The sequence below is a fragment of the Ancylobacter sp. G4_0304 genome (assembly GCF_047501495.1).
Taxonomy (GTDB): Bacteria; Pseudomonadota; Alphaproteobacteria; order Rhizobiales; family Xanthobacteraceae; genus Ancylobacter.
Genome location: NZ_JAZDRM010000001.1, coordinates 1 through 56,409, shown reverse-complemented (window position 1 = coordinate 56,409; position 56,409 = coordinate 1). Strand labels below are relative to the sequence as shown.

Sequence of the window (56,409 nt, the reverse complement as noted above, 5' to 3'; positions counted from 1 at the left end):
GCCATCGCTCTGGTCGTGGGGACGACCTGCGTGCGCGCTGAAACCATGACCATGTCGTCCACGGCCGGGCCGACCCCGCAGGCGCTGGCGGCCGCCGCCAAGGTGCCCTCGACCGCCGCCTTCGTCGACACCGCTGCGGCCGCCAACCAGTTCGAGATCAATTCGAGCCGGCTCGCGCTGCTGAAGAGTTTCAATCCGAAGATCCGCGCCTTCGCCTCCAAGATGGTCGAGGACCACACGCAGATCGGCAAGAATTTCGTCGCCGCGCTGGCCAAGGCCGATACCGGCATCACGCCGCCCTCCGGCCTCGGCGCCGATCTCGACGCGATCATGGTGAAGCTGCGCGGCACCTATGGGCCGGCCTTCGAGGCCGAATATGTCGCCGCCCAGACCAAGGGACACCAGGCCGCGGTCGGGCTGTTCGCCGGCTACGCCAAGGGCGGCGCCAATCCGGTGATGAAGTCCTTCGCAAAGGCGACCCTCCCCACCATCCAGATGCATCTGGCCATGTGCTACGAGCTGGCGGCTGCGCTCAAGAAATAGCCGCGTGCCGCGACGGGAGAGGGGGCGCCCGCCGTCCCCTCAATTCCCCCAGCGTTCCATCCACATGCGCTCGCCGATGGTGCAGGAGACGCGCTTCTCGTCGCTGGCATAGTGGACGATCTGCTCGGGCGGCGGTTTCACCCCGGCGATTTCCAGCACCAGCTTGGTCTTGATCGCGGTGGCGAATTCGTGCGTGCCGCGCACCGGGATGACGAAGGCGCCCGGCCCGCCGATCACGCAGTCCTCGTAATAGATGTCGAGCTGCGGGATATCGAGCATCGAGCCCGCCGGCTCCTTCAGGATCAGCGGCAGCCCGTTGATGGTGATGCCGCGCTTCACCGCCTCGTCGCGGGCGAGGTCGACCATCGGGCCCTGATTGTTGGTGCCGTCGCCGGAAATGTCGATGACGCGCCTCAGCCCCTTGAAGGCATTCGCCTCGATCAGCGTCGCGCTGAACTCGATCGCGCCGGAGATCGAGGTGCGGTAGACCCGGCGCAGCGGCGCCTGCCGGATGGCGTCGGCGAAGCGCGCGGCCTCGTCGGCATTGCCGACCACGGTCCAGTCCACCACCAGCTTCTGCTCGTCCGAGCCCGCCCATTCCACATAGGCCATGGCGACGCGCCCGTTCGGGCCGAGCTTGAGCGCGTTGAGGAATTCCTCGGAGGTGACGGCGGCGATATAGCCGTCGCGCTGCAGCGCCAGCTCGTCGAGGTCCATGGAGTAGGAAACGTCGACCGCGAGCACCAGCTCGACATCGACCTGCGCCGTCTTTTGCCCGGCGTCCTTGGGCCCGGCCGCCTGCGCGCGGCTCGACCACGCGCCGGAAGCCGTCCACGCGGTGGACAGCATCGCCAACAGGAGCAGCCACGAACGCACATACGGCATCGCCACCTCCATCGGTGACGGGTCCCCGACATGTCAGGAAACCGTCACGAAGGATGGTGACACGGCGGGCAGGTCGCCAGAAGCCGAAATTGCGGGCAGGGCGGCGCGGCTTATGCCATTCGCGTGAGCGCCGGTGCCGGGGTGCGGGCTCAGCCGTCCAGTGTCTCGGTGCCGGTGATCTCGATGCCGAAGCCGGCGACGCCGACATAGGTGCGATGGCGCGAGGCCAGCAGGCGAATCGACGAGATGCCGAGGTCCCTGAGGATCTGCGCGCCGAGCCCGACCTCGCGCCACTGCTCGTCGCGCAGCCGCGAGGAATCCATCTTGTCGGTCTCGCCGACGCTGGTGACCGGCACGCCGGCGGTGCCATCGCGCAGATAGACCAGCACGCCGCGCCCTTCGGCCTTGATGCGCTCCAGCGAGGCGCGGATCGCCCTGCCGCCGGTGAACACGTCGCCGATCGGGTCGGCGCGGTGCAGGCGCACCAGCACATCGCGCCCGTCGCCGATCCGGCCATGCACCAGCGCGAGGTGGTTCACCGGCTCGAACGGGGTGACATAGGAAATGCCGTGCATCTCGCCCACCACGGTGGGCGCGGAGAACTCGGCGGCGCGCGTCACCAGCTTCTCACGCACCTGGCGATAGGCGATCAGGTCGGCCACCGAGATGCGGGTGAGGTTGTGGGTGCTCGCGAAGTCGGTGACCTTCGGCCCGCGCATCACCGTGCCGTCGTCGTTCACCAGCTCGCAGATCACGCCGACCGGCTCCAGCCCGGCGAGCTTGCACAGGTCGACCGCCGCTTCGGTATGGCCCGAGCGCATCAGCACGCCGCCCTCGCGGGCGATCAGAGGGAAGATGTGGCCGGGGCGCACGAAATCGGCGGCGCCGGCATTGGAATTGGCGAGGCCGCGCACGGTGGCGGTGCGGTCCTCGGCGGAAATGCCGGTGGTGGTGCCGTGCTTGTAGTCGACGGAAATGGTGAAGGCGGTGGAGTGGGGGGCGTCGTTGTCGTTCACCATCGGCGACAGGCGCAGTCGCTTGGCGTGCTCGGCGGTGAGAGGGGTGCACACGATGCCGGAGGTGTGGCGCACGATAAAAGCCATCTTCTCCGGGGTGGCGAACTGCGCGGCGACGATCAGGTCGCCCTCGTTCTCGCGGTCGTCATCGTCGGTGACCACCAGCATCTCGCCGCGCTTGAAGGCTTCGATCGCGGCCTCGACACGGCTCGCCAGATTATCGCTCATGTTCGTCACCTCACCGATATCGAGCCCGAGGAAGTCGTTTGGCGTCACCGCGCCGCCCGTGGCGGCGGCGATGCGCGCGCCGGCTTCCCGCGAGATCCAGGCCTGCTGGTCCTTGCACAGCGCGGTGATGCTGGCGGGCGACAGGCCGACCGCGCGCGCAAAGGCGCTGCGGGTCGTGCCGGTGGTCTGAAGCCAGTCCGCGAGTTTCATGCCCCGGACCATAGGACGACGCCGCTTCAGTGGCAATGAAGGGCAGGGACAATTTCAGCAATACTGAAATTGCAGCGGGGCACAGTCGCCGCTTCAGGCCGTTCCCGGGAGCGCGTCGATCACCCGCGCCACCAGATCGTCGAGGGGATCGGCGCCGTTCACGCGCAGCACGGGCGCTCGTTGCCGCGCCAGCCACGCCTCGTGGCGCGCGCGGTTGCGGCCGTTGAAGCCGGGCGTGTCGTAGCCCTCCGCCCAGCGCCGGAACGCGAGGTGCGCCGCGTGCATGTCGCCGCCGGGCTCGATCCGCGCGCCGTGGCGCTGGCGCTCGCGCGCCGCCAGCCGCTCCATGCGCAGGGCGGTATCGGCGGCGACGAAGACGGTCAGATCGACGTCGGCGATCAGCGCGTCGCCCCAGCCGTCGAACGCGCCGGTCAGCACCCAGCCGCCGCTGCCCAGCGCGTCGGCGATCCCCGCCACGCGCCGTTCCGGCGGATTCTTCACCGTGTAGGGTGGGTCGGTCGGCGCCCAGTAGAACGCGTCGACATCGACATGGCGCAGGCCGAGCCGCGCGGCGACGGCGCGCCCGAGCGTGGTCACGCCGGCGCAGGAGGCGCCTGTGAAATAGAGCCGCGGCGCCGGCACGCCCGTCCCCGTAGACGTCAGCGCGGGAAGGGCCATTGCGGCGGGGTGCCGACCTGGCCACGGTTGCGCAGGAAATGATCGGCCAGCACGCAGGCGACCATCGCCTCGCCCACCGGCACCGCGCGGATGCCGACGCACGGGTCGTGGCGGCCCTTGGTCACGATGTCGGCGTTCTCGCCGTGGCGGGTCACGGTCTGGCGCGGGGTGAGGATCGAGGAGGTCGGCTTCACCGCGAAGCGCGCCACCACCGGCTGCCCGGTGGAGATGCCGCCGAGAATGCCGCCGGCATGGTTGGCGAGGAACACCGGGCGCCCGTCATTGCCCATCCGCATCTCGTCGGCATTGTTCTCGCCGGTCAGGGCGGCGGAGGCGAAGCCCTCGCCGATCTCCACGCCCTTCACCGCGTTGATGCTCATCAGCGCGGCTGCAAGGTCGGCATCGAGCTTGCCGTAGATCGGGGCGCCAAGGCCCGGCGGCACGCCCTCGGCGACGATCTCGATCACCGCGCCGACCGAGGAGCCGGATTTGCGGATGCCGTCGAGATAGCTCTCCATCCGCGCCGCCGCCTCGGCATCCGGGCAGAAGAACGGGTTGCGGCCGATCTCCTCGTCGTCCCAATTGGCGCGGTCGATGGTGATCTCGCCCATCTGCACCAGCGCGCCGCGCACGGTGACGCCGGGCAGCACGAGGCGGGCGATCGCCCCGGCCGCGACGCGCACCGCGGTCTCGCGCGCCGAGGAGCGCCCGCCGCCGCGATGGTCGCGCAGGCCGTATTTCACGTCATAGGCGTAATCGGCGTGGCCGGGGCGGTAGCTCTCGGAAATCGCCGAATAGTCCTTGGAGCGCTGGTCGACATTCTCGATCAGGAAACCGATCGGCGTGCCGGTGGAGGTCAGCGTGCCGTCCTCGCTCGTGAGCACGCCGGAGAGGATTTTCACCTCGTCCGGCTCGCGGCGCTGGGTGGTGAAGCGCGAGGTGCCCGGCCGGCGCCGGTCGAGCGCGGCCTGCACGTCCTCCACCCGGAAGGTAAGGCCGGGCGGGCAGCCGTCGATCACGCCGCCGATCGCCACGCCATGGCTCTCGCCGAAGGTGGTGACGCGGAACATCTGGCCGAAGGTGTTGAAGGACATGGTGACCGCCGCCCGAGACAGAAGGATCGGGGCGCTTCTAGGCGGCTTGGGCACGGGCGTCAAACCCGCCCCGCCGCCGCCCGCGACAGCCAATTGTGGCGAAACCGCTCATCCGTGCTACATAGTGCCGACACAAGGTTGTCCTCCTCAGGCCCAATGCCCTTATTTGAAATCGCTGTCGTCCTCCTGCTCGTGCTGATCAACGGCGTTCTCGCCATGGCCGAGCTCTCCGTCGTGTCATCGCGCCCGGCGCGTCTGCGCTCCATGGCGGACAATGGATCGGCGGGCGCGCGTATCGCGCTCCAGCTCGCCGCCGACCCCGGCCGCTTCCTCTCCACCGTGCAGATCGGCATCACGCTGATCGGCATCCTGGCCGGCGCCTTCTCCGGCGCCACCCTGGGCGACATGCTCAGCGCCTGGCTGAAGGAGCAGGGCATGGCCCCGCGCCTCGCCGACGGCCTGGGCTATACGCTGGTGGTGGCGGCCATCACCTATGTGTCGCTGATCATCGGCGAACTGATCCCCAAGCGGCTGGCGCTGCAGAGCCCGGAAAAGCTCGCCAGCCTGGTGGCGCCGCTGATGCTGCTGCTGTCGCGGGTCTCCGCCCCGGCGGTGTGGGCGCTCGACATGTCGTCGCGCCTGGTGCTGCGCCTGCTCGGCGAGCATGGCAAGGCCGGCGAGAACAACGTCACGGACGAGGAAATCCGCGCCATCGTCGCGGAGGCCGAGACCGCCGGCATCATCGACCCCGAGGAGCGCCGCATGATCGCGGGCGTGATGCGCCTCGCCGATCGTCCGGTGCGTGCAGTGATGACGCCGCGTACCGATGTCGAGTGGATCGACCTCACCGACGATCCCGACACCGTGCGCAAGACCATCCGCGAGACGCGTTACACCCGCATGCCGGCCTGCGAGGGCACGCCGGAGGAGAGCGTCGGCGTCATCGACAGCCGCGACCTCTTGGAAGCCTATCTCGACGGGCGCACGCCGGACCCGCGCGAATTCGTGAAGCCGGCGGCGGTGCTGGTGGAGACCGCCGGCGCGCTCGACGCGATGAAGCTCCTGCGCCACGCCCAGACGCCGCTGGCGCTGGTGGTGGACGAATACGGCTCCATGGTGGGCGTGCTGACCCCGGCCGACCTGCTCGACGCGATTGCCGGAACCGTGGTGACCGATGATGCCGGCCATTCCAGCCCGCATGTGGTGGAGCGCGCCGATGGCAGCTTCCTGATCGCTGGCGCGACGCCGATCGACGAGCTGGCCGACCAGCTCGGCATCGCCGTTCCCCACGACGCCGGCTTCCACACCGCGGCGGGCTATGCGCTCTATGAACTCAAGGCGCTGCCGCACGAGGGCATGAGCTTCGAGGCCAAGGGCTGGCGTTTCGAGGTGGTGGACATGGACGGGCGGCGCATCGACAAGCTGCTGGTTTCGCGCGCCGTCTCCCCGCGCCGTCGAGCGCCGCTCTAGAGCAGCTCCCGCAAAAGCGTATCCCGATTTTGTGAAAATAATTACGTAAAATCAGATTCTTAAAGCATTTCCGGTGACCCGGAGTGTGCCGACAATGCTCTCAGGTGTCGGGGATCGCTCTGCGGGCCTGAACCCCGGGGCGCACCATTAGCGCAGGACGCGCTGCACGGTTTCGCCGGCGCGGGTGTCGGTGACGCCATAGCGGGCGCTCAGCCCGGCGACCACGGTGACGATGGCCACGGCGAGCGCGGCGGCGATCAGGCCGTATTCCAGCCCGGTGCCGTGGGGACGGCGGACGGCGGCGCTGCGCCGACGCTGAGACAGGTCCCTGTCCACCCAGTTGCTCATCGCGATACTCTGCTTGCGCTCGACTACTGAAACATCTGCCCGAGGACAGGTTTTATTGCCGAGCACCCTGAGCCCGAGACGTTGACCGGGCGTTAAAACGCTGCCGGAGGCGACGGCGTCTTTGTCCGTGGTTAATGTTTTGCCGTCGCGCCGGGCGGAATGCTTCGGCTCTGTTTGCGCGGTGTTAACCATGCCGGCGCCGGGCCGCTTTACGCTTGCTCGCCCTCTCCCCGCCTGAACGCGGCTGTTGCCGGAGTCGGTTCTGGCAAGACATCGGCCGGCAGCACATGGCTCACTGGAAAGGTGGCCCGCGCAGGGTCACCCCACCGCTCACGTCCGACCCCGCTCACGTCCCGCGCGGCTTGGCCCGGCGGGTGGGTTCGGCGTTTGCCGGGTCTTCCGGCCAGGGATGGCGCGGGTAGCGCCCGCGCATCTCGGCGCGTACGTCGCGCCAGGAGCCGGCCCAGAATGCGGGAAGGTCGCGCGTCATCTGGATCGGCCGGTGCGCGGGGGAGAGCAGCGCCAGCGTCAGCGGCACCCGGCCCTGCGCGATGGCCGGGTGCGTGCCGAGCCCGAACAGTTCCTGCACCCGCACGGCGAGCAGCGGCCCGCCCTCGGCGGCATAGTCGATCGGCAGGCGCGAGCCGGTCGGCACCTCGACATGGGTCGGCGCCTCCTCCTCAAGCCGGCGCGACAGCTCCCACGGCAGCAGGCCGCCGAGCGCCCGGCCCAGCACCTGCGCGTCGATCTGGCCGAGCGCGGTCAGCCCCATTAGCTCCAGCGCCAGCCAGTCTTCGGCGTTCTCGGCCAGCCGCTCGTCGGAGAGGTCCGGCCACACGGCCGGATCGCGCGCGTGCAGGAAGCGCACCCGGTCCAGCCATTGCCGCTGCGCGTCGGAAAAGCCGAGCCGAGCGATGCCGTGGCCCGCCGCCGCGCGGGCCAGCGCCGCCGCCGCCTGCGGCCCGGCCTCGACGCGCGCGGTGCGCTCGGCCAGCACCAGCGCGCCGAGCCGGCGGACATGCCGGGCGCGCAGGGCGCCGGCGGCGGCGTCGAAGCTCGTCTCCGTGCCCTCGGTGATCCGATCGCCGAATTCGGCCTCGATATCGGCCTCGCTCAGCTCGCTCGCCAGCACGATGCGGGCCTCCTCGGCCGTGCCGGTGAGTTCGGCGATGGCGAGAAAGCGCGCGCGGGCGAGCGGCGAGGCGGGGTCGATCGCCGCGCCGCGCCCGTTGGCCAGCACGAAGCGCCGCCCGTCGCCGCGCCCGCGCGCCAGCCGGTCCGGGAAGGCGAGCGCCAGCAGCGCGGCGGGCGCGCCGGAAATGGAAGGCGCCGGCCCGGTCTCCCGCTCCACCACCCGCGCCGCCTCTTGTGCCCACCGCCCCGCCAGCCGGCGCGCCTCGTCCGCCCGGCGCGAGCGGTCGCGCGCCAGCCCGTCGAGCCGGTGCGCGAGGTCGAGCCCGTCGCCGCCCAGCCCGCGCTCGGAGACGATGGCGGCGATCAGCGCGGCGTCATCGGCCGCTCCGCGTCGCGCGCCCTCGATCACCATGCGGGCGAGGCGCGGCTCCAGCGGCAGCCGGGCCATGGCGCGGCCGAGCGGGGTGACCCGGCCCTCGCCATCGAAGGCGCCGAGCAGGCGCAGCAGCGCCCGCGCCTCCTTCACCGCCGCCTCGGGCGGGGGATCGAGAAAGGCGAGGGCCGCGGGGTCGCTCACGCCCCAGATCGCGAGGTCGAGCACGAGGCGGGACAGGTCGGCGGAAAGGATTTCCGGCGTGGCATAGGCCGGCAGGCTCATCGTCTCCGCCTCGTTCCACAGCCGCCAGCAAATGCCCGGCGCGGTACGGCCGGCGCGCCCGCGCCGCTGGTCGGCCGCCGCCCGCGAGACGCGCACCGTCTCCAGCCGGGTGAGCCCGACGCCGGGCTCGAAGCGCGGCACCCGCGCCAGCCCGCTGTCGACCACGATCCGCACATCCTCGATGGTGAGGCTGGTCTCGGCGATCGAGGTGGCGAGCACCACCTTGCGCCGGCCTTTGGGCGAGGGCGCGATCGCCCGGTCCTGCTCGGCCGGCGAGAGCGCGCCATAGAGCGGAGCGATGTCGACGGAGGGGTCGGCCAATGCTTCGCGCAAGGCCCGCTCGGTGCGGCGGATTTCCGAAGTGCCGGGAAGGAATGCCAGCACCGAGCCGGCATCCGCGCGTAGCGCGCGGGCAATCGTGTCCGCCATCTGCCGGTCGATGGGGCTGCGGGGATCGCGGCCGGCATAACGGGTCTCGACCGGAAAGGCCCGGCCCTCGCTCTCGATCACCGGCGCCTCACCGAGAAGCCGCGCCACCCGCGCGCCGTCGAGCGTCGCCGACATCACCAGCAGGCGCAGATCCTCGCGCAGCGCCGATTGCGCCTCAAGGGCGAGGGCGAGGCCGAGATCGGCGTCGAGGCTGCGCTCGTGAAACTCGTCGAACAGCACGGCGGCGATGCCGGTGAGCTCCGGGTCGTCGACGATCATGCGGGTAAAGATGCCCTCGGTGATCACCTCGATCCGCGTGGCGCGGCTGACCCTGGTGCCGAAGCGGGCGCGGTAGCCGACCGTCTCCCCGGCGGTCTCACCGAGCGTAGCCGCCATGCGCTCGGCGGCGGCGCGCGCGGCGATGCGGCGCGGCTCCAGCACAAGGATCTTGCCCCCCTTCACCCAGGGCTCGCCCAGCAGCGCGAGCGGCACCCGCGTGGTCTTCCCCGCCCCCGGCGGCGCCACCAGCACCGCGCGGCTGCGTGCCCGCAGCGCGTGGGTGAGCGCGGGCAGGGCGTCGTCGATGGGGAGGGGGGAGAGAGGGACGGGGGGCATGGTGAGGCCATACAATGGCGTCGGCGCTCGGGATAGCCGGCGCATGCGGGCAGGTCGCCGGAGAGGTTGTCTGCCCGTTCAGAGTATCACCAAGGCAGAGATCTGTTGTTCTGCTGCAGCCTGTCCGCGTTTGGGCTCTGGATTCCGTTGAAAAAACCGGAGCCACCTCCGCCTCCGCTGCTGCGGTTGAGTTCGCGGATCACGCATTCCATCGTAGGCGGCTCCTGACATACCGGGATGTTCGGTTGCTGCGGCGGCGCCGCGGCGGGCGACGAGGTGGACGCCCGCGGCGAGGCTTCCGATTCCGCCTGGGGCGGTGCCTGGGCCGCAGCAGGTAGTGAGGTAAGCGCGATCAACGTAAGAATGGCACTACGCATCGGAACCATGGCGGAGGCACCTTGAGTTTGGCGTTGGTGGAGTGATTGGCATCGATGGCAAATGAGACGCCGCGATAGCCGAACACCAGCGGGCGAGCGAAGACCTGCTTTTCCAGGATCATGCCATTGCCGGTGTGGCGCACCCATGCGGCGCCCTCGCGAGAGCGCTTGGATGGAGCAGGTATCACGCCTGCCGCTCCATTTCCGGCTTCCGGAGCTGGGATGTTGGGCGTCAATTCGTCTGTATCCTCATTCCCGGAGAGCGCGCCCTCGATGGCGCCATCGGCGCGCTGGCCGTACTTGCGGTCTATCTCGCGGGCGGTGAACACGCGATTCACCAGCATGACCTGTAGAGGATAGATGAACTTCCCGTCGCAATCGGTCTGCGTGAAGCGCTTATCGACGAAGTGCAGAACTTTTCGGGCGAATTCGTCTTTGCAGAGCCAGCCGTCCTTGCCCCGGCAGAACAGTTCGAGCGCGACCATGGCCTCGGGATAGGATGCACCGTAGGTTTCGACCGAAGAGATGCGGATGTCGTCGGTCTCAGTGGAACGAAACCATGAGGAAATGAAAATGGGCAAAAGGTTGAGCAGCGAGTCGGTCTGCGAGGTGTTGTCCAGCGTGATACCCGGAAAGGCGGCTAGATAGAGGGGCAGTCCCATATTGTCCGTGGATTCCACGACCGTGCTGGCCTTCTGGTCGCGAAAGCTATTCTCAATGGGCTTTGTAACCTCGAAGCGCGGCTTTTTAGTAGCCTCTTGCTGAATTATTGTCGCCAAGCCGCTGAAGCCGACCCGCGCAGCCTTACCGATCAGCGTAACGTCGCCGGCACTCGCTGCTACCGGCATCACCCAGATGTCGCCGACGTGGAAATCTTCCTGAGGGGGATAGAGCGGGCTGATGCCCAGCCGGGCGACGCCCTTGTTCCATGCGGTGGGTACATCGCTCGGGGCCGATGTGGTGAGGGTCCAGGCGGTATGGCCGGTGATCGCCAGCAGCGCGGCGATCCCAAGCGTCCTGGCGGGTGACCGGCGTGCCAGCTCCAGAAGTCCGTGGACAGACCAAGCAGAAGGGAGAGGCGACACGAGTTGAGCCGGCGGCAGGGAGCCGGTATTGCCGTCCGCCTGTTGTTCTATCGCCTCTGGGCCGGTCGGAATGCCGTATTGCACGGCGTCGCATTGTTGCCCCGCGGCTGCCGCAGGTTGAGCCGCTTCGCCGGGACGCGTGGCGTTCTGATCAAGTGGTTGGCCGGCGCGTGCCATGGACGACCTTCCTATGACAGCCGGATTGTGCCGGTGTCATAGGAAGGATAGTGGTAGGTCATTCAACTAGTAAAGAGCCTTTTCGAGCAACGCTCTCACTGGTTGCAAAGTGCGGGCCCGCGTCTCACATCACCGAATCGATCGTCTTGCCGATCTTCTCGACCAGCTCGCCGATCTGGGCCTCGTTGATGATCAGCGGCGGGCTCACCGCCAGCGTGTCGCCGGTGCCGCGCAGCATCAGGTCGTGGTCGTGGAAGGCGTTCACCATCGCGGTGTAGCCGCGCTTGCCGGGGGTGTCGGGCAGCGGGGCGAGGTCGAAGGCGCCGACCAGGCCGACCTGCCGGATGTCCAGCACGCCCGGCTTGCCCTTCAGGCTCATCACCGCGTCGGCCCAGATCGGCTCGATGGCGCGGGCGCGCTCGAACAGCGCCTCGTCGCGATAGAGGTCGAGCGTTGCCAGCGAGGCGGCGCAGGCGAGCGGATGGCCGGAATAGGTGTAGCCGTGGAACAGCTCGATCATGTGTTCCGGGCCGTTCATGAAGGCGTCGTAGATGCCCTTGCGCACGATCACGCCGCCCATCGGCACCGAGCCGGAGGTCACGCCCTTGGCGAAGGTGATCATGTCCGGCACCACGCCGTAGCGCTCGGCGGCGAAGGGGAAGCCGAGGCGGCCGAAGCCGGTGATGACCTCGTCGAAGATCAGCAGGATGCCGTATTTGTCGCAGATCTCGCGCAGGCGCTTGAGATAGCCCTTGGGCGCGGGCAGGCCGCCGGTGGAGCCGGCCATCGGCTCGACGATGACGGCGGCGATGGTCTGGGCGTCGTGCAGCGCGACGATGCCCTCCAGCGCGTCGGCGCGCTCGGCGCCCCATTCCGGCTCGCCCTTGGAGAAGGCCTGCTTCTCGCGGTCATAGGTGTGCGGCAGGTGGTCGACGCCGGTCAGCATGCCGCCGAAGAAGCGGCGGTTCGGCGAGATGCCGCCGACCGAGATGCCGCCGAAGCCGACGCCATGATAGCCGCGCTCGCGGCCGATCAGCCGGGTGCGGGTGCCCTTGCCGGTCACGGCATGGTAGGCGAGCGCGATCTTCAGCGCGGTGTCGCCGGCTTCCGAGCCGGAATTGCAGAAGAACACATGGTCGAGATCGCCCGGCGCCAGCTCGGCGATGCGCGAGGCGACCTTGAACGCCAGCGGATGGCCGAACTGGAAGGTCGGCGCGAAGTCCATCTCCTCCGCCTGCTTCTTGATCGCCTCGACGATCGGCTGGCGGTTATGGCCGGCATTGGCGCACCACAGGCCGGCGGAGCCGTCGAGGATCGCGCGGCCTTCCGGCGTGTAGTAGTGCATGTCCTTGGAGCGCGACACCATGCGCGGGCGCTGCTTGAAGGCGCGGTTGGCGGTGAAGCCCATCCAGAAGGCGTCGAGATCGTTCGGGGTGGCGACGCTCACGGCATCGACATCATAGGCAACAGACATGATACGGGCTCCGATCGTTGTCGGCCGCCGGAAACAGGTCGTGGGGCCGCGCTTTTCATCATGTATAATGCGTGAGCATCGGCGCGCTCACGAGAAATTATGATGATGTGATCACTTTCTTTTCTAAGGCTTCACGCCCGCTTGACCGCGTGCCACCGACGCGGCCATGAACTCGCCCAAAGCCGTGCTACAGTCACGTAACGTCATGTTTTGCCCGGCCGCCGCGCCCTGTGCGCCCCTGCCGGCCCCCTGGGACCGTCCAAGTGCCTGAAAGCACGATCATCGATGCCGCGGAGCCTGAGCTGCCGCCGGCGGATGCAGGGATCGCCGCCCCGCCCCCCGAGGCGGCGCGTGCGGCGCTGGCCCGCGTGCTGATGTCCGAGGAACTGAGCTCCTCGCCGCAATTGTCGAATATTCTGCGCTTCGTGGTCGAGGCGACGTTGGAAGGCCGCCGCGAGGCGATCAAGGGCTACACCATCGCGGTCGAGGCGCTCGGGCGTGATGCCTCGTTCGATCCGCAGGCCGATCCCATCGTCCGGGTCGAGGCCACGCGGCTGCGCCGGGCGCTGGAGCGCTATTATGCCGGGGCCGGCGCGCAGGACGAGATCGAGATCGTGGTGCCGCGCGGCAGCTATGTGCCGCAATTCGTCCCGCGCCGCGCCGGGTCACGGGAAGGTGGCGCCAGGGACGGCGCGGAGGCCGGCGAGCGGCCCGCCGCGCTGCCGGCTACCGAGCCGGCCGAACTTTCCGAGCCCGGGGAGGCCGGCCCGTCTCCCGCCGCCGCCCCGCTTCCCGCTGCCGCGACGATGCCGCCGCCTCGCGGCGTCGCGCGCCGTTGGGCGGGGCTGACGCTGGCCGTGCTGGTGGTGGCGTCGGCGGTGGCGCTGTTCGGCTATGTCTATCCCGGCGGCCTGCGCTCGGCGGTGTCGGACGTGGCGTTCCAGCCGATCGAGCGCTTCAACCGGCTCGGCATTCCGATGATCGAGGTGCGCGCCTTCGACGAGACCGGCGCCGTGCCCACCAGCCTGGCGCTGGCGGATGCGGGCACGGTGGCGCCGTCGCCGGCCGATTTTCCCGCCCGCGCCATCGAGGTGCGGGTGCGCGACGCGCTGGCGCGTTTCGATCTGCTGGACGTGCTGTCGAGCCCGGATGCCCGCCCCTCGCTGGGCTGCGCCTCTACCGCCAACGCGCCGCATTCCGCCTTCGCGCTGGGCGGGCTGGTCGAGCACCATGAGGACCGCGCGATTTCGGTGCTGCTGCGGCTGACCGATCTGTGCGACGGCACCATCGTCTGGTCGCGCGAGTTCGACGGGCTGCGCCCCGGCACCGATTCCTCCGCCGCCGAGGTCGCGCTGGTGCGCGAGATCATGGCGGCGATCGCCGAGCCCTATGGGGTGATCCAGGCCCGCGCGCGCTCTCGCGTGGTCGCGGCCGGCGGCGCCGCCAATGCCGGGCCCTATGGCTGCGTGCTGGAGGCCTACAGCTATTGGCGCAGCTACGTCCCCGCCGAGCATGAGCGCGCCCGCGCCTGCCTGGAAAAGGCGGTGGAGAGCGACGGTACCTTCGCGCTCGGCTATGCGCTGCTGGCCGAACTCTACCTCGACGAGGTGCGCAACGGCGTCAATCCGCGCCCCGGCCCGCCGGCGCTCAACCGTGCGCTGGCCGCGGCCGAGCAGGCGGTGGAGCTGGCGCCGACCAGCGCCTATGTCCGCCGCGTGCTGATGGACGTGCATTTCTTCCGGGGCGAGCGTGGGCCGGCGCTGGCGGCGGGTGACGCCGCGCTGGCGCTCAATCCTTACGATGTCGACGTGCTGGCCGATGTCGGCGGCCGGCTGGTGGCGCTTGGCCAGCCCGAGCGCGGCGAGGCGCTGCTGGCGAGCGCCACGCTCACCGCTCCCGGCATGCCGCCCTGGGTGGATGTCCACCGCGTCGTCGCCGCCTATGCGCGCGGCGACATTCCCGCCGCCGCGGCCGCCGCCGACCATCTGATGGGCGACGGCTTCGCGCCCGGCCTGCTGGCCCGCGCGCTGGCCAGCGCCAGCGCCGGCGAGAAGGCGGCCGCCCATGCCGATGTCCAGAAGCTGATCGAGATCGCGCCGGAATGGGCGTCCGAGCCCGACGTCATGGTGTCGCGCTTCTTCCCCGATCCGGCGCTGGCCCAGCGGGTGCGGGCGGATCTGGCGGCCGCCGGCCTGCCGGGCCTCAAGGCCACCGCCGCCGCGAACTGAGCCGCCTCCGCGTCGGCGGTGTACCATCCGCCTTTTGTCCGATGGCGCCGCGACGCATGGCGCGGCCGGCGCGAACAGGCTATGAGCGGATTTAATCCCCTGCGGCCAGCCGGAACCTGCCATGTCGGAAACATACGATCTCGCCATTGTCGGTGCCGGCGTCGTCGGGCTGGGCCACGCTATCAGCGCGCTCAAGCGCGGGCTGAAGACCGTGGTGATCGACCGCGACGCGCGGGCCAACGGCGCCTCGGTGCGCAATTTCGGCTTCGTCACCGTCACCGGCCAGCAGCGTGGCGAATGCTGGCGGCGGGCGATGCGCTCGCGCGACATCTGGGCCGAGATCGCCCCGCTCGCCGGCATCGAGGTGGTGCATCGCGGCCTGATGGTCACCGCGCGCCGGCCCGAGGCGATGGCGGTGCTGGAGGCGTTCGAGCGCACCGAGATGGGCGTCGGCTGCAAGCTGTTCGACAAATGGCAGGCCCGCGAGCGCTACCCCGCGCTTCAGGGCGAGCTGGTCGGGGCGCTGTGGAGCCCGCACGACCTGCGCGTCGAATCCCGCGTCGCCATCCCCAAGCTCGCCCATTGGCTCGCCGGCGAGGGCATCGAGTTCCGGCGCGAGCGCGCGGTTGTCGGCGTCGAGCCTGGCCGCGTCTACACCTCCTCGGGCGAGATCGCGGCCGAGCGCATCGTGGTGGCGCCGGGCGACGATTTCCACACGCTGTTCGAGGACCGCTTCAAGGCTTACGGCCTCACGCGCTGCAAGCTGCATATGATGCGCGTCAGCGATCCCGCCATCGGCACGCTGCCCGGCTCGATCATGACCGACCTCTCGCTGGGCCGCTATCTCGGCTATGCCGAATTGCCCGAGGCCGCCCCGCTGATGGCGCGGCTGAAGGAGGAGCAGGCCGAGCACCTCGCCCATGGCGTGCATCTCATCGTCGTGCAGTCGGCCGACGGGTCGCTGGTGGTTGGCGACAGCCATCATTACGATGCGACGCCGGACCCCTTCGCCCCGGACTTCGTCGACGACCTCATCCTCGACGAATATGCGCAGGTGTTCGGCCACGCGCCGGAGCGGGTGCTGGAGCGCTGGATCGGCACCTATGCCTCGGCGCCCGACCGGCTCGCCTTCATCGACGCGCCGGCTGAGGGCGTCCGGCTGGTGGTGGTCACCAGCGGCACCGGCGCCTCCACCGGCTTTGCCATCGCGGAAGAAGCGATGGCGCAGCTTTTCGACTGAGAGGACAAGGGCGGATGGCACTCAAGGCGCTGATTCTCGACTGGGCCGGCACGGCGGTGGATTTCGGCTCGCGCGCGCCGATGGGCGCTTTCGTCGAGGCGTTCTCCCGCGTCGGCGTGACCATCTCGATCGACGAGGCGCGCGAGCCGATGGGCCTGCCCAAGCGCGATCATGTGGCGGCGCTGCTTTACACCCACACCATCGGCCAGCGCTGGGAGGCGGTCCATGGCCGGCTGCCGGACGAGGCCGATGTCGACCGCGTGCTGGCGATCTTCGAGCCGCTGAATGTCGAGGTCATCCCGCGCCATGCCGACCTCATCCCCGGTCTGCTGGACGTGGTGGCCTTTGCCCGCGCCAAGGGGATGAAGATCGGCTCCACGACGGGCTACACCCGGCCGATCATGGAAAAGCTGATGCCGCTCGCCGCCGAGGCCGGCTATGCGCCCGACAATGTGGTGTGCGCCGGCGACCTCGCCGCCGGCCGGCCGAGCCCGCTGATGATGTACCGCACCTTCGCCGATATCGGCGTGTGGCCGCCGTCGGCCTGCGTGAAGCTCGACGACACCGAGCCCGGCATTGCCGAGGGCCTCGCCGCCGGCACCTGGACGGTCGGCCTCGCGCTGTCCGGCAACGCGGCCGGTCTCTCCAAGGCCGAGCTCGACTCGCTCTCCCCCGACGACCGCGCCATGGTCCGTGCGCGGGCCAATGATCGTCTGTCCCGCGCGGGCGCGCATTTCGTCATCGACACCGTGGCGGACCTGCTCCCGGTGCTCGACGCCATCGAAGCCCGCCTCGCGGCAGGGCTTCGACCCTAGCTAGGGATTTCGGCCCGCCTCGCGGCGGGGCTTCGACCCTAAGGATTTCCGGCCAGCCTCGCGGCGGGGCTGCGGCCGTAGGCCGTTCCTGCTCGCGTGCCCGCGTCAGCGGGCGCCCACACCATTGCGAGCCCGCGCCCCATCCTCTAAACCCGCGCGCAACGGATTTTTGAGGAACGGCGCCATCATGGCCAAAGACAAGCCCAGCAAACTCAAGGCGCGCCTGCCGCGCGGCCTCGCCGATCGCGGCCCTGCGGAACTCGCCGGCACGCGGGCGATGCTCGACACCATCCGCCGCGTCTATGAGCTGTACGGCTTCGAGGCGCTGGAGACCCCGTTCATCGAATATACCGACGCGCTGGGCAAGTTCCTGCCGGATCAGGACCGCCCGAACGAGGGCGTGTTCTCGTTCCAGGACGATGACGACCAGTGGCTGAGCCTGCGCTACGACCTCACCGCGCCGCTCGCCCGCCATGTCGCGGAGCATTTCCAGGACATCGCCAAGCCGTTCCGCTCCTACCGGCAGGGCTGGGTGTTCCGCAACGAGAAGCCCGGCCCCGGCCGCTTCCGCCAGTTCATGCAGTTCGACGCCGACACGGTGGGCGCGCCGACGGTGGCCGCCGATGCCGAGATCTGCATGATGGCCGCCGACACGCTGGAAGCGCTCGGCATCGCGCGCGGCGATTACGTCATCAAGGTCAATAACCGCAAGGTGCTGGACGGCGTGCTGGAAGCCATCGGCCTCGGCGGGGATGAGAATGCCGGCCGCCGCCTCACCGTGCTGCGCGCCATCGACAAGTTCGACAAGGTGGGCATCGAGGGCGTGCGCGATCTGCTCGGCGAAGGCCGCTGGGAAAACCCGGCCGCCAAGAGCGGCGATTTCACCAAGGGTGCGGGGCTGGATGAGGGGCAGGCGCAGGTCGTGCTCTCCATGCTCACCCCCGGCGGCGGCGAGTTCCTGCCCGCCAGCAACACCTATCTCGAAGGCCGGCAGGAACTCGACGAGATCGAGGCACTGGTCAACGCCGCCGGCTATCAAGGGCGCGTGCGGGTGGATTCCTCCGTCGTGCGCGGCCTGGAATACTACACCGGCCCGGTCTTCGAGGCCGAGCTGCTGTTCGAGGTGACCGACGAGAAGGGCCGCCCGGTGCGCTTCGGCTCGGTTGGCGGCGGCGGGCGCTATGATGGGCTGGTCGGCCGCTTCCGCGGCGAAGCCGTGCCGGCTACGGGTTTTTCCATCGGCGTCTCGCGCTTAGCGGCCGCGCTCACCGCGCTCGGCAAGCTGGAGGCGGCGGCCGAGTACGGCCCGGTGGTGGTGGTGGTGATGGACCGCGACCAGACCGGCCATTACATGGGCCTCGTCAAGAAGCTGCGCGAGGCCGGCATCCGGGCCGAGATGTATCTCGGCAACCCGAAGAATCTCGGCAACCAGTTCAAATATGCCGACCGCCGCAACTCGCCCTGCGTGGTGATCCAGGGCTCGGACGAGCGCGCGGCCGGCACGGTGCAGATCAAGGACCTGATCGAGGGCGCGAAGGCCGCCGCCGCCATCACCGACAACGCCGAATGGCGCGAAAGCCGCCCGGCGCAGTTCGAGTGCGCCGAGGCCGAGCTGGTCGAGAAGGTGAAGGACGTGCTCGGCCATCACGGCGTGCCGTACGGAGAGGCGCGCGGCTGAGCGCGGCGGGGAGGGCGGCGCATGAAGCTGTTTCCGCTCGGCCCCAGCACGACCGGCGCGATCGCCGGCGGCCTTGGCACCATTGGCGGTCTCACCACCGCCAACTGGCTCAAGGCGAGCTATCAGGACGTCCATGACAGCGCGTTCCTGTTCGCGCTGATCATGTTCCTGGCGTCGTTCTTCTTCATCACCCTCATCACGGCGGCGCTGAAGCATCTGAACGAGCGGGCGGGGAAGCAAGGCTAGGCCTGGCGGCCTTCCGGCGTCCATCATCCCGGAAGCCGCAACGCGGCGATCCGGAATTGGGGGCAGAAGGGGAGCGGGGCTCACTCGCGCCCACCAAAACTTATCCGCACCCCCTCCACCCTGCCGTAACATCCTCTCACCCTGTCCCGTGAAGGGGCGCAACCGGAGCGGCCGTTGGCGTGGGGCGGAGAGCGATGGCCGCGTGCCGGGGCATAACGCTCCCCGCGCGCGGCGGCCCAAGCCATGCGTTCCCGACCGGCTCTGCCGCCGGTCACTTGGGAGGCGGCTCGAACGGTTCGCCGTCCGTCCGGCTCCCGCAGCGGAGGATAGCAACGGTCAGTCCTCCGGGGGCCGCAGGGAGCAAGCCAAAAAACACCGCGTGCGGGGTGCCGGAGACGGCGCGTCGATTGGTTGACTGAAGGCTTGCACCATTCCTTTCATCACGGTGCAGGCGACCGTCGGGGCCTCGGCTCCGGCACCCCGCGCGCCCTTCGCGGCGCCGCCTGCCCATCTCCCCGGCCGGTTCGCGGCGCGGGGCGCTTGCGGCTGTCCGCACTTCCCCGCCCCCGCGCGGGAAACCATATCGACGCCGCGTCATGGACCCGACGCATCCCCTTTGCTAGAAGCGCGCAACCCTTCTCGGCGAACCGCCGAAACCGTTGAGCGACCATGACGACGCCCGTGCCGACCGCCACCGCTCCCGTCGAGCAACTGCTCGCGCTGTTCGCGCGCGCCGGCTTCGCGCGCGTCGAGCCGCCGGTGCTCCAGCCCGCCGACGCCTTTCTCGACCTGTCGGGCGAGGACATGCGGCGCACCATGTTCGTCACCACCGACGAGGAAGGCCGCGAGCTGTGCCTGCGGCCCGACCTCACCTTGCCGGTGTGCCGGCAATACATCGCCGACGGCGCCGCTCAAGCCCGCGATTTCGCCTATCTCGGTCCGGTGTTCCGCTCGGATGTGCCGGGCGGGGAGTTGCTGCAGGCCGGCGTGGAATCCTTCGGCCGCGCCGACCGCGAGGCGGCCGATGCCGACTTGCTGGCGCTGGGGCTGGAGACGGCGGCGCTGTGGGGCGTCATCGATCCGGTGATCCGGCTCGGCGATGCCGGGCTGTTCGCCAGCCTGCTCGACGCGCTCGCCCTGCCGCCGGGCTGGCGGCGGCGCCTCGTCAAGGATTTCGCCCGCTCCGGGAGCCTGGGCGCCGACCTCGCGGCGCTGCGCCAGCGCCCGGAAGGCGGCGGCGTCTCCGCCCATGCCGGCGTGCTGTCGGCGCTGGCGGGCTCCGACCCGGCCGCCGCCCATGCGCTGGTGACCGACTTGCTGTCGATCGCCGGCATCTCGACGGTGGGCGGACGCAATGTCGAGGAGATCGCCGGCCGGTTCCTGGAGCAGGCCGCCTCGGGCGATGCCGACGGCCTGCCGGCGGAAAAGGTCGCGGTGCTGGAGCGCTATCTCGCGATTCAAGGCAATCCCGACGCCGCGCTGGCCGCGCTGCGGGCACTGGCGCAGGACGCCGGCCTCGACCTTGCGGGCGCGCTCGACATGTTTGAGACCCGGACCAATTTCATCGCCGCGCAGGGCGTCGAGATCGAGAAGCTGCGCTTCGCCGCCGCCTTCGGCCGGCCGCTGGATTATTATTCCGGCATGGTGTTCGAGCTGCACGCCAATGGCGGCGCGGCGCCGCTGGTGGCGGGCGGGCGCTATGACGGGCTGCTGGCCCGGCTCGGCGCGCCCCATCCCATTCCCGCCGTGGGCTTCGCGGTCTGGCTCGGCCGGCTCGATGCGCTGGAGGTCCGCTCATGAGCGCGCTCATCGTCGCCGTTCCCTCCAAGGGACGGCTTCAGGAAAACGCCGTCGCCTTCTTCGCCCGCGCCGGCATGAGCCTCACCCAGTCCCGCGGGGCGCGCGATTATCGCGGCACGTTGTCGGGCGTGGAAGGGGTGGAGGTCGCCTATCTCTCGGCCTCCGAGATCGCCAGCCAGCTCGCCTCCGGCGCGGTGCATCTGGGCGTCACCGGCGAGGATCTGGTGCGCGAGACCATTTCCGACGCGGATTCCAAGGTGCTGCTGGTCGAGGGGCTGGGCTTCGGCTTCGCCAATGTCGTGGTCGCGGTGCCGCAGGCCTGGATCGACGTGCGCACCATGCGCGACCTCGACGACGTCGCGACCCATTTCCATGCAACGCGCGGCCGGCGCGTGCGTGTGGCGACGAAGTATCTCAACCTCACCCGCGCCTTCTTCGCCCGCCACGGCATTGTCGATTACCGTATCGTCGAGAGCCTGGGCGCCACCGAGGGCACGCCGGCGGCGGGCACGGCGGAGCTGATCGTCGACATCACCACCACCGGCTCGACCCTTGCCGCCAATGCGCTGAAGGTGATCGACGACGGGGTGATGCTGCGCTCGGAAGCCAATCTCGTGGCCTCCCTCGGCGCGAACTGGACCGGCGAGGCGAGGGCCGCCGCCCGCGCGCTGTTCGACCGCGTGACCTCGGCGCGCAAGGCGGCGACCATGCGCGAGGTGAAGACCCGGTTCTCCGCCTGCGACACCGCCGTGGTGCGCGAGGCGGTGGAGCGCTTCCGCGCCGTCGCCCCGTTCGGCGCGCCGACCTCCTCGGGGATGGTGACGCTGCACTGCCCGCCGGACACGCTGCACGCCCTCGCCGTGTTCCTGCGCGAAAAGGGCGCCGCCACCGTCTCGGTCGGCCCGCTCGATTATGTGTTCGCGGCGGAGAACCCGCTTTACGAGAAGCTGGCGGCCAAGATCGGATAGGCGCTTAGCTAGCGCCTTCCCTCAGCCGCCCAGCGCGACGCCGGGCGCCTCGCTGAGCCCGGCCTCGGCAAACGTCTCGGCTTCACCGATGGCGTGGCCGAACAGGATCAGGCACGGCCCCAGCTTCACGCCTGCCGCCGACTTATCCGCAACCGCCGCATTCAGCTTATCCTTGAGCGTGGCGACGGTGGCCACCACCCGGAATTCCTCCGGGCGGGTAGCGGAGAAGATGGCGAGGGCGGGTGCGTGAGGATCGAGGCCCGCGTTTATCGCTTTCTCCGCCAGTTCGCCCCAGGTGCGCTGGGGCATGTAGACCACCGTGGTGGCGGCGGGGTCGGCGAGCGCCTGCCAGTCGAGGTCGCGCGGCAGCTTGCCGTCGCGGGCATGGGCGGTGATGAACTGCAGCCGGCGCGCATGGTCGCGATGGGTGAGCGAGACGCCGAGCCGGCTCGCCGCGCCCTGTGCGGCGGTGATGCCCGGCACCACCTCCACCGGCAGGCCGGCCGCCCGCGCGGCGGCGATTTCCTCGCCGGCGCGGCCGAACACCATCGGGTCGCCGCCCTTGAGCCGCACCACGCGCTTGCCCTGCTTGGCCAGCGAGACCATCAGCGCGTTGATGTCGTCCTGCTTGCAGGAGGGGCGGTAGCCGGTCTTGCCGACCAGCAGTTTCTTCGCCTCGCGCCGCGCCACGTCCAGCACGGCCGGGGAGACCAGATCGTCATAGAGCACGACATCGGCGGATTGCAGCACGCGCACCGCCTTGAGCGTCAAGAGTTCCGGGTCGCCCGGCCCGGCGCCCACCAGCGCGACCGAGCCGCGCCCTTCGGTGTCGCGCTCCGCTTTCGCGCGCTCCAGCAGCGTCTCGCGCAGCGCCGCGTCCGGGGCGGTCTCGGGGGCCTCCAGCGCGCGCCGGGTAAAGCGCTCCCAGAACCGGCGGCGGCCCTGATAGCCAAGCTCCAGCGCCGCGACGCTGGCGCGCCAGCTCCGCGCCGCCTGCGCCCAGTGGCGGAAGCCCTGCGGGATCACCGCCTCGATCTTGGCGCGCACCGCCTGGCCGAATACCGGCGCGGCGCCGTCGGTGGAAATGCCGACCACGAGGGGCGAGCGGTTCACGATGGCGCCGAAGGCGAAGTCGCAGAAGGCCGGCTTGTCGACCACGTTTACCGGAACGCCCGCCGTCCTCGCGGCCTGCGCGAAGCGCGCGCCTTCCGCGTCGTCCTCGACGGCGCCGATGGCGAGCGCGGCGCCGGCAAGGTCGTCCGGGGTCCAGTCGCGGGCATGCAGCGTCAGCGACCCGTCGGGCGGGTTCTGCGCCAGCGCGAGAAGGTCGTCCACCGGTTCGGGGGCGAACAGGTCGACCTGCGCCCCGGCCGCGCAGAGCAGTTCGGCTTTCCAGGCGGCGGCGTCCGAGCCGCCGGCCAGCACCACGCGCCGTCCCTTGAGCGCGAAGAACACCGGCAGCCGCGCGAGCGGGGCCATGCGCGCGGCGGAGCCGTCCACCGGGTGTCGTGCGTCGCTATCGTCGCTCAGGCCGTCGGCCATGGGTCAGGTCCGTCTCAGTGGTCGGGTAGGCTCTCCCGGCCGGAGCCGGAGGCAGTCATTCGTGCATATAACACACGATTATCGGAATTGAAGGAAATAGACAGTCCGTTCCCGATAATCTGGGGCGGCCCGCTGCCTGTCACGCTCAGTGGCCCTTGTCGGACAGCCGGTCGGTCCAGGCCAGCACCACGCCGGAGAGCACGAACACGACATGGATGATCACCAGCCACATCAGCTCCTTCTCGTCGACGCCGCGGTCGAGGTCCATGAACGCTTTCAGCAGCGCGATGGCGGAGATCGCGACGATGGAGGCCAGCAGCTTCTGCTTGAGGCCGGCGAAGTCGACCTTGGTCATCCATTCCGGCCAGTCGGAATGGCCCTCGGCGTCGATCTTGGAGACGAAGTTCTCGTAGCCCGAGAAGATGACGATGACCACAAGGCTGCCGGTGAAGGTCAGGTCGATCAGCGCGAGAATGCCGAGAATGGTCTCGCTCTCGTCGAATTGGGTGGCGTGGGTGACGAAGTGGAACAGCTCATTGGCGAACTTGAACAGCAGCACGGCCAGCGCGATGACGAGGCCGATATAGAACGGCGCCATGATCCAGCGGCTGATGAAGATGAAGCGTTCGATGAGCTTTTCCATGGGCGGCACCCGATCCTTCTTCCGGATGCCAGAGGGGTGACATGACGTTGCGACGGCGGCAAGTGATTTGCTGCATCGCGAAGAACGCGCCGGAAGAAGGCGCCGTGAAGGGTGCCGCCGCGCTCAGCGCGGCGCCATCTTCTGGTAGGTGTTCTTGAGGTCGTCCTGCACCACGATCGCGGTGCCGTTGGCGACCAGCAGCAGGTCCTGCTCCGGCGTGTGCGTGGCGTAGCTCCAGCCGGGAGGCAGCGTCAGCTTGGCGCCGAGCGTCGGCAACTCGGCATAGGTGAGCGTCGGGTCAACGATCTGCGCATAGGCCTGCATCACATAGACCGAGCCGTCCGGCCCGGTAAGCTGGAACACCGGCTTGCCGGCGTCGAAGCGATAAGTGGTGTCGCGGTCGATGGTCTGCTCGGTATAGGCCGGCCCCATCGCCTGATGCAGCGAGAGCCCGACCTCGGCGCGCTTGGCCAGCGTGATGCCGCCGACCGTGATCACCTCGCCCGTCTTGGTCGCGCCAGAGGCGATAATGCCGTCCATCAGGAAATGCCGCGGGCCGTTCATCACCACGGCGAGGGTTCCGAACTGCCGGAACAACTCGCGCCGGGTGAGCGCTTCCCATTTGTCGGCCGGGCAGTCGTCGAAGCCGAGCGTGTTGTAGACAGAGGCCCGCAGCCCCTCCCGCGTGACGTGGACCGGCACGATCTCGCAATAGCGCGCATCGCGAAGCACCGCAGGCAGCTGGGGCGTCGGCTGCGCCTGCGCGGTGCCGGCGAGTGCCAGCAGCAGGGCGAGAGCGGCGGTTCGGAGGTGGAGCAAGCGGGCGGCGGTCATAGTTGCGTCACGGGCTGGTTGCGGGACCCGCAAATTACCGCCGTACGACCGGAACACGTAAGCGGCCGGAGCGATGCGACCAAAAATAGTCAGCCCGCTCCAGCCGTCTGCCCGTCAGGCATTCACGCCCACGCCGACCGGGCACGAAACGCCGGTGCCGCCAAGCCCGCAATAGCCGTTCGGATTCCGTGCCAGATATTGCTGGTGGTAGTCCTCGGCGAAAAAGAAGGTCGGCGCGTCGACGATCTCGGTGGTGATGGCCGGGAAGCCCTGTGCCTTCAAGGCCGCCTGATAGGCGTCGCGGCTCGCCTCCGCCACCGCGCGCTGGTCCGGCGAGGTGAGGTAGATGCCGGAGCGATACTGCGTGCCGATATCGTTGCCCTGCCGCATGCCCTGCGTGGGGTCGTGGCTTTCCCAGAACAGCTTGAGCAGGGACTCAAAGCTGATGACCTTGGGATCGAACACCACCATCACCGCCTCGGTATGGCCGGTGCGGCCGGTGCAGACCTCTTCATAGGTCGGGTTCGGCGTCGGCCCGTTGATGTAGCCGACCGCGGTCACCCACACGCCCGGCGTCTGCCAGAACTTGCGCTCGGCGCCCCAGAAGCACCCGAGGGCGAAGATCGCGGTCTCCAGCCCCTCGGGATAGGGGCCCTTCAGCGGATGGCGGTTCACGACATGCCGCTCCGCCGTGGGCAGCGGCGCGGCGCGGCCGGGCAGCGCCTGCTCGGGGGTCGGCAGGTCGAGACTCTTCTTGAAGAAGAACATGTGACGTCCCTCGTATGGGTCCGGCGTCGCCCGGGCGGAAGGCCGGGGCGGCGAAGGACCGGATGTGCTGACGTTGAAGTCTCTCCCGTTCGGGATCGTCGCCAATGTAATCATCCCGGCGCCTTCCCGCGAGGGCGCCCCCCGATCACGCTTCGGTCAGCCGGCGCGGCGGCGCCCGAGAAGCAGCAGCAGGATGCCGAGGCCGCCCAGCACGGCGAAAAGCGGCGCGGTAAGTGCGGGAGCGACCGCCTTGTCCCAGGCCTGCGCCGACAGGCTGGTTTCCACCAGCGATTGGAATGAGGCGAGCGTCCCCGGACTGGTCGCCTCCCAGGTGGTGCCGAACGGGGCCAGGACCAGTTCGGAGGAGGCGATCGAGCGCACGCCGTCGAGCACCAGCGCGACGAAACCGCCGGCAAGCAGCCACATCCCGATGAAACGCAGTACGAACCGGATCATGCCGTCTCCCCGCCCGAGCCCTGCCAACTAAAGCCTCGCCGCACCCGGATCCGGTCTAAGCGCCACGGTCCCGCGAGGCAAGCGTCCGTGCAGGTGAAAGCCCCGAACGCCTGTGGCCACGGGCGCTGGCCGCGACATTCCGTTCCAGGCGCTCCCGGAGCGATCCGGGAAGACCCTTAGGCTTGACGTGGATCAAGGCCCTCTCACGCCCGCGTGACAAAGGTCCGACCAGACTATGGAGCCGTTCCAGATTTCCAGCGGAACCGGGGCGGGGTGGAGGATCGAATGTCGGAACCGGATAGCTACGCCGCCGTAAAGAGCGTGCAGAAGAGCATGACCTTCGGCGAGGGCGGCCTCGCCGCTGTCTTCGCGATCATGGCGCTCGCCTGCATCACCATCGCGGCGAAGACCGATAGCGCCGCCTATGCTTTCCACGCCTATCTGTCGGCGCTGGCCAGCATCGCGGTCGTGTTCGTGGTGCTGAACCGCTATGTCGACCGCCCGGCCGCGCTGCCGGCGCAGGAGATCGAGGGCAAGCCGAACTACAATTTCGGTCCGGTGAAATTCGCCACCGTCGCGGCGGTGTTCTGGGGTCTCGCCGGCTTCACGGTCGGCGTGCTGATCGCGTTCCAGCTGGCCTTCCCGTTCCTGAACTTCGATCTGCCCTGGACCAGCTTCGGCCGCCTGCGCCCGCTGCACACCTCGGCGGTGATCTTCGCCTTCGGCGGCAATGTGCTGATCGCGACCTCGTTCTACGTGGTGCAGCGCACCTCGCGCGCCCGCCTCGCCGGCTACCTTGCGCCGTGGTTCGTGGTGCTCGGCTATAATTTCTTCATCGTCATCGCGGGCACCGGCTATCTGCTGGGCATCACCCAGGGCAAGGAATACGCCGAGCCCGAATGGTATGCCGACCTGTGGCTCACCGTGGTCTGGGTAGTGTACCTGCTGGTGTTCCTCGCGACGCTCTGGAAGCGCAAGGAACCCCACATCTATGTGGCGAACTGGTTCTACCTCGCCTTCATCGTGACCATCGCCGTGCTGCACCTCGGCAACAACGCCACGGTGCCGGTCTCGGTGTTCTCGCCCAAGTCCTACATCGTCTGGTCGGGCGTTCAGGACGCGATGGTGCAGTGGTGGTACGGCCATAACGCCGTCGGCTTCTTCCTGACCGCCGGCTTCCTCGCCATCATGTACTACTTCATCCCGAAGCGTGCCGACCGGCCGGTCTATTCCTACCGGCTGTCGATCATCCACTTCTGGGCGCTGATCTTCCTCTACATCTGGGCCGGCCCGCATCACCTGCACTACACCGCGCTGCCGGACTGGGCGCAGACGCTGGGCATGACCTTCTCGATCATGCTGTGGATGCCCTCCTGGGGCGGCATGATCAACGGCCTGATGACGCTCTCCGGCGCCTGGGACAAGCTGCGCACCGACCCGGTGCTGCGCATGATGGTGGTCTCGGTTGCATTCTACGGCATGTCGACCTTCGAAGGTCCGCTCATGTCGGTGAAGGAAGTCAACTCGCTGAGCCACTACACCGACTGGACCATCGGCCATGTGCATTCCGGCGCGCTGGGCTGGGTCGCCTACATCTCCTTCGGCGCCATCTACTGTCTGGTGCCGTGGCTCTGGCAGAAGCGGGAGCTGTATTCGCTGCGCCTCGTCAACTGGCACTTCTGGATTTCGACGATCGGCATCGTCTTCTACATCTCGTCGATGTGGGTGGCGGGCATCCTGCAGGGCTTGATGTGGCGCGCCTACACCTCGCTCGGCTTCCTCGAATACTCGTTCATCGAGACCGTCGAGGCGATGCATCCCTTCTACATCATCCGCGCGGTGGGCGGCGTGCTGTTCCTGATCGGCGCCCTGCTGATGGCCTTCAACGTGTGGATGACCATTCGCGGGCCTGAAGCCGTCGAAGCGGGCCTGCGCGCCACGCCCGCCCCCGTTCCGGCCGAGTGAGGACGAAAACCATGGCTGAAGTAGCCGCAACCAAGAAGTCGCTCTGGGCCAAGCACGCGTTCTTCGAGAAGAACTCGATCTGGCTGGTGATCGGCATCCTGATCGTCATCTCGATTGGCGGTCTGGTCGAGATCGTGCCGCTGTTCTACCTGAAGAGCACCATCGAGAAGGTTTCCGGCGTGCGCCCCTGGGCGCCGCTGGAACTGGCGGGGCGCAACATCTACGTCCGCGAGGGCTGCTATAACTGCCACTCGCAGATGATCCGCCCGCTGCGCGACGAGGTGGAGCGCTACGGCCACTATTCGCTGGCGGCCGAAAGCATGTACGACCACCCGTTCCAGTGGGGATCCAAGCGCACCGGCCCGGACCTCGCCCGTGTCGGCGGCAAATATTCCGACGAGTGGCAGCGCCAGCATCTGGCGGATCCGCGCTCGGTGGTGCCCGGCTCGATCATGCCCGGCTATCCCTATCTGGCGCAGACCCCGCTCGCCACCTCGGAAGTCGCGGCAGACATGAAGACCAACGCGATCGTCGGCGTGCCCTACACTGACGAGATGGTCGAGAACGCGCTCGCCGACCTGCGGGCGCAGGCCAACCCTGATGCCGATGGCGTCGACGCGTTCCAGAAGCGCTATCCCGGCGCGCAGGTCCGCGACTTCGACGGCAACCCCCGAGCCCTGACCGAGGCCGACGCGCTGATCGCCTATCTCCAGGCGCTCGGCACCATGGTCGATTTCAAGCTCTACGAAGACAAGGCCAACGTGCGCTGAGGAGGCGACGATGAACGAAACCTACCGCGCCGTCGCCGAATTCGCCCAGACCTGGGGTCTGATCTACTTCGTCGGCATCTTCCTGTGCGTGCTCGTCTATGCGCTGGCTCCCAGCCGCAAGAGCGAGTTCGAGCACGCTGCCCGCCTGCCTCTGAGCGAGGATTGAGACCATGGCCGATATTCATGCGTCCGAAACGCACAAGCCCGAGGTCGACGCCGTCACCGGCGTCACCACGACCGGGCACGAATGGGATGGCATCAAGGAGCTGAACCATCCCCTGCCGCGCTGGTGGCTGTGGACCTTCTATGCCTGCATCGTGTGGGCGGTGGGCTACTGGGTGGTCTATCCGGCCTGGCCGCTGGTGTCGTCCTACACCTCCGGCGTGTTTGGCTGGAACTCACGCGAGGCGATTCAGGTCAGCCTCGCCGACCTGCGCGCCCAGCGTGCCGAGTTTGCCGGCAAGCTCGAAGCCGCGTCGCTGCAGGAGATCGAGCAGAATCCGCAACTGCTCGCCTTCGCCCGCGCGCAGGGCCGCGCCGCCTTCGGCGACAACTGCGCCCCGTGCCATGGCGCGGGAGGTGGCGGTGCCAAGGGCTACCCGAACCTGAACGACGACGACTGGCTGTGGGGCGGCACGCTGGAGCAGATTCAGCAGACCATCCTGCACGGCGCGCGCTCCACTGACGACGCCGGCCACATGGGCGACATGCCGGCCTTCGGGCGCGACGGCATACTGACCCATCCGCAGATCGTCGCGGTGGCCGACTATGTGCGCTCCATCGCCGGGCTTGAGCAGGTGGCGGATGCCCAGCTCCAGGAAGGCAAGGAAGTCTTCGCCGCCAACTGCGCCGCCTGCCACGGGCCGGACGGCAAGGGCAACCAGGAGCTCGGCGCGCCGAACCTGACGGACGGCATCTGGCTCTATTCGCCCGACAAGCCGACCATCATCCAGGCGGTGACCAACGGGCGCGGCGGCATCATGCCGGCCTGGCAGGGGCGCCTTGACGACAGCACCATCAAGGCACTGACCGTCTACGTGCACACGCTCGGCGGCGGCCAGTAGCCGATGCCCCGCCGTCGGCCGGAAAGCCTCCCGGCGGACGAAGGTCAAGGCGGCATCCCGCGACGGCGACATTGTGTCTCCGGGGCGGGGTGCCGCATACGCATTTTCCCGCCCGGCATGGCCCGGATCAACCGCGTATCGGTCCGGCGCTAGAAAGTGAGGCGGGCATTCGGTGGAGCGCCGATGCCCCGTGCCGGGAGAGCATTCGATGAACATGGCGACGAGCAACGCGCAGGTCGACGAGGTGGGCGCCGAGGACGGCCCGCTTTACGAGGCGCGCCGCAAGATCTACCCGATCGCCGTTCATGGCCGCTTCCGCAAGATCAAATGGGCGCTGCTGGCGATCACGCTCGGCATCTACTACCTGCTGCCCTTCGTGCGCTGGGACCGCGGGCCGAACGCGCCCTCGCAGGCGGTGCTGGTCGACCTCGCCAATGGCCGCTTTTACTTCTTCTTCATCGAAATCTGGCCGCAGGAATTCTACTACCTGACCGGCCTGCTCATCCTCGCCGCGCTGGTCCTGTTCCTGATGAACGCCGTCGCCGGGCGCATCTGGTGCGGTTATCTGTGCCCGCAGACGGTATGGACCGACCTGTTCCAGGCGATCGAGCGCATGGTGGAGGGCGACCCGCGCGAGCGCCGCGAGAAGCTCAAGCACGCCTCCCGTGCACAGCGGGCCTTCGAGGCCGCCTCGAAGCACACTCTGTGGCTGATGGTGGCGTGGTGGACCGGCGGCGCCTGGGTGCTCTATTTCGCCGATGCGCCGACGCTGGTGATGCAGCTCCTGAAGGGCGAGGGGCCAGCGATCGCCTATGTCTGGATCGGCATCCTCACCTTCACCACCTATGTTCTCGCCGGTCACATGCGCGAGCAGGTCTGCACCTATATGTGCCCGTGGCCGCGCATTCAGGCCGCGCTGACCGACGAATACGCGCTCAACGTCACCTATCGCTATGATCGCGGCGAGCCGCGCGGCTCGTTCAAGAAGACGCAGGCGCTGAAGCTGCAGGGCCTGCCCGGTGGCGACTGCGTGGACTGTAACCAGTGCGTCGCGGCGTGTCCGACCGGCGTTGACATCCGCGAGGGTCTCCAGCTCGGCTGCATCCAGTGCGGCCTGTGCATTGATGCCTGCGACACGGTGATGAAGAAGATCAACCGTCCGACCGGGCTGATCGCCTACGACACCGACATGAATGTGCAGGCCCGCCAGCAGGGTCGCCCGACCGTGACGCGCCTGCTGCGCGCCCGCACCGTGCTCTATGCCGCGCTGATCGTGGTGGTCGGCGGCATCATGCTCACCACGCTGGCGACGCGCGGCTATGAGGGGCTCTCGGTCATTCACGACCGCAACCCGCTCTTTGTCCAGCTGTCCGACGGCTCGATCCGCAACGCCTACACGCTGCGCCTCGTCAACAAGGAGCTGAGCTCGCGCCAGTTCCAGATCGCGGTGGAAGGCGTGCCGGATGCAACGGTCGAGGTGGTTGGCGGCGTGCCGGATGCGCAGGGCCGCCCGGTCGTGGCGGTCGGGCCGGACCAGACCTACGAGGCGCGCGTGCTGGTTTCGACCCACGCCCGGCTGCCGGAGAACGCCTCGCTTGGCATCACCTTCCATGCCACCGACATCGAGGGCGGCCGCACCGCCTCCGCTCCCGACCATTTCAAAGGCCCCTGAGCCAGGAAACGCGCCATGGCGATGACCTCCGATCAATCCACCCGCGGAAATCCGATCACCGGCCGCACCGTGCTGGCCTGCTTTCTGGGCTTCTTCGGCATCGTGTTCGTGGCGAATTTCTTCCTCGTTCGCGCTGCGGTCACCAGCTTCGGCGGGGTGGAGACCGCGAGCTCCTATCAGGCCGGGCTCGAATTCACCCGCGAAAGCGCGGCGGCGCAGGCGCAGGATGCCCGGCACTGGCAGGTGGCCGCTCATCTGGCAGGGGGCGAATTCGACGTGAGCGCGCGCGACGCGGCCGGCCAGCCCCTGACCGGCCTCGACATCGCGGTCCGGCTGCATCACCCGACCGACCGCCGGCTCGATCAGGTCATCGAGCCCGAGCGCACCGGTGCGGGCCAGTGGCATGCCGACACCACGCCGCCGCCCGGCCAGTGGGACCTCGTGATCGAGCTCAGCCGCGACGGCGAGCGCCTGTTCCGTTCCAGCAACCGGGTTGTGACAAGGTAGCAGCCTATGAGCACGGATGCCGGTGTGGTCCACTTGCCGTCCCTCGCCCCCGCCGCCCGGTCCGGCGGCGAGCCGGTGCGGGCGGAGGCGGTCGAGGATTTCTCCCTGTTCGTGCGGCAGAACGAGAGCGGGCAGGCGGAAATGGCCTTCGCGATCGAGGGCATAGACTGCGCCGCCTGCATCGACGAAATCGAGGACGCGGTGGAGGCGCTGCCGGCCATCGCGCAGGCCCGGCTGAACTACACCAGCCACCGCCTGACCGTAACCTGGAAGAAGGACGCTTCCGCCGAGCCGGGTGCGATCTTCCGCGCGCTGGCAGGAGCCGGCTACAAGGCCTACCCGTTCGAGGCCGACCGCGCCGAGGAGATGGACCGCGCCACCGCGCGTCACCTGCTGCGTTGCCTCGGCGTCGCGGGCTTCGCCATGATGAACATCATGCTGCTCTCGGTTTCGGTGTGGTCGGGCAATGTCACCGACATCACCCCCGAGACCCGCGACCTGTTCCATTGGCTCTCGGCGCTGATCGCGTTGCCGGCCGCCGCCTATGCCGGCCAGCCCTTCTTCCAGAGCGCGATCCGCGCGTTGAAGGCGCGCAGCCTCAACATGGACGTGCCGATCACGCTGGGCGTGCTGCTGGCCCTCGGCGTCTCGGTGTTCGAGACGCTGAACCACGCCGAGCACGCCTATTTCGATTCGGCGGTGATGCTGCTGTTTTTCCTGCTGACCGGCCGCTATCTCGACCACGCCATGCGCCGCCGGACGCGGGCGGAGGCGAGCAACCTCGCCGCGCTCAAGGCCGCAAGCGCCAACCGCCTCTCGCCCGATGGCTCGCTGGTCACGGTTCCCGCCGCCGCCATCGCGCCCGGCGACATGGTGCTGGTGCGCGCCGGCGAGCGTGTGCCGGTGGACGGCATTGTGGTGTCGGGCACGGCGTCGGTGGATGAGAGCCTGATCACCGGCGAGACCCTGCCGCGTGCGCTGGCGGCGGGCGGGGCGATCCATGCCGGCAGCCTGGTGCATGACGGCGTGCTGCATGTGCGCACCACGGCGGCGGGCGAGAACACGTTCATCGAGGAAATCGAGCGGCTTCTCGATAAGGCCGCGACCGCGCGCGGCACCTATGTCCGGCTCGCCGACCGGGCCGCGCGGCTTTACGCGCCGGTGGTGCATGCGACCGCCTTGCTCTCGCTGATCGGCTGGCTGCTGGCCGGCGCTTCGGTGCATCAGGCGGTGCTGATCGCGGTGGCGGTTCTGATCATCACCTGTCCCTGCGCGCTGGCGCTCGCGGTGCCGGCGGTGCAGGTGGTGGCGGCCGGCGCCCTGATGCGGGCGGGCGTGCTGCTGAATTCCGGCGACGTGTTCGAGCGGATGGCGCTGGTCGATACCGTCGCTTTCGACAAGACCGGCACGCTCACCGTTTCCGAAATGGCGCTCGACAATGCCGCCTCGGTCGATCCCGAACTCATCGACATAGCCGCCCGGCTGGCGGCGGGCAGCACCCATCCGCTGGCCCGTGCCATCGCCGCCGCGCGTCCCGGCGCCGCGCCGCTGGGAGGCATGGCAGAAGTTGCCGGGGCCGGGGTGGAGGGCGTGGTGGATGGTATGCGGGTTCGCCTCGGCAGCCCGGACTTCTGCGGCTGCGCGGATCTGGCAGAGACCGTTGCGGCGCCCGACGCCTCGTTGGTGGCGGTGCGGGCGGGGGAGCGCCGCGCCGTGCTGGTGATCCGCCAGTCGCTGCGCCCGGACGCTCGCGCCGTGATCGACCAGCTTCGCCGCTGGGGCAAGCATGTCGCCATCCTCTCGGGCGACCGGCCCGAGGCGGTGGCACGGGTCGCGCAGCAGCTCGGAGTCGAGGACTGGCGCGGCCACGCCACGCCCGCCGACAAGATCGCCGCGCTGGACCGACTTGGCGCCGGTGGCCGCCGCGTGCTCATGGTCGGCGACGGCGTGAACGATGCGCCCTCGCTCGCCGCCGCCAGCGTCTCGCTCTCCCCGATTACCGCGGCGGATGTGACGCGCGCCCATGCCGATGCGGTGTTCCTCGGCGAGAAGCTGGCACCGGTGGCGGCGGTAATGGCGGTGTCGGCGCGGGCGCGCGAGCTGATGCGGCAGAACCTGATGATCGCCGTGGCCTACAACCTAATCGCGGTGCCGCTGGCGATCGGCGGCTATGTCACCCCGCTGGTGGCGGCGCTGGCGATGTCAGGTTCCTCGGTCATCGTGACGCTGAACGCGCTGCGGGCGCGGTCCTATACCCTGCCCATGGCCGACAGCCGGGAGGCCTCCTCGCTATGAATGTGCTGATCTATCTGCTTCCCATGGCGCTCGGCCTCGGTCTGCTCGGTCTGCTGGCCTTCATGTGGTCGCTGCGCAGCGGGCAGTATGAGGACATGGACGGCGCGGCGGTGCGCGTGCTCAGCGACGACGACCTCGATCCACACGCTGCCCGCCGGATGAAGGACGCGACGCCGCGATGAGCCTGGGGCTGGGATATGGCGAGGAGGACGTCGCCGCCCGTGCCGGGCGGCTCGGCTGCGCCTGCCCGGAGGATGGCGCGCGCGCGCTGCGCCGTCTGCCGGGACAATGGCAATTGGCCGGCGGCTTCGCGCTCATCGTGCTGGCGCAGGCGCTCACGCTCGGCGTGTTGCCTCTGGCGGGTGCGATGCTGGATGACGGGCGCCTGTTTCACGGTCTTCCCATGGCCGGTCTGCCGCTGGCGGCGTTCTTTCTCGGTGCCGCCTGCGCCAGCCTGCCGGCGACCTTCCTGCTCGACGCCTTCGGTCGCCGGGCGGGCTTCGCGCTCGGCGCCAGCCTCGGTGTCGCAGGCGGGCTGATCGCGGCCTATGCCGTGACCATGCGGCTGTTCCCGGCGCTGGTGGTCGGTGGATTCTGGCTCGGTGCCGCGCAGGGATTCGGCATGTTCTATCGCCACGCCGCCGCCTTCGGCGCTGGCGGCACCGGGCGGGCGGGGGTGATCGCGCGCCTGCTCGGCGCCGGGGCGCTGGCTGGGCTTATAGGCCCGGCGGCCGCCGGTGCGGCTGAAGCGCTGTTCACGCCGTTCACCTTCGTCGGCACCCTCATGCTGGCGGCTCTCGCGCAGCTCGGCGCGCTGGCGTTTGCCGTCGCGCTGCCTGAGGCGCGTTTTTCCCATGCCGAGATGACGGTGGAAGCTGGTGCCACGGCGGAGCCGACCATAGCGCTACGCTGGCGCGCGCTGGTCGTCCCGACTCTGGCCGGTATTTTCGCCTGGGGCGCGATGACCTCCGCGATGGCGAGCGCGCCGCTGGCCATGGCCGATTGCGGCATCGGCCTGCCGGTGATTTCCGGCGTGGTGGCCTGGCATGTCGTGGCGATGTACGCGCCGGCGCTGCTCGGCGGCCGGCTGGCACTGATGCTGGGCGATGCCGGCGTCGCGCTCTGCGGCGTGGTGCTGTGCGTGGGCGCGGCGGGCCTCACTCATTTGCAGGCTGACGCGGCGTGGATCGGCGCCGGCTTCCTGCTGGTCGGGGCCGGCTGGTCGCTGGCAACGCTCGGCGCGACGCTGATGCTGCACGGCCGGGGCGTGCCTTCCCGCCTTCAGCTCGCCGCCCATGACGCGGCCCTACTCGCCGCCGCATTGGTCGGCACGCTGCTCGCCTGAAGCCTGCGTCCCTTCCCGAAGCTCTCGGACATTTCCTCTAGGAACGCGATTGACTTCGTCGGATGTTTATGTGAGTGATCGTTTACTAACATAAATGGCGACGCAGGGAGTCCGCCCGATGTTCACGCGCCTGATGTCCGCGAAGCGCTTTGCACCCCTATTCTGGTGCCAATTCTTCAGCGCCTTCAACGACAATTTCGTGAAGAACGCGATGGCGCTGCTGATTCTCTACGGCATCGGGCAAGCCAATGGCGGCGCGCTGGTCACGCTGGCGGGTGCGATCTTCATCCTGCCGTTCTTCCTGCTCTCCAGCCTTGGTGGCCAGATCGCCGACCGCTACGACAAGGCGCTGGTGGCGCGGCGGGTGAAGTTCGCCGAAATCTGGATCGTGCTCATCGCCTCCTCCGGCTTCGTCCTGCAATCGCTGCCCATCCTTTTCTTCGGCCTGTTCCTCATGGGCTGCCTCTCCGCGCTGTTCGGGCCGGTGAAGTTCGGCATCCTGCCGGATCAGCTTGCCAAGGATGAACTGGTCGCGGGCAATGCGTTGGTCGAAACCGCGACCTTCATCGCCATTCTCGGCGGCACGGTCGCCGGGGCACTGGCCATCACCCATGTCGGCGACTGGCATGTCGCGGCCTACACCTTCATCCTCGCGGTGATCGGCTGGCTGAGCGCGCGCTTCATTCCCTCGACCGCCCAGCGCGCGCCCGGCTTGAAGATCGACCTCAACATCTTCCGCGGCACCTCGCAGATGCTGCGCGATCTGCGCGCCCAGCCCAATGTCTGGCGCGGCGCGCTGATCGTGAGCTGGTTCTGGATGGTCGGCGCGATCGTGCTGTCGCTGCTGCCGACCATGGTGAAGGAGAATATCGGCGGGGAGGAGGGCATCGTCACCCTGTTCCTCATGCTGTTCACCATCGGCGTCGCCATCGGCTCCATGCTCGCCGCCAAGCTGTCGGAAGGGCGCATTCTGCTGGCGCTCGTGCCGTTCGCAGGCGTGATGATGGGCCTGTTCGCGCTGTACATCGCCGTCACCATTTCCGGGCTCGCGCCGGCGGCGGAGATGGTGGGCTGGCAGGATTTCCTGCTCTCGCCGGCGGGTCTTCATGCCGCCATCGGCCTCGTCGGCCTCGCCGCCTCGGGCGGCGCCTTCGTGGTGCCGACCTTCGCCTATGTGCAGGCCGAGGCGCATGAGGACCAGCGCGCCCGCGTGATCGCGGCCAACAATGTGCTGAATGCCGCGATGATGGTGGCGGGCGCGATCGTTGTCGCCGGGCTGCAGATCGCCGGCTTCGGGGCGCCGGCCCTGTTGGCGCTCATCGGCGTCGCGACGCTGGTGGTGGCGCTGCTGGTGGGTCGCGCCTTCCGGGGCCATGTGCTGCGTGACCTGATCCGCCTGGTGTTCCGCGTGCTGTTCCGCGTCGAGGTGACTGGCGCCGAGCATCTGAAGAATGCCGGGCCAGGCTCGGTGATCGCCATCAATCATGTCAGCTTCCTCGATGCGCCACTGATCATGGCGTTGCTCGACAATGATCCGGTCTTCGCGGTCGATGCCGGCATCGCCGAGCGCTGGTGGATCAAGCCGTTCCTCAAGCTGGTGCGCGCCTTCCCGCTCGACCCGACCCGTCCGCTCGCCACGCGCGACCTGATCAAGCTGGTGCAGCAGGGCGAGCAACTGGTGATCTTCCCCGAGGGGCGCATCACCGTCACCGGCTCGATCATGAAGATCTATGACGGCTCCGCCCTTGTGGCCGACAAGGCAGGGGCCCAAGTGGTGCCGGTGCGCATCGAGGGGCTGGAGCAGACGCCGTTTTCGCGCCTGACCACCGACCAGACCCGCAAGCGACTATTCCCGAAGGTGCGCGTGACCATCCTGCCGCCCAAGCGCATCGAGGTCGACCCGGAACTTTTCGGCCGCAAGCGCCGGCGCGCGGCCGGGGCGGCGCTCTACGACATCATGTCCGACCTGATGTTCGCGACCGCCCATTCCGGCCAGACCGTCTATCAGGCGGTCGAGGAGGCGGCGGTGCGGCTCGGCAAGGGGCGCATCGTGGTGGAGGACCCGCTCGGCACCTCGCTGAGCTACCGCAAGCTGCTGCTCGGCGCAAAGCTGCTGGGCGCTAGCCTCGCCGCGCAGACGCAGCGTGGCGAGAAGGTCGGCGTGCTGCTGCCAAACGCCGCCGGCATCGCGGTTGTGCTCATGGGCCTGTCCCGCCACGGCCGTGTGCCGGTGATGCTCAACTACACGGCCGGCGCCGCCAATCTGGTCTCGGCCTGCCGCGCGGCGGAAGTGAAGCTCATCGTCAGCTCGCGCGCCTTCATCGAGAAGGCGAAGCTGGAGGCGGAGGTCGCGGAGCTCTCGACGCATGTCCGCGTGCTGATGAGCGAGGATATCCGCGCCTCCCTCACCACGCGGGACAAGATCGCCGCCATGCTGCCGGAGGCACTGACAGGCGGGGCGCCCAAGCCCGCGCACCCGGACGAGCCGGCCTTCATCCTGTTCACCTCCGGTTCGGAGGGCAGCCCCAAGGGCGTCGTTCTATCCCACCGCAACATCCTGACCAATGTCGCGCAGGTGGCGGCGCGGATCGATTTCTCGCCGGCCGACATCATGTTCAACGTGCTGCCGGTGTTCCATTCCTTCGGGCTGACCGGCGGGCTGGTGCTGCCGATGGTGTCGGGGCTGAAATGCTTCCTCTATCCCTCGCCGCTGCACTACCGGATCATCCCGGAGATGGTCTACGCCACCAATGCCACCGCCATCGTCGGTACCGACACCTTCCTCATGGGCTATGCCCGCACCGCCAACCCCTATGATTTCCGCTCGCTGCGCTTCGTGGTGGCCGGCGCCGAGCCGGTGAAGACCGAGACGCGCCGGATGTGGATGGAGAAGTTCGGCCACCGTATCCTCGAAGGTTACGGCGTTACCGAATGCTCGCCGGTGCTGGCGGTGAACACGCCGATGTTCAACCGCGCCGGCACGGTCGGCCGATTGCTGCCGGGCATCGAGCACGTGCTCGAACCGGTACCGGGTATCGACGAGGGTGGCCGGCTGAATGTGAAGGGTCCGAACGTGATGCTCGGCTATCTGCGTGCCGAGGCACCCGGCGTGCTCGAACCGCCGGAGGCCGGCTGGTATGACACGGGCGATATCGTGGCCATCGACGAGGAGGGTTTCGTCGCCATTCGCGGCCGCGCCAAGCGCTTCGCCAAGATCGCGGGCGAGATGATCTCGCTTGCCGCCATCGACGCCATGGTCGCGGCGCTGCGGCCCGATGCCGAGCATGTCGCGGTCGCGATCCCCGACGCGCGGCGCGGCGAGCGCATCGTGCTGATGACCACCGATGCCGGCCTGACGCGCGCGGCGCTGCAGGCCTATGGCCGCGAGATGGGCGTGACCGAGTTGATGATCCCGGCGGAGATTCAGCTCATGGACTCGCTGCCCCTGCTGGGCTCGGGCAAGGTCGACTTCACCGCCGCCCGCCGCCTCGCGCTCGAAGTCGCGGCCGCGCGTAGTGCCGGAGGGACGCCATGAGTGCTGCGCCCGCCGCCCGCCGGGGCCGCGACGGCGCGGAGACGCGCGCGCGGATCGAAGCCGAGGCGCTGCGGCTATTCGCGGAAAAGGGCGTCGACGGCACCTCGGTGCGCGACATCGCCCAAGCCGTCGGTGTGAGCGAGGGCGCGCTCTACCGGCATTTCGCCTCCAAGGACGCACTTGCGCGCGAGCTGTTCCTCTCGCGCTATGCCGGGCTGGCGGAAACGATCCTGAAGGTACGCGAGACCCATGCCGGCCTCGCCGCGAGGCTTGGCGAGATCGTGCGGCTGGCCTGTGTGCTGTTTGACGAAGAACCTGCCCTGTTCAGCTATCTGCTGATCAACCAGCACGACCATCTGCTCCACGTCTCCGTCGCGCCGGAAGCCAATGCCGTGGAGGCGCTGGCGCTGGTGCTGGGGGATGCGGCAGGGGAGGGCGCGCAGCTGCCTCACCCGGCCGAGCTTGCCGCCGCCTTGACGTTTGGCCTGGTGATCCAGCCGGCGGTGTTCGCCGTGTATGGCCGCCTTGAGCGCCCGCTCGCGGCGCACGCTCCAGCGATCACGCGGGCGGCGCTGCGGATGCTTGGGGTGACCGGGGAGGCCTGATTCAGTTCGGCCGGCCCGGCGGACAAGAGTCCTACGCCGTTATGACAAGGCTGGGCATCTCGGGCTCCCGCGCCAGGGGAGCGGCGAAGGCGTCGCCGGAAAGAACATGGCGGCCGACAGGACCGCCATGCACTTATCCGCGTCCTCAATACCGCACGGGCTCCTCGACATCGGGAGTCCATGCGAGCAGGACGTCACGTTTGCGGCGAACTAATTCACCCGCATCTGCAAGTTTTCAGAACAGCTTCAGCCCGGGCGGTATCGGCAGGCCGGCAGTCAGCGCCTGCGTCTTCTCCTGCACCAGCCGCTCGCTCTTGGCGCGTGCCTCGGCGTGGGCGGCGACGATCAGGTCTTCCAGAATTTCCGCCTCGTCCGGATTGTAGAGGCTCGGGTCGATCGAGATCGCCTTCAGCGCACCCTTGGCGGTCAGCGTCACCTTGACCATGCCGCCGCCCGATGCGCCCTCGACCTCAATGGAATCCAGCTCGGCCTGCATCTGTTCCATGCGGGCCTGCATCTCCTTCACCTTGGACATCATGCCGAGAAGGTCTTTCATGCGGGCTCCTTACCTTAGAATTCGAGTTCGTCGTCGGGACCGGGGCCATCCTCGCGCCCGGCCATGAAATCGGGATCGTCGATCGAAGTTCCCGGCGCCGGCTCGTCCGTGGCGCTGGTGCGCACATCGACGATGGAGGCTCCGGGAAAGCGCGACAGCACGGCGGTGACCAGCGGATCGGCGCGCACATCGCTCATCATCGCGTCGCGCGCGGCGGTGGCCTCCTCGGCGAGCGTCGCCCCGCCTTCCTCGCGCGACAGCGCCACCAGCCAGCGCCGGCCCGTCCATTCCGCGAGCTTGTTCTGCAACTCCTGCACCAGAGCGGGCGAGGTGCCCTCGACCAGCGCGACCTCGACCTTACCATCCTCGAAGGCGACCGGGCGGACGTGATTCTCCAGCGCGAATTTCAGCTTCAGGTCACGCTTAAACGCGGCAAGCGCCACCAGTTCCGCCATGGTGGAGAGGCGGACCGCGGGGGCGACGTCCGGGGCCGGGCGCGTGGCCGCCGCTGGCGCGCTGCTGCGGGTCGCCACCGAGAGATGGCTTTGCGGCGCGCTGATCGGAGCTGCGGCGGGACGGGGTGTGGCATGAGACTGCGCGACCGGCTGCGCCAGTGCCGCCGACGCTCCGCCGCCCGACGAACCGGAGGGCAGCGGCGCGCGGGGAGCGGGAGCCTCACCGCCTTCCTCGCGCAGACGTCGCAGCGCCTCGTCCGGGGTCGGCAGGTCGCTCGCATAGGCGAGGCGCACCAGCACCATTTCCGCCGCCTGCATCGGCTTCGCCGCCTGCTGCACCTCGGAGAGCCCCTTGGTAAGCATCTGCCACGCCCGGGCCAGCACGCGCATGGAGAGCTTCTGCGCGAACTCCGCACCGCGCAGCCGCTCGGCTTCCACCAGCGCGGCATCGTCCGCCGTGTGGGGCAGGATTTTCAGCCGGGTGACGAGATGGGTGAACTCGGCGAGGTCGGAAATCACCACCGCCGGATCGGCGCCGGAATCATACTGCTCGCGCAATTCGGTCAGCGCGACGCCGATCTCGCCCTTCATCAGCGCCTCGAACAGGTCGATGACGCGGCTGCGGTCGGCGAGGCCGAGCAGCGAGCGCACCTCTTCCGCGTGCACCGTGCCGCCGCTGTGGGCGATGGCCTGATCCAGCAGCGAGAGCGCGTCGCGCACCGAGCCTTCCGCCGCGCGGGCGACGAGGCTCAGCGCCTCCGCATCGATGCCGACGCCCTCATGGCCGCAAATGCCGCGCAGATGGGCGGCGAGCACGCCGGCATCCACCCGCCTGAGGTCGAAACGCTGGCAGCGCGACAGCACCGTCACCGGCACCTTGCGGATTTCCGTGGTGGCGAAAATGAACTTCACATGCTCGGGCGGCTCTTCAAGCGTCTTCAGCAGCCCGTTGAAGGCGGCGGTGGAGAGCATGTGCACTTCGTCGATGATGAACACCTTGTAGCGCGCCAGCACCGGCTTGTAGCGCGCGGCCTCGATGATCTCACGAATGTCGCCGATGCCGGTATTGGAGGCGGCGTCCATCTCCTGCACGTCGACATGGCGGCTCTCGATGATGTCCTTGCAGTGCCGGCCGAGCACCGGCATGTCGAGCGTCGGCGCGCCGCCTCCGGGCGGGCCGTCCGCAGGCTCATAATTCAGCGCGCGGGCGATGATGCGGGCGGTGGTGGTCTTGCCGACCCCGCGCACGCCGGTGAGCATATAGGCCTGCGCAATGCGGTTCGAGGCGAAGGCATTGGACAGGGTGCGCACCATCGCTTCCTGGCCGATCAGGTCGGCGAAGGTCTGCGGACGGTATTTGCGCGCGAGCACGCGATAGGGCGTCGCCCCGCCGGCCGGCGCCGACACGGGGCCAAGGTCGAAGCCGGGCGCCATCAGCTCCGCTTCGTCGGGGGATGCGGTCGGGTGGTCGGGAATGTCCGCGCTCATGGGCCCCTTCATAGCATCGCCGGACGGTGAGGAGGCAACGCCGCGATGAAACGCGGGTCAAAAATCCGGGGATGGCGGAGACAGCCGGTTTCCGCGACCGCCGCGCGTGGCTCTCAAGAGCACGGCGGCCTATCCCGACGCGGGCGATGCATAAGGTGGGAGGCTGGACAGAGACCCGAGTCGGGCTCGTTGGGGCTGCTTCCTTCCGGACCTGACCCGGTTGGCGAGTGGCTCGTCCACCGCCAACCTCCCGGCGCCTATATCGGGCAGATGGGGGAAGGATGCAAGGGGGTGGCAGAACGCCGATCCCGATCTTCAGCCTGGCTCAGAGTCGAATTTATTTCGTTAATATCTAAGTACAACCAACCATTCCAGGATATCTCACAATTCCGGTTCAGCTGAGTTGAATCTTGCTGAACGTCATGGAACCAATCGATCCTCATCCGAATTGCCCGTCCACTGGAATTTGATCGTCAGTGGACCCAAGGAGGACTTTCCATGATCCGGTTTATGTCTGCGGCGGCGATTGCGTTGTCTGTTGCCGCTGCTCCGATACTGATCGCTGCGCCCGCCGCGGCGCAGGGCCTTCAGCTCGAAGTCGGACCGAACGGGGTTCGGCCGGTCGTTCCTTATGGCTATGACGGGCGGCGCTACGATGGTCCTCGCTATGAGGAACGGCGCGGCGGCTGTTCGCCGCGTGAGGCGCGCCGCGCCGCGCGAGAGGAAGGTCTGCGCGACGCGCAGGTGGTGCGCGTGTCGGATCGCAGCATCGTCGTCGAGGGTTTCACCCGTCGCGGGCCGGAGCGCATCCGCTTTGCCAATGCGCCGGGTTGCCCGACGCTCGGCTGATCGCGCCGCATGAAACAAGGCCCGCCATGGTCGACATGGCGGGCCTTGTCATATCAGGTGGCAAACCCGTCCGTCGCCCGGATCAGCCGGTCCAGTATCCCCGGCTCGGAATACGCATGGCCGGCGCCTTCGATCAGGTGGAACTCGGCATCGGGCCACGCCTTGTGGAGCGCCCACGCATAATGGGCGGGGCAGGGCATGTCGTAGCGGCCGTGGACGATCACGCCGGGAATTCCGGCGAGCTTGTGGGCGTCGCGCAGCAGCTGGCCTTCCTCCAACCAGCCGGCATGGACGAAGAAGTGGTTCTCGATCCGCGCGAAGGCGAGCGCATAGTGCCCGTCGCGGAACGGCGCGGAGGTGGCCTCATCCGGCAGAAGCGTGATGGTCTCGGATTCCCAGATCGACCACGCCTTGGCGGCTTCGAGCTTCTTCGCCTCGTCATCGCCGGTCAGCAGGGCGCGATAGGCGTTCATCGGGTCGGCGCGTTCTTCCGGCGTCTTCAGCGGCGCGAGGAAGCGTTCCCATTTCTCGGGGAACATCTGCGAGACGCCGAATTTGTAATACCAGTCGAGCTCGGCGCGGGTCAGCGTGTAGATGCCGCGCACGATAAGCTCGCTCACCCGCTCCGGGTGGGTCTCGGCATAGGCCAGCGCCAGCGTCGAGCCCCAGGAGCCGCCGAATACCTGCCATTTGGCGTGGCCGAATTTCTCGCGCAGCCGCTCGATATCGGCGACGAGATGCCAGGTGGTGTTGGCCTCCAGGCAGGCATGGGGCAATGAGCGCCCGCAGCCGCGCTGGTCGAACAGCGTCACGTCATAGCGTGCGGGGTCGAAAAGCTGGCGGTGACTCGCCGAAAAACCGCCGCCCGGCCCGCCATGGAGGAACACCACAGGCTTGGCGCCGGGCGTGCCGGAGCGCTCGTAATAGATCGAATGGCCATCGCCGACATCGAGCATGCCGCTCTCATAGGGCTCGATCGGCGGGTAGAGGGTGCGCAGTTCGCTCATCTCGACACCTTCGTTCAGCGGAAGCGCAGATTGTTGCGCGAGAGCTGGTCGAGCGAAGATACGCCCATCAGCTTCATGCCGCGTTCCACCTCGGTGCGCAGCAGGCCGAGCGCGCGCTCGACGCCCGGCTGGCCGGCGGCGGCGAGCGGGTAGAGATAAGCGCGCCCGATGCCCACCGCTTTGGCGCCGAGCGAGAGCGCCTTCAGGATGTGGGTGCCGCGCTGGATGCCGCCATCGATAATGACGTCGAGCCGGTCGCCCACCGCGTCCACCACCTCGGCGAGTTGATCAAAGGCAGCGCGCGAGCCGTCGAGCTGGCGCCCGCCATGGTTTGACAGCACGATGCCGGAGCAGCCGATGCTGGCGGCGCGCTTGGCGTCCTCTACCGACATCACGCCCTTGAGACAGAACTGGCCATTCCACAGCTTCACCATCTCGGCCACGTCGTCCCAGGTCATCGACGGGTCGAGCATTTCGGTGAAATAGCGGCCGATCGACATGGTATCGCCGCCCATGTCGATATGGGCGTCGAGCTGGGGCAGCTTGAATTTTTCGTGGGTGACGAAGTTGATGCCCCACATCGGCTTGAGCGCGAACTGCGTCATGCCGCCAAGCGTGAGCCGGAACGGGATCGAGAATCCGGTGCGCAGGTCGCGCTCGCGATTGCCGCCGGTGATGCTGTCGACCGTGAGCATCATCACGTTGATGCCCGATTCCTTCGCCCGCTGCATCATGGCGCGGTTCAGGCCGCGGTCCTTGTGGAAATAGAACTGGTAGCACTGCGGGGTTTCATAGGTCTTGCGCAATTCCTCCATGCTCACCGTGCCGAGCGAGGAGACGCCGAACATGGTGCCGAGCTTGGAGGCGGCGGCCGCTACCGCGCGCTCGCCGTCATGGTGGAACAGGCGCTGCAGCGCGGTGGGCGAGCAGTAGAACGGGGTGGCGAGCTTCTGGCCCAGCACCGTCACCGACATGTCGACGCTCTGCACGCCGCGCAGGATGTTCGGCACCAGATCGCAATGCTCGAAGCTCTCGGCATTGCGGCGATAGGTGACTTCGTCGTCGGCGGCGCCGTCGATATAGTTGAAGATCGGGCCCGGCAGCCGGCGCTTGGCGAGGGTGCGGAAGTCGTGGAAATTATGGCAATCGCTCAGGCGCATGTCGGTCCAAGGTCCGTGCTGGAGGCTGGTTGGGGTGGAAGTGGCAGCCTTCAGGCCGCCGTCGCGTCCTTCTTCAGCAAGCGTCTGCGGGTCGCGTAACCACTACATTCGAACATCGCAAACTCCCTCTCGGCTCGCCTGGTCAAAAAAAACGACCAAAGCCGCGCAGCCTTCGCCGCTCCGGGCGGGCGAGTCAATCGGGGCTGCGTACAGTACCGCCGATTTCAATCGATGGGATATCGCATTTGGTCGGGAGCGCGACCGCGAAGGCCGAAAGCGATGGCTCCGCCGGCGAACCGCGCTATAGAAGGGCGCCCGCCGGCCGGCGGGTCCTCCGTCCCGCCGATGAGCCGCCGCATGAGCGCCGATTCCGCCGATTTCCACCTCGATGAGCGCCTTGCCGCCGACACGCTGCCCGTCGGCGAACTGCCGCTATGCCGAGTGCTGCTGATGAACGATGCGCGCTATCCCTGGCTGATCCTCGTCCCCCGCCGCGCCGGACTTGCCGAGTTGATCGAACTCGAAACAGGCGACCGCGTGCAGGCAAGCGCAGAAACAGACCGGGTTTCGCGGGCGCTGAAGACGCTGACCGGCTGTGACAAGCTCAATGTCGCCGCGCTCGGCAACATGGTGCGCCAGCTTCATATCCACGTCGTCGCCCGCTTCGAAGGCGACGCGGCCTGGCCCGCCCCGGTCTGGGGGCGCGGCGCTGCCGAAGCCTATGTGCCCGAAGCGGCGGAGCTTTTGATCGCGCGGCTGCGCGCGGCGCTGGAGATCGAGTGATGGCGACGAATCGGCTGGGCCCCTGGCCGCATCTCGGTTATGCCGGCTTCCGCCTGGACCGGGCGAGTGAGCGGCGCGCGCAAACGCCCGAATTCCTGCGTGCCCCGGCCGCCCGTGCCTGCCTGATCGCCGGCGAGACCGTGGTGCTGGTGCGGCGGGGCGGGGCGCTCGACGCGTTCTTCGACCTCGCCAGCGCCGTATCCTTCGGCGGACGGATCGGTGAGGCCTGCCTGCTGGGCTTCGATGGTGCGGTCCCGCATTTCGTGCTGCCACTCCACGCCGCCTCTGCCGGCGAACTGACCGAGCGCAGCGACCTGCTCCTCACCGACCTGCGTTCCATCGCTGTCGAGGGGCTGGTGCCGCCCGATCAAGTCGGCGAACTCGCCTGCGCCAAGGCGCTGCTGTCCTGGCACGCGCGCCGGACCTTCTGCTCGAATTGCGGGGAGCGGCTGGAGGTGGGCGAGGGCGGCTGGCGGCGTGAATGCCCGAACTGCGCCGCCCAGCATTTTCCGCGCACCGATCCGGTGGTGATCATGCTCACGGTGGACGGCGACAACTGCCTGCTGGGCCGCTCGCCGCGCTTCAAGCCGGGCATGTGGTCGTGTCTCGCCGGCTTCGTCGAGCCCGGCGAGACCTTCGAGGACGCCGCCCGTCGCGAAACAAAGGAAGAGGCCGGCGTCCGCACCGGCGCGGCGCGCTATCTCGCCTCGCAGCCCTGGCCGTTCCCGATGTCGGTGATGATCGGCTTCCATCTGGAGGCTGCGAGCCGCGAGATCGTGGTCGACGATGTGGAGCTGGAAGGCGCGCGCTGGTTCTCCCGCGCGGAGGTCGCGGCGATGATGGAAGGCCGCCACCCGGAAGGCCTCACCGTGCCCCCGCCCATGGCGATCGCCCACCACCTGATCCGCGCCTTCGTGGAAGGCCGCGACCCGCCGGCGGGGTGAGCGACCTTTAGTCCCGCGTCCAGGCTTTGAAGTGCTTGGAGAGTTTCAGCCCCTGTGCCTGATAGTTCGAGCCGAGGCCCTCGCCGTAAAGCGCGGTGGGCAGCGTCTGCATGCGCTCATAGACCAGCCGACCGACGATCTGCCCGTCTTCGAGGATGAACGGCACCTCGCGCGAGCGCACTTCCAGCACGGCGCGGGCGCCGCGCCCGCCGGCGGCATCGTGGCCGAAGCCGGGATCGAAGAAGCCGGCATAGTGCACACGGAACTCACCGACCAGCGGGTCGAACGGCACCATTTCCGCGGCATAAGCGGGGGGCACGTGCACGGTTTCCTTGGAGGCGAGGATATAGAAGGCGTCCGGGTCCAGCACCAGCTCGCGCCGGCCGCGCGTCACCAGCGGCTCCCAATAATCGTCGACATCGCAGGCCGCGCGCCGGTCGACATCGATCAGTCCGGTGTGGTGCTTGGCGCGGAAGCCGAGCAGGCCGCCGAAGCCGTCGCCCGACAGGTCGACGCTGACCGCGATCCCGCCGCCCGCGACATCAGCCTCGTCGGTCCCGACCAGCCGCTCGGCGCGGTGCAGGTCGCGCAGTTCGTCCTCGCCAAGTCTTGTGTCGCCGACCCGGAACCGGATCTGCGACAGGCGCGAGCCCTGTCGCACCAGGATCGGGAAGGTACGCGGGCTGATTTCCAGATAGAGCTTGCCCTCATAGCCCGCCGGCACCACGTCGAAGGCGCGCGAGCGGTCGGCGATCACGCGGGTGAAGATGTCGAGCCGGCCGGTGGAGCTTTTCGGATTCGCCGAGGCGGCGATGGATGCCGGCAGAGCGAGGCTTTCCTCAAGCTCCACCAGATAGACGCAGCCGGTCTCCAGCACCTCGCCGCCGGTCAGGTCGAGCTGGTGAAGGGCCAGCCGCTGCAGCCGCTGCGCCACGCTCTCGCCCGGGCCGGGCAGGAAGCTTGCCCGAATACGCCACGCGGTCGGGCCGAGTCTGAGGTCGAGGCTCGCGGGCTGGATCTGGTCCTCGTCGAAAGGCCGCGCGGTGCGGATCGCCCCGCCCGCCGCCAGCGCCGCGATGGCGTGGTCGGGGAGAATGCCTTCGCCGCTATCGGGCCGGCCGGTTTCGAACACGCTGGGCTCTCCGCTGGATGCGTATGCGTTCGCTTTACCGGACGAGCCCCTTGACGCCAAGCCCGGCACGGGCCTAAGTGCGTCCCACAACGTGGTCTTTTGAGCCGGCCGGCTTGCCGCCACGCTAAACAAGGATGCTAAAAGGTCGGGGCCGCGTGGCGTTTGCACGTGGGCGACCCCGGTCTGTATCAGATACCGGAGCCGCTCATGTCCGCCGAAAAGTCCGCCGAGCCGAAACTCTCTCCCGCCGATATCGCCGCGCTGCGGCCCGACACCCGCCTCGTTCATGGCGGCATCCTGCGCTCGCCTTTCGGCGAGACGGCGGAAGCGATGTATCTTACGCAGGGCTATGTCTACGACACGGCCGAGCAGGCCGAGGCGCGCTTCAAGGGCGACGATCCGGGCTTCATCTACACGCGCTATTCCAATCCCACCGTCGCGATGTTCGAGACCCGTCTCGCTTTGCTGGAAGGCGCGGAAGTCGCCCGCGCTACCGCCTCCGGCATGGCGGCGGTGACGGCGGCGCTGCTGTGCCAGCTTAAAAGCGGCGACCATGTTGTGGCGGCGCGCGCGCTGTTCGGCTCCTGCCGCTATGTGGTGGAGGAACTGCTGCCGCGCTTCGGCGTCGAGACCACGCTGGTCGATGGCGCGAGCCTCGATGCCTGGAAGGCGGCGGTGCGGCCGGAAACCAAGGTATTCTTCCTGGAGAGCCCGACCAACCCGACGCTCGAACTGGTCGACATCGCCGGCGTCGCGGCGATTTCCAAGGCGGCCGGCGCCTGCCTGATCGTGGACAATGTGTTCGCCACCCCGATGCTGCAGAGCCCGATCGCGCTGGGCGCCGATGTCGTGGTCTATTCCGCCACCAAGCATATTGACGGGCAGGGCCGCTGCCTCGCCGGCGTGGTGCTGTGTTCGGAGAAGTTCCTGGCCGACCATCTCCAGACCTTCCTGCGCCAGACCGGCCCGTCGGCCTCGCCCTTCAATGCCTGGGTGATGCTGAAAGGGCTGGAGACGCTGCCGTTGCGCGTCGAGCGCATGCAGGCGAGCGCGAGCACGCTCGCCGACCGGCTGGCCGGCGAGGCGAAGGTGACGAAGGTGCTCTACCCGTTCCGGGCCGACCATCCCCAGCATGAACTCGCCAAGCGCCAGATGCGCGGTGGCGGCACGCTGGTGACCTTCGAAATCGCGGGCGGCAAGGCGGGCGCCTTCCGCTTCCTCAATGGGCTGCGCATCGCCCGCATCTCCAACAATCTTGGCGATGCAAAGAGCCTGGTCACGCATCCGGCGACCACCACGCACCAGCGTTTCACGCCCGAGCAGCGGGCGGATATGGGCATCAGCGACGGCATGGTTCGGCTCTCTGTCGGGCTGGAGCATGTCGACGATCTCACCGAGGATCTCGCCCGCGCGCTCGCGGCGGTGTGAGCCTGCCCTTCCCCTGTCGGCCTTGCCGTCGGCGGGGGAAGCGGTTTGACTGGCGCCGTGCCGGGAATCATCAAGGAGGCGTCATGTACCGTGCGACCACTCACGGCGTGCAGGTGACGGTGACCCCGCGCTTCTCGCCGGAACGATCCGACCCTGACCGCAACCAGTATTTCTGGGCCTACACCATCGAGATCGTGAATCTCGGCGCGGAGACGGTGCAGTTGCGCACCCGGCACTGGATCATCACCGATGCGCTCGGGCGGGTGCAGGAGGTACGCGGCGCCGGCGTGGTCGGCGAGCAGCCTGTGCTGCCGCCGGGCGGCCATTTCGAATACACCAGCGGGGTGCCGTTGCCGACCTCCACCGGCATCATGGAAGGCAGCTACAATTTCACCACGCCGAGCGGGGAGGCCTTCGACGCGGAAGTGCCCGCCTTCTCGCTCGACCTTCCCGGCGCGGTGCATACCCTCAATTGACCGTGACGCGGCGGCTTCCGGGGGGCGGGGGAAGCGGCTATGTTTCGCGCTGTCGTACCCGCCACCTCCCACGGCGGCCTGCGGCCTGCGGGCATCCCGCCCGAACCGAGCTGTTCCTTCGCGATAACGGTATCAGACGCCCGTGATCGATTTCCGCCCGATCGCCGCCATTCTGGGCGTCCTGCTCGCCATTCTCGGCACTACCATGCTGATACCGGCGCTGGTCGATGTCGTCTCCGGGCACAACGACTTCATCGTTTATGCCGCTTCCGCCGCGATCACCGTGTTCGTCGGCCTATCGCTGTGGCTGGCGGGACGTTCGGGTGAAGTGGAGCGGCTGGATCTGCGGCAGGCCTTCGTGCTCACCACCTTCAGCTGGGTGCTGCTCTCGGCTTTCGCCGCCGTGCCCTTCATGTGGTCGGACACCGACCTCTCCTTCACCGACGCCTATTTCGAGGCGATGTCCGGCCTGACCACCACCGGCGCGACCGTCATCTCCAACCTCGACCAGCGTCCGCCCGGCGTGCTGATGTGGCGCGCCTTCCTGCACTGGTATGGCGGCATCGGCATCATCGTGCTGGCCATCGCCTTCCTGCCCATGTTGCAGGTCGGCGGCATGCAGCTTTTCCATGCCGAGTCATCCGACAAGGCGGAGAAGATGCTGCCGCGGGCGGCGCAGATGGCCAAGAGTATTCTGGGCACCTATTTGGTGCTGTCCCTGGCCTGCGCCGTTACCTTCCTGTTGTGCGGGATGAGCGTATTCGACGCCGTGGCCTATGCGATGGCCACGATCTCGACCGGCGGTTTCGCCACGCACGACGCCTCGATCGGTTATTTCCACAGCGCGGCGATCGAATATGCCGCCGTGGTCTTCATGGTCGCCGGCTCGCTGCCCTTCGTGCTCTATGTCCGCGTTCTGGCCGGCGATTTCAGCCGCCTGTTCGCCAATAGCGAGGTGCGGCTGTTCCTCGGGTTGGTGGCGCTGTTCACCCTCCTCTCGACGTTCCAGCAGATACGCGGGGGAATCGCGGAAGGCGAGCCGGCACTGCGCAACGCGCTGTTCAACGTGGTGTCGATCATGTCGACCACCGGTTTCGTCGCGACCGACTTCACCCATTGGGGGCCGCCGACCGAGGCGCTCTATTTCATCCTGCTGTTTCTCGGCGCCTGCACCGGCTCGACGGCCGGCGGCATGAAGATGTTCCGCATCGCCATTCTAGGCTCCGCGCTCTCCCAGCATCTCAAGCGCATCATCTATCCCAACGGCGTGTTCCCGGTGCGCTATAACGGGGCGCCGATCGGCGACGACGTGGTGGCCTCGGTGCTGTCCTTCGCCTTCCTTTACATGGCGACCTTCATGGTGATCTCGCTGGCGATCAACACGTTGGGCTTCGATCTCATCACGTCGTTCTCCGCCGCGATTACGGCGGTCGCCAATGTCGGCCCCGGTCTCGGCCCGGTCATTGGCCCGGCTCAGAACTTCTCGGCGCTGCCCGATCATGTGATCTGGCTGCTGTCCATCGGGATGCTGATGGGGAGATTGGAGCTTTTCACCGTTCTGGTGCTCTTCCTCCCCAGCCTGTGGCGGCGATAAGCTGTTGTTCGGCGTCCGGTTCCCTTATCCTGCCGGGCACCGAAACGGGGACTTTTCATGCTGGCCAGCCGTACCACCACCGAGGAACTTCTGGCCTATCTGGTGGCCTTCGACACGACGAGCCGCAATTCCAATCTCGAACTGATCGGCTTCGTGCGCGACTACCTGGCCGCCTTCGGCATTGAGAGCGTCACGGTGCCGAACGAGACGGGCGACAAGGCGAGCCTGTTCGCGACCATCGGCCCCGCCGGCGTCGGCGGCGTGTGCCTGTCCGGCCATTCCGACGTGGTGCCGGTGGACGGCCAGCCCTGGACCACCGATCCCTTCACGCTCACCCCGGTCGACGACCGGCTGTACGGGCGCGGAAGCTGCGACATGAAGGGCTTCGTCGCCGCCTGCCTCGCCATGGTGCCAGAGATGGCCAATGCGGCGCTGAAGACGCCGATCCATCTTCTGGTGTCCTATGACGAGGAGATCGGCTGCACCGGGGTCGTGCCGGCGGTGCGCAAGCTCGGGGTCGACCTTCCCCTGCCGCGTGCGTGCATCGTCGGCGAGCCGACCTCGATGCGCGTGGTCGACGCCCACAAGTCCGGCATCGCCTATGTCACCACAGTTATCGGCCGCGAGGCGCATTCCTCCATGCCGCATCTGGGCGCCAACGCGATCTTCGCCGCCGCCGAGCTGGTCGGCGAACTCGACCGCTACCGCGCCGAGCTGATCGCGAAGGGCGATGCCAGCGGTCGTTTCGATCCGCCCAATACCACGGTGCAGGTCACGGTGATCGAGGGCGGCACCGCCGGCAACATCGTGCCGCGACGCTGCGCGATCCGCTGGAACGTACGCGGCCTGCCGGACTTCGACGAGGCCGCGCTGCTGGCGCGCTTCGAGCGTTTCGCGCAGGAGGTCGTGGTGCCCAAGCTGAGGGTCGAGGCGCCCGAGGCCGAGATCGTCACCGACATGATCTACAAGGTGCCCCCGCTCCGGCCGCAGACCGGCTCGGAGGCCGAGTTGCTGGCGCTGCGCCTCGCCGGGCAGAACCGCACCTATACGGTGGCTTATGGCACCGAGGGCGGGCATTTCCAGGCGCAGGGCGTGCCGACCATCATTTGCGGGCCAGGCTCGATCGATCAGGCGCACAAGCCCGACGAATATATCGAGCTGGCACAGCTTCGCGCCTGCGAGCGTTTCCTGAGGGGCCTGATCGCGGAGTGCGCGGCGTAGAGCCGGGACCGCGGGCCGGAAGCCGCGACGCAGCTTCCGGGGGAGATGCCTGGGGCGGTTACTCGCCGGACGGCGCCGGCGGCTCTTCGTTGATCACTTCCTCCGCCTTGAAGCCGTAGGAGCGGCCGCAGAACTCGCAGGTGACGGTGATCCGGCCGTCTTCCACCAGACTCTCGCGCTGTTCCTGGGAGAAATTGGTCAGCACCTCCATCACCCGGTCGCGCGAGCACGAGCACCGGGCATCGATATGCTCGGAATCGAACACGCGCACGCCGCGCTCGTGGAACAGCCGGTACAGCAGGCGCTCGCTCGACAGCTCGGCGTCCACCAGTTCGAGGTCCTCGATGGTGCCGACCAGCGACTGGGCTTCCATCCACGCATCGTCCTCATCCGCCATCGGCAACTCGGTGCCTTCCGGCGCGTCGCCGGGGTGCAGGTCGACAGGGCGGATGCGCCCGCCCTCGGTGGGCAGGAACTGCGCCATCAGCCCGCCGGCACGCCAGGAGGAGGCGGCGCCGCCCGGATGAACTTCCTCGGCGACTGCGAGCCGTACACGGGTCGGGATCTGTTCGGACTGGGTGAAATACTGGTGCGCGGCTTCTTCCAGCCCGCCGCCTTCCAGCGCGACCACGCCCTGATAGCGGTTCACGCTGAGGCCCTGATCTATGGTCATGGCGAGATGGCCGCGCCCGAGCAGCAGCCCGCTGTCGCGGCGCTCGACGTCGCTGAGCGCATCGAGCCGGCCGGAATCGAAGCGGGCATAGGCGCGCACGTCGTGTGGCGCGGTGAAGTCGACCACGAGAAAGTCGACCGGCCCGTCGGTGCGCGTCTGCAGGATAAAGCGGCCGGTGATCTTCAGCGTCGAGCCGAGCAGCACGGTCAGCGCCACGGCTTCGCCGAGGAGGCGCTTCACCGGGGCCGGATAGTCGTGATGCGCCATCACGGCGTCGAGCGTCGCGCCGAGGCGCACGATGCGCCCGCGTGTGTCGAGGCCGTCGACGTGAAACGGAGTCACCCGGTCGTCCGCGATATCCGGGGCGAGGGGGGCGGTGGCGGGGGATGAGGTCTGTGATTTTGATGTCATGTCAGCTCCGTCCGCCCATATAGGTGCGCCCCGCGCCGGATGCGAGAGGGCGCCGGCAGCCTCGCGGCCCGGCGTCACTCAAGCGGCAGCGTGGCGGCCCGTCAGCCCTGAGCGCCTTCGAGGCACCAGGCAAGAATGCCCTTCTGGGCATGGAGACGGTTCTCGGCCTCGTCGAACACCACGGATTGCGGGCCGTCCATCACCTCGTCGGTGACTTCCTCGCCGCGGTGGGCCGGCAGGCAGTGCATGAAGATCGCGTCCGGCTGGGCGCGCTTCATCAGGGCTCCGTTGACCTGATAGGGCTTGAGCAGGTTGTGACGGCGCTCGGCCTCGGCATCGCCCATCGACACCCAGGTGTCGGTGACCACGCAATCCGCACCTTCCACCGCTTCCTCGGCATGGCGGCCGAACTTGACGCGAGCGCCGGTGCGGCGGGCCCAGTCGATCAGCGCCGGACGCGGAGCAAGCTCCTCGGGGGTCGCGACGTTCAGCGCGAAGTCGAAGCGCTGCGCGGCATGAACCCAGGACACCAGCACATTGTTGGAATCGCCGGTCCACGCCACGGTGCGGCCCTGGATGGAACCCTTGTGCTCCTCGAAGGTCATCACGTCCGCCATGATCTGGCAGGGATGGGAGTCGCGGGTCAGGCCGTTGATCACCGGGACGGTGGCGTACTGCGCCAGCTCTTCGAGCGCCTTGTGGTCAAGGATGCGGATCATGATTGCGTCGACATAGCGCGAGAGCACGCGCGCGGTGTCGGCGATGGTCTCGCCACGCCCGAGCTGCATTTCCGCGCCGGTCAGCATGATCGTTTCGCCCCCGAGCTGGCGCATCGCGACATCGAAGGAGATGCGCGTGCGGGTCGAGGGTTGGTCGAAGATCATCGCCAACACCTTGCCGGCGAAGGGCTTCTCGGCTGCGATCACCTGCCGGCGGCTCTTGAGATCATGCGAGAGCTGCATGATGTCGCGGAGCTGGTCGGCCGGCAGCGCGTCGAGGTCGAGGAAATGCTTGATGTTGCTGGCGCGCGCGTTCATGCCGCCGCTCCCTTCTGGGCTTCGGCCCGCAGGCCCTTCTCCAGCCGCGCGCAGGCGGCGTCGAGCCGGGTGAACGCCGCGTCGATCTCGGCCTCCCCGATGTTCAGCGGCGGCAGCAGCCGCACCACATTGTCGGCCGCGCCGACGCCGAGCATGCCCTCGGCGCGCATCGCGTCCACCATCTCGCCATTGGGCACCAGCGTGCGCAGGCCGAGCAGCAGGCCCTCGCCACGCACCTCGCCGATGATGGCGGGGTGGCGGTCCTTCAGCTCGGCGAGGCGCTGGCGCAGCCGGGTCGACATGTCGCGCACGTTTTCCAGGAACCCGTCTTCCAGCACCACGTCGAGCACGGCGTTGGCCACGCTCATGGCCAGCGGGTTGCCCCCATAGGTGGAGCCGTGCGTGCCGGCGGTCATGCCCTTGGCGGCTTCTTCCGTGGCGAGGCAGGCGCCGACCGGGAAGCCGCCGCCAATGCCCTTGGCCACCGCCATGATGTCCGGCGCGATGCCGGCCCATTCATGGGCGAAGAACTTGCCGGTGCGCCCGACGCCGCACTGCACCTCGTCCAGCACCAGCAACAGCCCGTGCTCATCGGCGAGCGCGCGCAGCGCCCTCAGGAACGACCACGGCGCGGCTCGCACGCCGCCTTCGCCCTGCACCGGCTCGATGAGGATCGCGCCGGTTTCAGGCCCGATCGCGGCCTTCACCGCCTCAATGTCGCCGAACGGCACCTGGTCGAAGCCGGGCATGGCCGGGCCGAAGCCTTCGAGATATTTCGCATTGCCGCCTGCCGCGATGGTGGCGAGCGTGCGGCCGTGGAAGGCGCCCTCGAAGGTGATGATGCGGCTGCGCTCCGGGTGGCCCGAGACGTACTGGTACTTGCGGGCCATCTTGATCGCGCATTCCAGCGCTTCCGCACCCGAATTGGTGAAGAACATGGTGTCCGCAAACGTCGCCTCGACGAGACGGCGCGACAGGCGCTCGGCTCCCTCGATGCGGAACAGGTTGGACAGGTGCCACAGCTTGCCGGCCTGCTCGGTGAGAGCGGCGACAAGGTGGGGGTGGGCATGACCGAGGACATTCACCGCGATGCCGGCGGTGAAGTCGAGATATCGCTCGCCATCTCGGGTGAACAGCCAGGCGCCTTCGCCACGCTCGAAAACGAGGTTCACACGATTATAGGTCGGCAGGATGGGGTCGATCACTGTCCCCTCCACTTTCTCAACTCTTGCCGCATAGGGCAGGCCCAAAACGAAACGTGCCGCCCTTGCGGGGGCGGCACCCGAGAGTGCGAATTTTATAGATAAGGAATCCCCGGTCAATATTTGCCCGCGCATCTTGACGGACTAATGCGCATATGACCTCACGGTGACAGGCGAGCGGAGCGGCGCAGTGTTGCCGCGCGGACTCGCAACTGGGGAAAACAATCGTTTCGGCCCTGAACCTACTGGGCCTGAGTCAACGCATATTGTAGCCTCCCCCTCGTCAGATACGACATCTCGTGCGGCGGTATTCCGAAAGTGGCGTCAGCAGCGTTGGTCCGGCCGGTACACCCGGAATCGGAGCGCTGAGGGATTCTGCCGCGCGATCGATGGGTTTTCAGGAGGCACGGCAATGAACTGGACGGACGAACGCGTCGAGTTGCTGAAGAAACTCTGGTCCGAGGGACTTTCGGCGAGCCAGATCGCGGCGGAACTCGGGGGCGTGACCCGTAATGCCGTGATCGGCAAGGTCCATCGCCTCGGCCTGTCGGGCCGCGCCAAGGCCGTCGCCGCTCCCGCCCCGCGCCCCCGAAAGC

At 68.3% G+C, this 56,409-nt stretch carries 49 protein-coding genes, 1 other RNA gene and 1 riboswitch (1 of these 51 only partly in view); of the genes, 28 read left to right on the top strand and 22 right to left on the bottom strand.

What is annotated here, in order from left to right; translation table 11 throughout:
- Positions 1-543, top strand: the 3' portion of a protein-coding gene (locus VRZ77_RS00250; RefSeq protein WP_414590706.1) for a DUF4142 domain-containing protein. Its footprint begins 24 nt before the window's first position; 543 of the gene's 567 nt are visible here — the last part of the coding sequence; the start codon falls outside the window, past its left edge; its stop codon occupies positions 541-543.
- A gap of 39 nt (positions 544-582) precedes the next feature.
- On the opposite strand, the gene VRZ77_RS00245 is transcribed toward VRZ77_RS00250, so the two are convergent.
- The 4 genes from VRZ77_RS00245 to aroC form a co-directional block, all read right to left on the bottom strand.
- The gene (locus VRZ77_RS00245) at positions 583-1,428 is read right to left on the bottom strand and encodes a DUF1194 domain-containing protein (RefSeq protein ID WP_414590705.1); all 846 of its coding nucleotides are present in this window, start codon (positions 1,426-1,428) and stop codon (positions 583-585) included.
- Between the two features lie 149 nt (positions 1,429-1,577).
- Entirely contained in the window at positions 1,578-2,882 is a 1,305-nt protein-coding gene (gene ribB / locus VRZ77_RS00240; RefSeq protein ID WP_414590704.1) for a 3,4-dihydroxy-2-butanone-4-phosphate synthase, read from the bottom strand.
- Positions 2,883-2,975: 93 nt separating this feature from the next.
- Positions 2,976-3,524, bottom strand: coding sequence for an adenylate kinase (locus tag VRZ77_RS00235; RefSeq protein WP_414590703.1), 549 nt, complete (start codon positions 3,522-3,524; stop codon positions 2,976-2,978).
- A 17-nt stretch (positions 3,525-3,541) separates the two neighbouring features.
- On the bottom strand, positions 3,542-4,654 hold the full coding sequence (gene aroC, locus VRZ77_RS00230; RefSeq protein ID WP_414590702.1) for a chorismate synthase: 1,113 nt from the start codon (positions 4,652-4,654) through the stop codon (positions 3,542-3,544).
- Between the two features lie 156 nt (positions 4,655-4,810).
- On the opposite strand from aroC, the gene VRZ77_RS00225 reads away from it, so the two are divergent.
- Positions 4,811-6,124, top strand: coding sequence for a hemolysin family protein (locus VRZ77_RS00225; protein WP_414590701.1), 1,314 nt, complete (start codon positions 4,811-4,813; stop codon positions 6,122-6,124).
- 147 nt (positions 6,125-6,271) lie between these two features.
- On the opposite strand, the gene VRZ77_RS00220 is transcribed toward VRZ77_RS00225, so the two are convergent.
- From VRZ77_RS00220 to VRZ77_RS00205, 4 genes are all read right to left on the bottom strand, one after another.
- Positions 6,272-6,664: a hypothetical protein gene (locus VRZ77_RS00220; protein ID WP_414590700.1), complete on the bottom strand. Its 393-nt coding sequence runs from the start codon at positions 6,662-6,664 to the stop codon at positions 6,272-6,274.
- A 154-nt stretch (positions 6,665-6,818) separates the two neighbouring features.
- Positions 6,819-9,308: an ATP-dependent helicase HrpB gene (hrpB, locus tag VRZ77_RS00215; protein WP_414590699.1), complete on the bottom strand. Its 2,490-nt coding sequence runs from the start codon at positions 9,306-9,308 to the stop codon at positions 6,819-6,821.
- Between the two features lie 352 nt (positions 9,309-9,660).
- Positions 9,661-10,947: a hypothetical protein gene (locus VRZ77_RS00210; RefSeq protein WP_414590698.1), complete on the bottom strand. Its 1,287-nt coding sequence runs from the start codon at positions 10,945-10,947 to the stop codon at positions 9,661-9,663.
- Between the two features lie 124 nt (positions 10,948-11,071).
- Positions 11,072-12,421, bottom strand: coding sequence for an aspartate aminotransferase family protein (locus VRZ77_RS00205; protein WP_414590697.1), 1,350 nt, complete (start codon positions 12,419-12,421; stop codon positions 11,072-11,074).
- A gap of 263 nt (positions 12,422-12,684) precedes the next feature.
- On the opposite strand from VRZ77_RS00205, the gene VRZ77_RS00200 reads away from it, so the two are divergent.
- The 7 genes from VRZ77_RS00200 to hisG all read left to right on the top strand — a co-directional run bounded on the left by VRZ77_RS00200 (position 12,685) and on the right by hisG (position 21,396).
- Positions 12,685-14,649 carry a tetratricopeptide repeat protein gene (locus tag VRZ77_RS00200; protein WP_414590696.1) on the top strand — a complete coding sequence of 655 codons (1,965 nt, stop codon included), beginning with the start codon at positions 12,685-12,687 and terminating at the stop codon, positions 14,647-14,649.
- A 121-nt stretch (positions 14,650-14,770) separates the two neighbouring features.
- Entirely contained in the window at positions 14,771-15,889 is a 1,119-nt protein-coding gene (locus VRZ77_RS00195) for a TIGR03364 family FAD-dependent oxidoreductase (protein ID WP_414590695.1), read from the top strand.
- A 14-nt stretch (positions 15,890-15,903) separates the two neighbouring features.
- Complete coding sequence (gene phnX / locus VRZ77_RS00190; RefSeq protein ID WP_414590694.1) at positions 15,904-16,704, top strand: phosphonoacetaldehyde hydrolase; 801 nt, start codon at positions 15,904-15,906, stop codon at positions 16,702-16,704.
- Positions 16,705-16,891: 187 nt separating this feature from the next.
- Positions 16,892-18,382 (top strand): histidine--tRNA ligase, encoded by a 1,491-nt coding sequence (gene hisS / locus VRZ77_RS00185; RefSeq protein WP_414590693.1) that lies wholly within the window; start codon positions 16,892-16,894, stop codon positions 18,380-18,382.
- 21 nt (positions 18,383-18,403) lie between these two features.
- Positions 18,404-18,628 (top strand): hypothetical protein, encoded by a 225-nt coding sequence (locus VRZ77_RS00180; protein WP_414590692.1) that lies wholly within the window; start codon positions 18,404-18,406, stop codon positions 18,626-18,628.
- Positions 18,629-19,297: 669 nt separating this feature from the next.
- Positions 19,298-20,428 (top strand): ATP phosphoribosyltransferase regulatory subunit, encoded by a 1,131-nt coding sequence (locus VRZ77_RS00175; RefSeq protein WP_414590691.1) that lies wholly within the window; start codon positions 19,298-19,300, stop codon positions 20,426-20,428.
- Positions 20,425-21,396 (top strand): ATP phosphoribosyltransferase, encoded by a 972-nt coding sequence (hisG, locus tag VRZ77_RS00170; RefSeq protein WP_414590690.1) that lies wholly within the window; start codon positions 20,425-20,427, stop codon positions 21,394-21,396. The genes VRZ77_RS00175 and hisG overlap by 4 nt, the downstream gene beginning before the upstream one ends.
- A 21-nt stretch (positions 21,397-21,417) precedes the next feature.
- On the opposite strand, the gene cysG is transcribed toward hisG, so the two are convergent.
- The 5 genes from cysG to VRZ77_RS00145 form a co-directional block, all read right to left on the bottom strand.
- Complete coding sequence (gene cysG, locus VRZ77_RS00165; RefSeq protein WP_414590689.1) at positions 21,418-22,938, bottom strand: siroheme synthase CysG; 1,521 nt, start codon at positions 22,936-22,938, stop codon at positions 21,418-21,420.
- 145 nt (positions 22,939-23,083) lie between these two features.
- Complete coding sequence (locus VRZ77_RS00160; protein ID WP_414590688.1) at positions 23,084-23,581, bottom strand: TIGR00645 family protein; 498 nt, start codon at positions 23,579-23,581, stop codon at positions 23,084-23,086.
- A 123-nt stretch (positions 23,582-23,704) separates the two neighbouring features.
- Entirely contained in the window at positions 23,705-24,415 is a 711-nt protein-coding gene (locus tag VRZ77_RS00155; protein ID WP_414590687.1) for a hypothetical protein, read from the bottom strand.
- A gap of 114 nt (positions 24,416-24,529) precedes the next feature.
- Positions 24,530-25,183, bottom strand: a complete 654-nt coding sequence (gene msrA / locus VRZ77_RS00150) for a peptide-methionine (S)-S-oxide reductase MsrA (RefSeq protein WP_414590686.1) — start codon at positions 25,181-25,183, stop codon at positions 24,530-24,532.
- A gap of 156 nt (positions 25,184-25,339) precedes the next feature.
- A complete protein-coding gene (locus VRZ77_RS00145) occupies positions 25,340-25,639 on the bottom strand; it encodes a hypothetical protein (RefSeq protein WP_414590685.1) in 300 nt (99 codons plus the stop codon).
- A 285-nt stretch (positions 25,640-25,924) separates the two neighbouring features.
- On the opposite strand from VRZ77_RS00145, the gene ccoN reads away from it, so the two are divergent.
- The 11 genes from ccoN to VRZ77_RS00090 all read left to right on the top strand — a co-directional run bounded on the left by ccoN (position 25,925) and on the right by VRZ77_RS00090 (position 39,397).
- Positions 25,925-27,604, top strand: a complete 1,680-nt coding sequence (ccoN, locus tag VRZ77_RS00140) for a cytochrome-c oxidase, cbb3-type subunit I (protein WP_414590684.1) — start codon at positions 25,925-25,927, stop codon at positions 27,602-27,604.
- 11 nt (positions 27,605-27,615) lie between these two features.
- Positions 27,616-28,374: a cytochrome-c oxidase, cbb3-type subunit II gene (ccoO, locus tag VRZ77_RS00135; RefSeq protein ID WP_414590683.1), complete on the top strand. Its 759-nt coding sequence runs from the start codon at positions 27,616-27,618 to the stop codon at positions 28,372-28,374.
- Between the two features lie 10 nt (positions 28,375-28,384).
- Entirely contained in the window at positions 28,385-28,540 is a 156-nt protein-coding gene (locus VRZ77_RS00130; RefSeq protein ID WP_414590682.1) for a cbb3-type cytochrome c oxidase subunit 3, read from the top strand.
- A 4-nt stretch (positions 28,541-28,544) separates the two neighbouring features.
- The gene (gene ccoP, locus VRZ77_RS00125) at positions 28,545-29,438 is read left to right on the top strand and encodes a cytochrome-c oxidase, cbb3-type subunit III (RefSeq protein WP_414590681.1); all 894 of its coding nucleotides are present in this window, start codon (positions 28,545-28,547) and stop codon (positions 29,436-29,438) included.
- A 208-nt stretch (positions 29,439-29,646) separates the two neighbouring features.
- A complete protein-coding gene (gene ccoG, locus VRZ77_RS00120; RefSeq protein WP_414590680.1) occupies positions 29,647-31,110 on the top strand; it encodes a cytochrome c oxidase accessory protein CcoG in 1,464 nt (487 codons plus the stop codon).
- A 15-nt stretch (positions 31,111-31,125) separates the two neighbouring features.
- Entirely contained in the window at positions 31,126-31,617 is a 492-nt protein-coding gene (locus VRZ77_RS00115) for a FixH family protein (protein ID WP_414590679.1), read from the top strand.
- Between the two features lie 6 nt (positions 31,618-31,623).
- The gene (locus tag VRZ77_RS00110) at positions 31,624-33,912 is read left to right on the top strand and encodes a heavy metal translocating P-type ATPase (protein WP_414590678.1); all 2,289 of its coding nucleotides are present in this window, start codon (positions 31,624-31,626) and stop codon (positions 33,910-33,912) included.
- On the top strand, positions 33,909-34,094 hold the full coding sequence (ccoS, locus tag VRZ77_RS00105) for a cbb3-type cytochrome oxidase assembly protein CcoS (RefSeq protein WP_414590677.1): 186 nt from the start codon (positions 33,909-33,911) through the stop codon (positions 34,092-34,094). The genes VRZ77_RS00110 and ccoS overlap by 4 nt, the downstream gene beginning before the upstream one ends.
- Complete coding sequence (locus tag VRZ77_RS00100; protein WP_414590676.1) at positions 34,091-35,257, top strand: hypothetical protein; 1,167 nt, start codon at positions 34,091-34,093, stop codon at positions 35,255-35,257. Before ccoS ends, VRZ77_RS00100 begins: the two co-directional genes overlap by 4 nt.
- 118 nt (positions 35,258-35,375) lie before the next feature.
- Positions 35,376-38,792: an acyl-[ACP]--phospholipid O-acyltransferase gene (locus VRZ77_RS00095; RefSeq protein ID WP_414590675.1), complete on the top strand. Its 3,417-nt coding sequence runs from the start codon at positions 35,376-35,378 to the stop codon at positions 38,790-38,792.
- The gene (locus VRZ77_RS00090; protein ID WP_414590674.1) at positions 38,789-39,397 is read left to right on the top strand and encodes a TetR/AcrR family transcriptional regulator; all 609 of its coding nucleotides are present in this window, start codon (positions 38,789-38,791) and stop codon (positions 39,395-39,397) included. Before VRZ77_RS00095 ends, VRZ77_RS00090 begins: the two co-directional genes overlap by 4 nt.
- A gap of 235 nt (positions 39,398-39,632) precedes the next feature.
- Here the strand turns inward: VRZ77_RS00090 and VRZ77_RS00085 are convergent, their stop codons facing one another.
- From VRZ77_RS00085 to ffs, 3 genes are all read right to left on the bottom strand, one after another.
- On the bottom strand, positions 39,633-39,953 hold the full coding sequence (locus VRZ77_RS00085) for a YbaB/EbfC family nucleoid-associated protein (protein ID WP_414590673.1): 321 nt from the start codon (positions 39,951-39,953) through the stop codon (positions 39,633-39,635).
- 14 nt (positions 39,954-39,967) lie between these two features.
- A complete protein-coding gene (locus VRZ77_RS00080; protein WP_414590672.1) occupies positions 39,968-41,896 on the bottom strand; it encodes a DNA polymerase III subunit gamma/tau in 1,929 nt (642 codons plus the stop codon).
- Between the two features lie 154 nt (positions 41,897-42,050).
- An RNA gene (gene ffs, locus VRZ77_RS00075) (signal recognition particle sRNA small type) lies at positions 42,051-42,148 on the bottom strand.
- Positions 42,149-42,394: 246 nt separating this feature from the next.
- Between ffs and VRZ77_RS00070 the strand changes: the two genes are divergently transcribed.
- A complete protein-coding gene (locus VRZ77_RS00070; RefSeq protein ID WP_414590671.1) occupies positions 42,395-42,745 on the top strand; it encodes a hypothetical protein in 351 nt (116 codons plus the stop codon).
- A 53-nt stretch (positions 42,746-42,798) separates the two neighbouring features.
- On the opposite strand, the gene pip is transcribed toward VRZ77_RS00070, so the two are convergent.
- On the bottom strand, positions 42,799-43,752 hold the full coding sequence (gene pip, locus VRZ77_RS00065) for a prolyl aminopeptidase (RefSeq protein ID WP_414590670.1): 954 nt from the start codon (positions 43,750-43,752) through the stop codon (positions 42,799-42,801).
- A gap of 14 nt (positions 43,753-43,766) precedes the next feature.
- Positions 43,767-44,912 (bottom strand): alpha-hydroxy acid oxidase, encoded by a 1,146-nt coding sequence (locus VRZ77_RS00060; protein ID WP_414590669.1) that lies wholly within the window; start codon positions 44,910-44,912, stop codon positions 43,767-43,769.
- A 357-nt stretch (positions 44,913-45,269) separates the two neighbouring features.
- Between VRZ77_RS00060 and VRZ77_RS00055 the strand changes: the two genes are divergently transcribed.
- Positions 45,270-45,695 (top strand): HIT domain-containing protein, encoded by a 426-nt coding sequence (locus tag VRZ77_RS00055; RefSeq protein ID WP_414590668.1) that lies wholly within the window; start codon positions 45,270-45,272, stop codon positions 45,693-45,695.
- The gene (gene nudC, locus VRZ77_RS00050; protein ID WP_414590667.1) at positions 45,695-46,639 is read left to right on the top strand and encodes an NAD(+) diphosphatase; all 945 of its coding nucleotides are present in this window, start codon (positions 45,695-45,697) and stop codon (positions 46,637-46,639) included. The genes VRZ77_RS00055 and nudC overlap by 1 nt, the downstream gene beginning before the upstream one ends.
- Positions 46,640-46,646: 7 nt before the next feature.
- Here the strand turns inward: nudC and VRZ77_RS00045 are convergent, their stop codons facing one another.
- Positions 46,647-47,771 (bottom strand): 2'-deoxycytidine 5'-triphosphate deaminase, encoded by a 1,125-nt coding sequence (locus VRZ77_RS00045; protein ID WP_414590666.1) that lies wholly within the window; start codon positions 47,769-47,771, stop codon positions 46,647-46,649.
- 81 nt (positions 47,772-47,852) lie between these two features.
- Positions 47,853-47,932: riboswitch (SAM riboswitch) on the top strand.
- Between the two features lie 46 nt (positions 47,933-47,978).
- Between VRZ77_RS00045 and VRZ77_RS00040 the strand changes: the two genes are divergently transcribed.
- The 4 genes from VRZ77_RS00040 (at position 47,979) to argE (ending at position 52,490) form a co-directional block, all read left to right on the top strand.
- Complete coding sequence (locus VRZ77_RS00040) at positions 47,979-49,199, top strand: O-succinylhomoserine sulfhydrylase (protein ID WP_414590665.1); 1,221 nt, start codon at positions 47,979-47,981, stop codon at positions 49,197-49,199.
- Positions 49,200-49,282: 83 nt separating this feature from the next.
- A complete protein-coding gene (gene apaG, locus VRZ77_RS00035) occupies positions 49,283-49,675 on the top strand; it encodes a Co2+/Mg2+ efflux protein ApaG (RefSeq protein ID WP_414590664.1) in 393 nt (130 codons plus the stop codon).
- A 142-nt stretch (positions 49,676-49,817) separates the two neighbouring features.
- On the top strand, positions 49,818-51,269 hold the full coding sequence (locus VRZ77_RS00030; protein ID WP_414590663.1) for a TrkH family potassium uptake protein: 1,452 nt from the start codon (positions 49,818-49,820) through the stop codon (positions 51,267-51,269).
- Positions 51,270-51,326: 57 nt separating this feature from the next.
- Complete coding sequence (argE, locus tag VRZ77_RS00025) at positions 51,327-52,490, top strand: acetylornithine deacetylase (RefSeq protein ID WP_414590662.1); 1,164 nt, start codon at positions 51,327-51,329, stop codon at positions 52,488-52,490.
- A 58-nt stretch (positions 52,491-52,548) separates the two neighbouring features.
- On the opposite strand, the gene VRZ77_RS00020 is transcribed toward argE, so the two are convergent.
- The 3 genes from VRZ77_RS00020 to VRZ77_RS00010 form a co-directional block, all read right to left on the bottom strand.
- Entirely contained in the window at positions 52,549-53,574 is a 1,026-nt protein-coding gene (locus VRZ77_RS00020; RefSeq protein ID WP_414590661.1) for an Hsp33 family molecular chaperone, read from the bottom strand.
- A gap of 101 nt (positions 53,575-53,675) precedes the next feature.
- The gene (gene argF / locus VRZ77_RS00015) at positions 53,676-54,611 is read right to left on the bottom strand and encodes an ornithine carbamoyltransferase (RefSeq protein WP_414590660.1); all 936 of its coding nucleotides are present in this window, start codon (positions 54,609-54,611) and stop codon (positions 53,676-53,678) included.
- Positions 54,608-55,816, bottom strand: a complete 1,209-nt coding sequence (locus VRZ77_RS00010; RefSeq protein ID WP_414590659.1) for an aspartate aminotransferase family protein — start codon at positions 55,814-55,816, stop codon at positions 54,608-54,610. The genes argF and VRZ77_RS00010 overlap by 4 nt, the downstream gene beginning before the upstream one ends.
- Before the next feature lie 409 nt (positions 55,817-56,225).
- Between VRZ77_RS00010 and VRZ77_RS00005 the strand changes: the two genes are divergently transcribed.
- Positions 56,226-56,409, top strand: a 184-nt coding sequence (locus VRZ77_RS00005) for a GcrA family cell cycle regulator (protein ID WP_414590658.1), incomplete at its 3' end; no start/stop codon positions are given.

Coding starts and splice junctions, on each gene's coding strand:
- ccoP (WP_414590681.1), top strand. CDS start 28,545: ATGGCCGATATTCATGCGTCCGAAACGCACAAGCCCGAGGTCGACGCC.
- VRZ77_RS00130 (WP_414590682.1), top strand. CDS start 28,385: ATGAACGAAACCTACCGCGCCGTCGCCGAATTCGCCCAGACCTGGGGT.
- msrA (WP_414590686.1), bottom strand. CDS start 25,183: ATGTTCTTCTTCAAGAAGAGTCTCGACCTGCCGACCCCCGAGCAGGCG.
- ccoG (WP_414590680.1), top strand. CDS start 29,647: ATGAACATGGCGACGAGCAACGCGCAGGTCGACGAGGTGGGCGCCGAG.
- VRZ77_RS00205 (WP_414590697.1), bottom strand. CDS start 12,421: ATGTCTGTTGCCTATGATGTCGATGCCGTGAGCGTCGCCACCCCGAAC.
- cysG (WP_414590689.1), bottom strand. CDS start 22,938: ATGGCCGACGGCCTGAGCGACGATAGCGACGCACGACACCCGGTGGAC.
- VRZ77_RS00160 (WP_414590688.1), bottom strand. CDS start 23,581: ATGGAAAAGCTCATCGAACGCTTCATCTTCATCAGCCGCTGGATCATG.
- VRZ77_RS00180 (WP_414590692.1), top strand. CDS start 18,404: ATGAAGCTGTTTCCGCTCGGCCCCAGCACGACCGGCGCGATCGCCGGC.
- VRZ77_RS00195 (WP_414590695.1), top strand. CDS start 14,771: ATGTCGGAAACATACGATCTCGCCATTGTCGGTGCCGGCGTCGTCGGG.
- pip (WP_414590670.1), bottom strand. CDS start 43,752: ATGAGCGAACTGCGCACCCTCTACCCGCCGATCGAGCCCTATGAGAGC.
- VRZ77_RS00020 (WP_414590661.1), bottom strand. CDS start 53,574: ATGACATCAAAATCACAGACCTCATCCCCCGCCACCGCCCCCCTCGCC.
- VRZ77_RS00070 (WP_414590671.1), top strand. CDS start 42,395: ATGATCCGGTTTATGTCTGCGGCGGCGATTGCGTTGTCTGTTGCCGCT.
- VRZ77_RS00145 (WP_414590685.1), bottom strand. CDS start 25,639: ATGATCCGGTTCGTACTGCGTTTCATCGGGATGTGGCTGCTTGCCGGC.
- VRZ77_RS00085 (WP_414590673.1), bottom strand. CDS start 39,953: ATGAAAGACCTTCTCGGCATGATGTCCAAGGTGAAGGAGATGCAGGCC.
- VRZ77_RS00040 (WP_414590665.1), top strand. CDS start 47,979: ATGTCCGCCGAAAAGTCCGCCGAGCCGAAACTCTCTCCCGCCGATATC.
- ribB (WP_414590704.1), bottom strand. CDS start 2,882: ATGAAACTCGCGGACTGGCTTCAGACCACCGGCACGACCCGCAGCGCC.
- phnX (WP_414590694.1), top strand. CDS start 15,904: ATGGCACTCAAGGCGCTGATTCTCGACTGGGCCGGCACGGCGGTGGAT.
- aroC (WP_414590702.1), bottom strand. CDS start 4,654: ATGTCCTTCAACACCTTCGGCCAGATGTTCCGCGTCACCACCTTCGGC.
- VRZ77_RS00060 (WP_414590669.1), bottom strand. CDS start 44,912: ATGCGCCTGAGCGATTGCCATAATTTCCACGACTTCCGCACCCTCGCC.
- hrpB (WP_414590699.1), bottom strand. CDS start 9,308: ATGCCCCCCGTCCCTCTCTCCCCCCTCCCCATCGACGACGCCCTGCCC.
- ccoN (WP_414590684.1), top strand. CDS start 25,925: ATGTCGGAACCGGATAGCTACGCCGCCGTAAAGAGCGTGCAGAAGAGC.
- apaG (WP_414590664.1), top strand. CDS start 49,283: ATGTACCGTGCGACCACTCACGGCGTGCAGGTGACGGTGACCCCGCGC.
- VRZ77_RS00100 (WP_414590676.1), top strand. CDS start 34,091: ATGAGCCTGGGGCTGGGATATGGCGAGGAGGACGTCGCCGCCCGTGCC.
- VRZ77_RS00080 (WP_414590672.1), bottom strand. CDS start 41,896: ATGAGCGCGGACATTCCCGACCACCCGACCGCATCCCCCGACGAAGCG.
- hisG (WP_414590690.1), top strand. CDS start 20,425: ATGAGCGCGCTCATCGTCGCCGTTCCCTCCAAGGGACGGCTTCAGGAA.
- VRZ77_RS00175 (WP_414590691.1), top strand. CDS start 19,298: ATGACGACGCCCGTGCCGACCGCCACCGCTCCCGTCGAGCAACTGCTC.
- VRZ77_RS00225 (WP_414590701.1), top strand. CDS start 4,811: ATGCCCTTATTTGAAATCGCTGTCGTCCTCCTGCTCGTGCTGATCAAC.
- VRZ77_RS00115 (WP_414590679.1), top strand. CDS start 31,126: ATGGCGATGACCTCCGATCAATCCACCCGCGGAAATCCGATCACCGGC.
- VRZ77_RS00055 (WP_414590668.1), top strand. CDS start 45,270: ATGAGCGCCGATTCCGCCGATTTCCACCTCGATGAGCGCCTTGCCGCC.
- VRZ77_RS00090 (WP_414590674.1), top strand. CDS start 38,789: ATGAGTGCTGCGCCCGCCGCCCGCCGGGGCCGCGACGGCGCGGAGACG.
- VRZ77_RS00220 (WP_414590700.1), bottom strand. CDS start 6,664: ATGGTTAACACCGCGCAAACAGAGCCGAAGCATTCCGCCCGGCGCGAC.
- ccoO (WP_414590683.1), top strand. CDS start 27,616: ATGGCTGAAGTAGCCGCAACCAAGAAGTCGCTCTGGGCCAAGCACGCG.
- nudC (WP_414590667.1), top strand. CDS start 45,695: ATGGCGACGAATCGGCTGGGCCCCTGGCCGCATCTCGGTTATGCCGGC.
- argE (WP_414590662.1), top strand. CDS start 51,327: ATGCTGGCCAGCCGTACCACCACCGAGGAACTTCTGGCCTATCTGGTG.
- VRZ77_RS00110 (WP_414590678.1), top strand. CDS start 31,624: ATGAGCACGGATGCCGGTGTGGTCCACTTGCCGTCCCTCGCCCCCGCC.
- VRZ77_RS00210 (WP_414590698.1), bottom strand. CDS start 10,947: ATGGCACGCGCCGGCCAACCACTTGATCAGAACGCCACGCGTCCCGGC.
- VRZ77_RS00245 (WP_414590705.1), bottom strand. CDS start 1,428: ATGCCGTATGTGCGTTCGTGGCTGCTCCTGTTGGCGATGCTGTCCACC.
- VRZ77_RS00095 (WP_414590675.1), top strand. CDS start 35,376: ATGTTCACGCGCCTGATGTCCGCGAAGCGCTTTGCACCCCTATTCTGG.
- hisS (WP_414590693.1), top strand. CDS start 16,892: ATGGCCAAAGACAAGCCCAGCAAACTCAAGGCGCGCCTGCCGCGCGGC.
- ccoS (WP_414590677.1), top strand. CDS start 33,909: ATGAATGTGCTGATCTATCTGCTTCCCATGGCGCTCGGCCTCGGTCTG.
- argF (WP_414590660.1), bottom strand. CDS start 54,611: ATGAACGCGCGCGCCAGCAACATCAAGCATTTCCTCGACCTCGACGCG.
- VRZ77_RS00155 (WP_414590687.1), bottom strand. CDS start 24,415: ATGACCGCCGCCCGCTTGCTCCACCTCCGAACCGCCGCTCTCGCCCTG.